Genomic DNA, 53,044 nt, shown 5'->3' with positions numbered 1-53,044 from the left:
GCACGGTCCTGTTGGTGGCCCACAGGTGCAGGTGGGCCCCCACTCCGTGCCTCTTCCCTTTCCCGCACCCGTTCCTGATCCCCATTCCGGCCCCGGTGCCGCACGGGCGGCGCCGGGGCCGAACCGGAAGCAGGAGCGGACGTCTACTCGAACAGCGGCGGGATGCCCTGCCCCATGCCGCCGTCCGCGTGCAGCACGGTCCCCGTGCTGAAGGTGGCGTCGAAAGCCAGGTACAGGACGGCCGACGCGATCTCCTCCGGCTCGGCGTGCCGGCCGAGCGGGGTGAGCTGCGCGCCTTCCTTCTCGTTGGCCGCCTTCTCCTCCTCCGTCATGTTCGCGTACCCCATCGTCGGGGTCAGCGTGAAGCCGGGGCTGACCGAGTTCACCCGGATCTTCCGGGGCAGCAGCTCGGCCGCGAACACCTTTGCGAAGCCCGCCACGGCAGCCTTCATGCCGGTGGCCACGCTGGTGCCGGGGTAGCCCTGGCCGACCAGGACAGCCGTCGTGAAGACGATCGAACCGCCGTCGTTGACCAGCGGAGCCAGCTGCTGCGTCGTGAAGAACGCACCCTTGGTGTTGATGTCGAAGGACCTGTCGAAGGCGGCCTCCGTCACCTCCTCCAGGGCGCCCAGCTCCGCGTACCCGACGTTCACGAAGAGGAAGTCGATCCGGCCGAGCTTCTCCCCGACGACTCCGCCCAGCGCGTTGATGTCGGCCATGCTGCCCGCGTCGGACCGCACCACGTGGACCGGACGGCCCGCCAGCTCCGTCCGCACCGCCTCGATGTTCTTCTCGTTGCGCCCGGTCAGGAGCACCTCCGCGCCACCGTCCAGGAGCGCCTTGACGACCGCGAGGCCGATGCCGTGCGTACCGCCCGTGACCACGGCCTTCTTACCTGCGTACTTCGCCATGAATTCGACCCGCTTTCGTCGTACTGGACCTCTGTGTCCGGCTGATGTCCCCGATCCTGCGCGCCCGCGCTCTCGCCACGCTGTCGTCCGCTGTCGCCGGGCTGTCGCCACGCTGTCGCCCGGAGGCCGCGCCCCAGCGGCTATCCTGATCATCATGCGTTTCGGGGTGCTCGGCTCACTGACCGTGCGGACGGCCGAGGGAGACCCCGTCCCGGTAACGGAAACGAAAGTCCGGGCGCTCCTTGCCGTCCTGCTCGTCCACGACCGCCGTCCCGTCCCCGCTCACCGCCTGGTCACCGACCTGTGGAGCACGGGCACCGGGAACGACCTCCCGCGGAACCCGGCCAACGCACTTCAGAACAAGATCTCGCGCCTCCGGCACGTCCTGGACGCGGCCGCGCCGGAAGGCCGCCGCCACCTCCTCCTGCGCCCCGGCGGCTATGTCCTCGACGTGCCTTCCGACGCCGTCGACGCCGCCCGCTTCCGCGCTCTCGCCGCCCGGGCGAAGACCGAGCCGACCCCTCGTACCAGGGCCGCGCTCCTCACCGACGCGCTCGCGCTCTGGCGCGGTCCCGCCTACGCGGACTTCCCCGACGCCCCGTTCTGCAGCGCCGCAGCCGCCGCGCTGGAGGAGGAACGTCTCGCCGCCGTCGAGGACCTCGCAGAGACCCGCCTCGCTCTCGGTGACCACGACGCCGTCGCCGCCGAGCTCGCCGAGAGCATCGCCCGCCACCCGCTGCGGGAACGCCTCCGCGCCGCCCACGTCCGCGCCCTCTACGGAGCCGGCCGCCCGACCGAGGCCCTCGACTCCTACGAGGAACTCCGGAACCGCCTCGCCGATGATCTGGGTCTCGACCCCGGACCGGCGCTCACCGCCCTCCACCAGGCGATCCTTCGCCACGACCCGGAGCTCGCGGCCCCCACGGTCTCCGTCGTCCCGCGGACCGCCGCCCCTGCCCCCTCACCGCCCACCCACCGAGCGCCCGGCTCGCCCCGCCGCGGCAACCTCCCTGCCCAGCACACCGACCTCATCGGCCGGAGCGAGGCTCTGACCGCCATCGGCTCCCTGCTCGGCAACCATCGTCTGGTCACGCTCACCGGCCCCGGTGGGGTCGGCAAGACCCGTCTGGCTCTTGCCGCGGCGACCGATCACGCAGGCGCCCGGCCCGACGGCGCCTGGCTCGTCGAACTCGCCGCGCTCGACGCGCCCGCGGGGCCGGACCCCGACCACACCGTCGCCCTCACCGCCCTCGCCGAAGCGATCACGACCACCCTCGGCATCCGCGACGACGCCTCCACCTCCGCCGCACCGCTCGACTGCCTCACCCGCACCCTCCGCGACCGAAGTCTCCTGCTCCTGCTCGACAACTGCGAGCACTTGACGGCTCCGGTCGCCCGACTCGCGGCCCACCTCCTGCGGGCCGCACCGGCCGTGCACATCCTGGCGACCGGGCAGGAACCACTGGGCCTCGCGGGCGAGCAGGTCTGGACCGTCCCCCCGCTGGACCTCCCGGAGATCGACCCCTGGCCCGCCACCAAGCCCCATCCCGACCCCGGGCCGAGGGCAGGCTCCCCCGGAGCCGACCGGGGCCTTCGAGCCACCGCCGACCCGGAGGTCGTCGAGCGGTCCAGCGCCGTCCGGCTCTTCGTCGCCTGCGCCACCGCCGCCGCCCAGGACTTCGCCCTCACCGCCGAGAACGCCACGGCCGTCGCCCTCATCTGCCGACGCCTCGACGGGATCCCCCTCGCCCTCGAACTCGCGGCCACCCGACTCAAGGTGCTCGGCGCCCCCGGCCTCCTCGACCGCCTCGACGATCGCTTCCGCCTCATCTCCGCCACCCGCCGGGACGCTCCCGTACGCCACCAGACGCTGCGCGCCATGATCGACTGGAGCTGGGAACTGCTCACGGCCTCCGAGCAGATCGTCCTGCGCCGCCTCGGCGTCCACGCCGACAGTTGCACGCTCGAGGCCGCAGAGGCCGTCTGCGCCGGTGACGGCGTCAAGGAGGAGGACGTCCTCGACCTTCTCGGCCGTCTGGTCGACCGCTCCCTCGTCGTCGTGACCGAGGGTCCGTACGGGCCCCGCTACCGGCTCCTCGAATCGGTGGCCGCGTACAGCCTCGAACGCCTCCGCGAAGCAGGCGAGTACGAGACCGTCGCCGGTCGTCACCTGCTCCACCACACCGCGGTGGCCGAACGTGCCCGCCCCCATCTGCGGGGGCACGGGCAACGCGACTGGTTGCGTCGGCTCGACCTGGAGAGCGCCAACTTCCGCAAGGCGGTCGAGAACACGGACGACCCCTCCACCACGCTCCGCCTCGTCAACGCGCTCGCCTGGTACTGGATCCTGCGTGGCCGGCTGAGGGAAGCGCGACGTTCCCTTCGGACCGCCCTCGCCGCGACCGAGAACTCCGCGACCGAGACCGCCGAGGCCGAGGCGACCGCAGCCGAGACGTCCGAGGCCGAGGCGACCGCAGCCGAGACCTCCGCGGCCGAGGCGACCCGCTCCCTCGCCAGGCTTCGCGCCGACGCCACCGCCTGGTGGACCTGTGTCACCCTCCTCCAGGGTGACGGGGACGACGGGCGGGCCCGCATCGACGCCGCGCTCGACCTCAAGAGTCGGCTCGACGACCCCCATGGCCTGGCCCACACCGAATGGCTCCTCGGCTTCGCCCTGCTCTCCACCGGAGACCTCGACTCCAGCGAGACGTTGATCCGCCGCTCCCTGGAGGGCTTCGCCGCCCGCGACGACACCTGGGGCACCGCCGCGGCCCTCGGCGTCGCGGCCACCCAGGCCCTCGTACGGGGCGACCTCACGGCTCTCCGTGCCGCGGGCGAGGAGAGCGCCCGCCTCTTCGCGGAGATCGACGACCGCTGGGGGCGCCTGCAGACGGTCCACCCCCTCGCCGCCCTCGCCGAGGCCGACGGCGCCTACGACAGAGCCCTGAGCCTCCATCAGGAGGGTCTGTGCATCGCGGAGGAGCTCGGCCTGTGGACCGAGGCATCCCACCGCCTCTCCGGTCTCGGCAGGATCGCTCTCCTCCGCGGGGACTTCGCCGGCGCCCGGGAGCTCCACGAGCGCGCCGCGCGCCTCTCCGCCGACCACTCCGACCGGCCCGGCGTCGCCCATGCCGAGATCGGCCTCGGCCTCGGTGCCCGCCGGGCGGGAGACCTCGACCAGGCCGAGACACACTTCCGCAGCGTTCTCGACTGGAGCCGTCAGGTCGTCTTCGAGACCGGCCGGGCCCTGGTGCTGGCCGAACTCGGCTTCATCGCCGAACTCCGCGGCGACGCCGCCACGGCCCGGGCCCTGCACATCGAGGGCCTCGTCGCCGCCCGAGCCACCGGCGACCCACGGGCTCTCGCCCTCGCCCTCGAAGGTCTGGCCGGGGTCCAGGCTCTCGTCGGCAGCCATGAGCACGCGGCCCTTCTTCTCGGCACCGCGGCGGCGACCCGCGCGGCCATGAAGGCCCCCCTCCCGCCCGCCGAGCGCGGCGACGTCGATCGTGTCACCGTCGCCGCCACCCGCGTCCTCGGCCCCGAAGCCTTCACCGCCGCCCACACCCGGGGTTCCCACCTGTCACCGGACGAGGCCCTCGCAGCCGGAGCTCTTGCCCCGCACATCTGAGGCGCCGGTGGTGCCACCGGCCGACAGGCCCGGTCCCACCCGGGGGGACACCGCCGCCAGGTTCCGGATTACCGGTCCATTACTGGTCGTTTGCACGGGGGTCGGTAGTTTTGCCGACGCTACTTGCGGTGGCCTCGCGAGACGCGTCCGTCATGCCATGTCGCATGCAGGTGTTCGCTGACGCGGATTCTCTCGAGGTCGGCTGGAACTGATCGGCGGATGGTCCGACCGGAGTTGCGGTCGCCCCCGTCCAGAAGCCGGCGCCCATTCCGTGCGGCAAGCGCGCAATTCCCGATCGGAGCATCACGATGATCAATGTCTTCCAGCCGAGCCTCGGCTCCGAAGAGCTCGCCGCGGTCGCGGCGGTGTTCGAGAGCAACTGGCTCGGACACGGCCCCCGTACCAAGGAATTCGAGGCCGCCTTCGCCGCGCACGTGGGGGTGGCGCCCGAGCAGATGATCTTCATCAACTCGGCCACCGCAGGGCTGTTCCTGAGCACCGAACTCCTCGGTCTCGGCCCCGGCGACGACGTGGTGCTCCCCTCCGCGAGCTTCGTCGCCGCCGGCAACGCCGTCGCCGCCACCGGTGCGCGTCCCGTCTTCTGCGACGTCGACCCGTATCTGCTCAACCCGACCGCCGAACACGTCGAACGGGCACTGACCCCGCGTACCAAGGCCGTTCTCCTCCTGCACTACGGCGGTCGGCCCGGCGATGTCGTCGCCATCGCCGAACTGTGCCGTGCCCGCGGCATCCGGCTCATCGAGGACGCGGCCTGCGCCGTCGCCTCCGCCGTCGACGGCGTACGGTGCGGCACCTTCGGCGACGTGGCGATGTGGAGCTTCGACTCCATGAAGGTCCTCGTGACCGGCGACGGCGGCATGCTGTACGTCCGTGACCCCGAACTCGCCCGCGCCGCAAGGACCATGGCCTACCACGGCCTGGAGCAGTCCAGCGGCTTCTCGGCGGCCAAGGTGTCCCACCGCTGGTGGGACCTGAACGTCAAGGGGTTCGGCCGCCGCGTCATCGGAAACGACGTGACCGCGGCCATCGGCAGCGTCCAGCTCCGCCGACTCCCCGAGTTCGTGGCGCGCCGCCGTGCCATCGCAGAGCAGTACGACCGCCTCCTCCAGGACGTCGAGGGCCTCCGCCTTCCGGCCGCGCTGCCGGCAGGACACGACTCGACGTACTACTTCCACTGGGTGCAGATGGACGCCGAGATCCGCGACGCCGTCGCCGCCGACCTCCTCGACAAGGGCGTCTACACCACCTTCCGCTACCCCCCGCTGCACAAGGTCCCGGCCTACGGCGACCCCGGCACCCATCTGCCCGGCACCGACCACGCCGCCGAGACCACCCTCCTGCTGCCCCTGCACCAGGGACTGGACGACACCGAGGTGAGCACCGTCGCCGACGAGCTGCGCAAGTCGGTCGAGCACCGTCGCGGCCGGCTCCCGCGCTGACCGGACGCGACCAGGAGAGGCAGTCACTCCCGTGCACATCGCCGAAACCGCGGTCCCCGGCGCCTACGTCGTCACCCCCGAACGGCACACCGACGAACGCGGCGACTTCTTCGAAGGACTGCGCACCGACCTCCTCGAAGCCACGACCGGGCACCCCTTCACCCCCCGCCAGATCAACTACTCCACATCGCGCCGCAACACCCTGCGCGGGATCCACGGCGTGGCCATCCCTCCGGGGCAGGCCAAGTACGTCACCTGCGTGCGCGGAGCGCTGCGCGACATCGTGGTGGATCTGAGAGTCGGCTCGCCGACCTTCGGCGCGTACGAGACCAATGTGCTCGACGCCGCGTCGGGCCGGGCCGTCTACGTACCGGAGGGTGTCGGCCACGGGTTCCTCACCCTCACCGACGACGCATGTATCTCGTACGTCCTGTCCACCGTGTACGTGCCCGGAACGCAGATCGACATCAACCCCTTGGACGCCGATCTCGCCCTGCCCTGGGGCTTCACCGAACACCCACTCATGTCCGCCAAGGACGCGACGGCCCCCGGCGTGCGGGAGGCCGAGGCCATGGGACTTCTGGCCTCCTGGCAGGGAGCCGGCCGAGACACACATTCCTCTGTTTCAAGGAAGGCACTGCCATGAAGGCTCTGGTGCTGTCGGGCGGGGCAGGTACCCGCCTGCGCCCGTTCAGCTATTCGATGCCGAAACAGCTCATCCCGATCGTCAACAAGCCGGTCCTCGAATACGCGATGGAGAACATCGCCGCCCTGGGCGTCACCGAGGTCGCGGTGATAGTCGGCGACCGGGCCGCGCAGATCACCGAAGCCCTCGGTGACGGGTCCCGCTTCGGCGTCCGCATCACCCCCATCCACCAGGACAAGCCGCGCGGTCTCGCCCACTGCGTCGAGCTGGCGCGCCCGTTCCTCGGTGAGGACGACTTCGTCATGTACCTCGGGGACAACATGCTTCCCGACGGCATCGCCGACATCGCCGAGGAGTTCCGGGCCGGCCGTCCGGCAGCCCAGATCGTCGTCGCCAAGGTGCCCGACCCCCGTGCCTTCGGTGTCGCCGAACTCGACGCCGAGGGCGCCGTGGTCGCGCTCGCGGAGAAGCCGAGCGCGCCGCGCAGCGACCTCGCCCTGATCGGCGTGTACTTCTTCACCAGCGCCATCCACGAGGCCGTCCTCGCCATCGAGCCCAGCGCCCGGGGCGAGTTGGAGATCACCGACGCCATCCAGTGGCTGGTGACCCACGGCCACGCGGTGAAGGCAGGCGAGTACAGCGGGTACTGGAAGGACACCGGCCAGGCGGACGACGTCCTGGAGTGCAACCGGCACCTCCTGGGCGGGCTGAGCAGCCGCGTCGAGGGAGACGTCGACGCGACCAGCGAGCTCATCGGCCCGGTCGTCATCGAGCCCGGCGCCCGCGTGGTGCGCTCGCGGATCGTCGGCCCGGTCGTGATCGGCGCCGGCACGGTGGTGGAGGACTGCCGGATCGGACCGGACACCTCGATCGCCCGTGACTGCGTCCTGCGCGCCACCCAGCTCACCGACTCCATCGTGATGGCCGGCGCCTCGATCACCCAGGTCCCCGGGCTGCACGGTTCCCTCATCGGCCGCTCCGCCAACATCGGGCCGAGCGACCACGCCGAGGCCCACCACCGGCTCGTGGTCGGAGACCACACTCATGTGGAGGTGGCCGCGTGAAGGTGCTCGTCACCGGAGGGGCCGGCTTCATCGGCTCCCACTACGTCCGGACCATGCTGGCCGGCGGCTACCCGGGATACGAACAGGCCCGCGTCACCGTCCTCGACAAGCTCACCTACGCCGGTAACCGCGACAACATCCCGCTGGGACACCCCCGCCTCGACCTGATCGAGGGCGACGTCTGCGACCGAGCCCTGCTCCTCGACGTGCTGCCCGGTCACGACGCCGTCGTCCACTTCGCCGCCGAGTCGCACGTCGACCGCTCTCTCTCCCTCGCCGACGCCTTCGTCCGCACGAACGTCCTCGGCACCCAGACCCTCCTCGACGCCTGCCTCGCCTCGCGGGTGAGCCGAGTCGTGCACGTCTCCACCGACGAGGTGTACGGCTCCATCGCCGAAGGCTCGTGGACGGAGGAGTGGCCGCTGCTGCCCAACTCCCCGTACGCCGCCTCGAAGGCCGCCTCCGACCTGATCGCCCGCTCCTACTGGCGCACGCACGGCCTCGAGGTGTCGATCACACGCTGCTCCAACAACTTCGGCCCCCACCAGCACCCCGAGAAGCTCATCCCGTTGTTCATCACCCAGCTCCTGGAGGGCGGGCAGGTCCCGCTGTACGGCGACGGGCTCAACGTACGGGAATGGCTGCACGTCGACGACCACTCGCGGGCCATCCAGCTGGTCCTCACCAAGGGACGCGCCGGCGAGATCTACAACGTGGGCGGCGGCAACGAGCAGACCAACCTGGCCGTCACCGAGCGGCTCCTGGAGCTGTGCGGGGCGGACCGGTCGAGCATCCGCCACGTCGAGGACCGCAAGGGCCACGACCAGCGGTACGCGCTCGACGAGACCAAGATCCGCGAAGAGCTGGGATACGAACCGGAGATCGATTTCGACGCGGGCCTGGCGGAGACCGTCGCCTGGTACCGGGACAACGGGCAGTGGTGGAAAGCGTCCAAGGAGCGAGACCGTGGCTGACGAGCAACCGATGACCGACCACAAGGCGCTGGTCCTGGACGAGGTCCGCAAGTACCACCTCGACCAGCAGAACACCGACGGGTTCGTGCCCGGCGTCACGGAGATCTGGCCGTCGGGCGCCGTCCTGGACGCCGACGACCGGGTGGCACTCGTCGAGGCCGCCCTCGACCTGCGGATCGCGGCCGGACCGAGCTCCCGCAGGTTCGAGTCGGCCTTCGCCCGCCGGCTGCGCCGCCGCAAGGCCCACCTGACGAACTCGGGCTCCTCCGCCAACCTGCTGGCGCTGTCCGCGTACACCTCCCACCTCTTCGAGGACCGCCGGCTGCGGCCGGGCGACGAGGTGATCACCGTCGCGGCGGGCTTCCCGACGACCGTGAACCCGATCGTGCAGAACGGCCTCATCCCCGTCTTCGTCGACGTGGAACTGGGCACCTACAACACCACGGCCGACCGGGTCGCGGCAGCCATCGGTCCCAAGACCCGCGCCATCATGATCGCCCACGCCCTCGGCAACCCCTTCGAGGCCGCGGAGATAGCCCAACTCGCCGCCGAACACGATCTGTTCTTCATCGAGGACAACTGCGACGGCGTGGGCTCCACCTACCAGGGGCAACTCACCGGCACCTTCGGCCACGTCACGACCGTCAGCTTCTATCCCGCCCACCACCTCACCATGGGCGAAGGCGGATGCGTCCTGACCTCCGACCTGAAACTCGCCCGGATCGTCGAGTCACTGCGTGACTGGGGCCGGGACTGCTGGTGCGAGCCGGGCAAGAACAACACCTGCCTCAAGCGCTTCCAGTACCAGATGGGGACGCTCCCGGAAGGCTACGACCACAAGTACATCTTCTCCCACGTCGGCTACAACCTGAAGGCCACCGACCTCCAAGCCGCCCTGGGTCTCACCCAGTTGGACAAGCTCGACGGGTTCATCGAGGCCCGCAAGCGCAACTGGCGACAGCTCCGCGAGGGGCTCGACGGCGTCCCCCACCTGCTGCTGCCCGAACCCACCCCGGGCAGCGACCCCAGCTGGTTCGGTTTCGTGATCACCGTGGACTCCGACGCCCCCTTCAGCCGCGCCGAGCTGGTCCACCACCTCGAAGAACGCAAGATCGGCACGCGCCGGCTCTTCGCCGGAAACCTCACGCGCCACCCCGCCTACCTGGACCGCCCCCACCGGGTCGTCGGTGACCTCGTCAACTCCGACATCGTCACCGAGAACACCTTCTGGATCGGGGTCTATCCGGGGCTCTCCGAGCCGATGCTCGACTACGTGATCGCCACGGTCAAGGAGTTCGTGGAGGCCCGCGCATGACCGGCCCGTCACCTCTGACTCGGCGTCATGACGAGGGAACAGCAGTCAGGTTGGCCCGCTCCGCAGCCGCCGTCGGCGAAGGCTCCATGCTCCGCACCGCGGACTTCGACGACTGGCTCGAAAGCCGCCGGAGGGCCCACCACTTCCGGGTGGAGCGCATCGCCTTCGCGGACCTGGACGGCTGGTCGTTCCAGCCCGGCACTGGCAACCTGGGCCACCACAGCGGACGGTTCTTCACCGTCGAAGGGCTCTCCGTCCACACGGACACCGGCCCCTACCGGCACTGGCAGCAGCCGATCATCAAACAGCCCGAGGTCGGCATCCTGGGAATCCTGGCCAAGGAGTTCGACGGAGTCCTGCACTTCCTCATGCAGGCCAAGATGGAGCCGGGCAATCGCAACCTGCTCCAGCTCTCCCCGACCGTTCAGGCCACTCGTAGCAACTACACCAAGGTGCACCGCGGTGCGGACGTGAAGTACCTCGACCACTTCACGACCTCCGGCCGCGGACGGGTCCTCGCCGACGTCCTCCAGTCCGAGCACGGTGCGTGGTTCTTCCGCAAGGCCAACCGGAACATGCTCGTCGAGACCGACGAGGACGTCCCGCTCGACGAGGACTTCTGCTGGCTGACGCTCGGTCAGATCGGCGAACTCCTGCGCCGTGACAACGTGGTGAACATGGACGCCCGTACCGTCCTCGCCTGTGCCCCCGTCTCGACCGGCGAACCGGACGCGCTCCTGTCGGACACGGCCCTCCACTCCTGGTTCACGGCCCGGCGCTCCGAGCCCGACGTGCGCGCCGAGCGCATCCCGCTCGACCAGGTCAGGGACTGGGTACGCGGCGAGTGGTCCATCGACCACGCCAAGGGCCGGTACTTCCGCGTGGTCGCGGTCGCCGTCGAAGCCGGCAACCGGGAGGTACGAGGCTGGTCGCAGCCGCTCTTCGAGCCCTGCGGCACCGGCACCACCGCCTTCGTGACCCGGCGCCTCGGGGGCGTGCCCCACCTCCTGGTGCACGCCAAACTCGAAGGCGGCTTCCTCGACCGGATCGAGCTGGCCCCCACTGTCCAGTACACCGCCTCCAACCACGCGGACCGCACCGGCGAGGACCGCCCGCCCTTCCTGGACCTCGTCCTGTCGGCGGATCCGGCACGCGTGCGGTACGACGCGCTCCACTCCGAGGAGGGCGGCCGCTTCCTCAACGCGGAGAGCCGCTACCTCTTCGTGGACGCCGACGAGAGCCAAGCCCCCCTGGACGCCCCACCCGGGTACGCCTGGGTGACCCCCGGCCAGCTGCGGTGGCTGGGGGGACACAGCCACTACGTGAACGTCCAGGCACGCACCCTGCTCTCGCTCCTCAACACCGGTGCGGTGCGACTGTGACGCCACCACCCGTCAGGATGGCCGTACTCGGCTGCGCCGACTTCGCCCGGCGGCGCATGCTGCCGGCGTTCGCCGCCTGCGACGGCCTGGCCCTGTCGGCGGTGGCCAGCCGCGATCACGCCAAGGCCCGCGCGCTGGCCGACGACTACGGCTGCCGGGCCCTCCACGGGTACACCGCCGCGCTGGAGGACGACGACATCGAAGCGGTGTACATTCCGCTGCCCGCCGCCCTCCACGCCGACTGGATCCGAGCCTCCCTGCTCGCCGGCAAACACGTCCTGGCGGAGAAACCCCTCGCCACGACCCCCGACGAGACCGCCGAACTCCTCGACCTCGCCCGCTCCAAAGGACTTGCCCTGGTCGAGAACGTCCTGTTCCCGCACCACTCCCAGCACACCAGGGCCCGCGAACTCGTCCGGTCCGGCGCCATCGGGGAACTCCGCTTCTTCCAGGCCGCGTTCACGGTCCCTCGGCGCCCGGGCGACGACATCCGCTACCGCGCCGACCTCGGCGGCGGAGCGCTGTGGGACGTGGGTGTCTACCCGGTCCGGGCCGCCCTGTTCGCGCTCGGCGAGGACCTGAGCGTCGCCGGCGCCGTCGCCGTACGGGACGCCGAGCGCGATGTCGACACCGGGGGGACGGCCCTGCTCCACACCCCTTCGGGGGTTAGTGGTCAGCTCGCCTTCGGTCTCGATGACGCCTACCGCAGCGTGTACACGTACACGGGGACCGAGGGCCGACTGACCGTCGAACCGGCCTTCACCCCACCGGCCGACCACGTTCCGGTGCTGCGTCTGGAGCGCGGAGGCGAGGTCACCGAGGTACCGCTGGCCGCCGAGGACCAGGTCGCCCGGGCCGTCGCGGCGTTCGTGGCCGTCGTGCGCGGTGGTGTGGAGCCCGACGGGATCGTGCTCCGACAGGCGGCCTTGCTGGACGCGATCGCCACCGAGACGGCTGTCACGGCAAAGTCCTGACCTGGCGCGCTGTGGACTGGGAGACTTCCGGCATGTCGAATGATCTTTTGGTGGGGAAGGTCGTCCTGATCACGGGGGCGAGCAGCGGTATCGGCGCGGCGACGGCACAGACCTGTGCCCAGGAGGGCGCGACGGTCGTCCTGGCCGCGCGCCGGGAGGAACGGCTGGCGGCGCTCACCGAGGAGCTGCGGGCCAAGGGCGCCCGGGCGTCGTATGTCGTCGCCGACGTCACCGTCGCCGAAGACGCCAAGAGGGCGGTCGACTTCACGACCGCCGAGTACGGACGCCTTGACGGGGCGTTCAACAACGCGGGCATAGGCGGGGACCGTACCCCGCTGCACCTGATGTCGGACGACGTCTACGACTCGATCATGGACACCAACGTACGAGGGGTGTTCAACTGCCTCCGCCACGAGCTCGCGGCGATGCTGGAGTGCGGTGGCGGCGCGATCGTGAACAACAGCAGCGTGGGCGGGCTGGTCGCGATCCCCACGGCAGCCCCGTACGTCGCCTCCAAGCACGCGGTGATCGGCCTGACCCGGGCGGCCGCGGACGAGTACGCCCACCAGGGCATCCGGGTGAACGCGGTGGCGCCCGGCACCACCCGCAGCGAGATCACCCGCGACTGGTTCGGACGCAACCCGGGCCTCGAGGAGCTCGCGAACTCGCTGACCCCGCAGGGGCGGACGGCCGAGCCGGAGGAGATCGCACAGGCCGTCGCGTGGCTGCTCAGCGACCGCTGTCCCTTCCTGACCGGCACGGTGATGCCCGTCGACGGAGGATTCGTCAACAGGTGACCGCGGACGCGTGGGCGGGTGGGGATGCGCCCCCACCCGCCCAAGCGCCGTCCTGGTGACCGGCGTTGACGCCGTCCGTCACTCGGCGGGGCCGCGGAGGACGGCGGAGAAGGCGAGCTCCGCGCCCTGCGTCCCCTCGACCGCGAGGGCGAAGCGGCCCGGCTCGCCGGGCAGCGTCCTGGCCTCCAGCAGGCAGGGCCGGACGAAGTCCACGTACCGGAAGAAGCGTGTGGCGATGTCGTCGGTTCGTAACGCGCGGGGGCCCAGAGCCGCGAAGGCGGCCTGATCGGCCGCTTCGAGAAGGACGAGGCCGGGCACGTGGTCCACGGGGTGGTCGAACAGGATCGTGTCGGTCACGTCGTTGCGCAGGTGCCAGCGGTGGGCTTCGCCGGTGGGGGAGAGGAGCACCTCGGTGGTGCGCACCCGCCCCACCCGCGCGGGATCCACGGCCTCGGGAAGGTCCCAGAGCCCCCAGTCCCCCGGCATCCGGTCCCCTCTGAGGCGGCGGTAGACCTGGGGAGGTATCCAGCCGAACTCCGAGTCGGCCCGGGCTACCATGGCGCCCTTGTGACGAAGGTGGAAGCGCATCCGCAGGTGCCGCCTGGCCCGCCCGGCTTCTCCGGCGGGGGAGACCTCGACGTCGACGTTCAGGTGGACCGGCTCTCCGCCCGCCAAGGGGAAGGGGTTGGCCACGGTGATGTCGAGGAAGCGTAGAACGGTCTGATGGTCGAGTGGCACGCCGTACTCGGCATGGGCGGTGACGAGCCCGCTCTGCCTGATGGTCTGGGCGAGAACGCGCGGATCGTACGGGCGTGTTCCGGTGACGGCCGGCCAGCGGACGTCCAGGACCAGGGAGTGATCCCCGGTGCGTCTCCAATCGGTCACCAGTATCGATTCAGGGACTGTGAGATGGGTGTAGCGGCCCAGGACTGGTACATGGGCAACAGAAACTGCGGGCAAGGCCCCCCCCTTGGGTCTGTCCGAAGAACGCTGTCGTGTGCTGCAGCTGTAAAGTACCGGCCCGCCGTTCGGTTTTGCGGGCTTCGGTCAATGTGAGTTCAAGCACAGGCAAAGAGACTGTCAAAGGAGTCAGTGCGTGGCAAGGCAGGAGCGGGCGATCCGCACCCGCAGGGCGATCCTCGAGACCGCCGCGGAGATGTTCAACGAACTCGGATACGACGCCACGACCATCGGCGGGCTCATCGAGCGTGTCCAACTCACCCGGGGCGGGCTGTACTTCCACTTCACCTCCAAGGAGCAGCTGGCCCGGGCCGTCCTGGACGAGGCGGTGACGACCGAGGGCGTCGCCCCGCAACAGTTCAAGCTGCAGGAATGGGTGGACCTGGGCCTGCTGCTGGCCCACCGTCTGCCCAAGGAACCCCTGCTCAGCGCCTCGGTACGGCTCGCGGTCGACCCCAAGGCCCGCAGCCTCTTCGGAACCCGCTGGCCCGACTGGATCACGCTGAGCACCGGACTGCTCGTCGAGGCGCGGGAGTGCGGGGAACTGCTGCCCCATGTCGACCCGGGCGAGGTCGCCCGGCTCTTCGTCGGCGCGTGGACGGGCGTCCAACTGGTCACCGAGGCGCTCCCGGACGGCGATCTTCCGAAGGAGATCTCCGCTCTGTACGCGATGGTCCTGCCCAATGTGGCGTCCGCCGGCGTCCTGGCGAAGCTGGAGACCTCCACCTACCGTGCCGAGCGCCTGCTCGCCGCCGCCCGCGCGACCGAGCGGGTCCCCGGCTGAGCGCTCCCTCGTCGACGTAACCTGCACCCTGTACTGTTTCCGACCGTCTCGGCTCCCGGTCTCGGGAGCCGGACCGGCGCCCACCCCTGGGCCCTGCCCGTCGTACGCCAAGAACATGCAGGTCAGGTCGGCTTGACGAGTGTTCCCGCGTGAGGACTCTCATCCCGTCGCATCGGCCCCGGTTCGTCAAAAGCGGACCAGCGTCCTGTTTTTGGCTCGCCTCGGCCGGGGCCCCGGGGTTCGGATTCCGGACTGTCACACACCATGGGGGAACCTTGAATCGCCACGCTCCGCCTCATGCCCGCCCGCGAGACGACGTCCTGACCGTTCCCGCTCTCGACGCGGGCCTGGGCGAGATGTTGTTCGGCGCACTGCCCAGGGCCGAACAGCGGCGCAAGGCCGGGTGGTACGTGCGTGGTCTGCTCGCGCAGCCGGGCCGCAAGACGCTGCGTAACATCGCCCGGCAGTTCGGCGGGGACGCCGCGCAGCAGAGCGTGCACCACTTCATCAGCGCCTCCCCCTGGGACTGGATGCCCGTCCGCCACGCCCTGGCCGAGCACGTGCACCGCACGCTCGCCCCCGAGGCGTGGGTGATCAGGCCGACGGTGATCCCCAAGGCAGGGCCCCACTCGATCGGCGCGGACCCGCAGGGGCCGGGACTCTACGGGCAGCAGGCGGTCGGCGTGTGGCTGGCCGGGAGCCGGTACGCCGTCCCGATCGACTGGCGGCTGCGGCTGTCCGGGCGCTGGCTGGAGGAACCGCTACGGCAGCGGGCCGGCATACCCCCCGGCGCTGCCTCCGGAACGCTGGAGGAGTTCCTGGGCGAGGCCGTCACCGGTCTGCGGAGGTTCGCCGGTATGCCGGACGGCCCGGCCGTCGTGGACGCCGAAGGCATCGACGGGGCCGCGCTCGCCGCCCGACTCGCCCACGGGGACGGCACCTTCCTCGTACGGATCGACGTGGGCACCCCCCTGCACCTCAACCGGGCGAAGTTGCCCCGGTTCGGCGATCGGGACAGGACCGCGGCGGAGCTGGCCGCCGCGCTGCCCCGGCTGCGGCGGCGGGTCGACGCGGCAGGCGGGCCGACGACGGTGGTGGCCATACCCGTCGCCCAGCCCCGAGCGCGCGGCAAGGGGTTGCTGCTGGTGGGGGAGTGGCGCAACGGGCCGGTCGGGAGCGGGCTGTGGCTGACGAACGCCGACCCGGCGGAGTCGTCGACGCTGCTGCGCCTCATGCGCCTCCCGGCCGTCGTCACGCGCGACTTCGCGGACGTCTCCGTCCAGGTCGGGGTCACCGACTTCGCGGGCCGGTCCTTCCCCGGCTGGCACCGGCACATCACGCTCGCCTCCGTCGCCCATCAGGTCGCCGCCGCCTCGCGTGCGTACGGTGGTGACGTGGAGTGACAGGACTACCGTCCGGTAATTTGACACTCTCTTTGAATTCGTGAGGACCGCTGGCCCGAGTGGTCCTTAGTGTCGGCAGTGACACCGCAGCAGCAGACCGATACAGGCGGCCACATGCCGGAAACGGGAGCGTGCACCGTGCAGTTCAATCTCATCGGCCCCTTCGAGATCGTGACCGATGACGACCGGTCCCATGAGCCCGGAGCGCCGAAGATCTGTCAGATGCTCGCCGTACTGGCCCTCCAGCCCGGCGCGGCCGTGGCCACCGACACCCTGGTCAGGGAGCTCTGGGGGGACCGGGCGCCGGCGGGCGCGGTGAGGACCCTGCAGACGCACGTCTACCACGCCCGCCGACTGCTCAAGGATCTGCTCCCCTCCGCCGGTGAGCTGCTGGCGACCCGGTCGCCCGGCTACCTGCTCGACATCGATGAAGGCCAGGTCGACGCCCTGGTCTTTGAACAGCTGGTGCGCAAGGCCCAGTTGGCTCTCACGGACGGGAGGCCCGAACGCGCGGCGGAGCTCCTCGCCGACGTCCAACGGCTGTGGCGCGGCCCCGTGCTGTGCAACCTCCCGGTCAACGCGGTGCTGACCGGGCGCGTCGCGCACCTCGAAGAACTCCGCATTCACGCACTGGAGTTGCGGGTCGTGACCGAGCTGCGTCTCGGCCGCTCCCGCGAGTTCCTTCCCGAACTGCGCGCCCTCGTCAACGACCACCCACTGCACGAGTGGTTCCACGGCCAGCTCATCTCCGCCCTGCACCGGGCCGGCCGCCGCGGCGAGGCCCTGCAGGCCTACCAGAGCCTGTACCGCATCCTCAAGAGCGAACTGGGCCTGGAGCCCTCCGCGGAACTCCAGCACCTACAGTCCGAGATCCTCCACGCCCACATCCCCGACCCACGCCACCCCCCACACCGACACACCGACGGCCACCCGCCACGCAAGCTGACGAGCAGCACCCCTGGGTGGTGAGACGACGGGGTCCCGGTGCGGCGGGCGGGGACGGGGCCTTCCGGGAGGCGGCCTCGGCGCGGCGGGTGGGGTCGGTGCGTGGAGGGTGCGCACGAAGCTTGAGGGTGTGACACGCAACAGGGCGGAGCTACGTCGCGGCCCGTACTGAGTCGGTCAGCCGGCGAAGCCCGGGACCACCAGGCCGGACTCGTAGGCGATCACCACCGCATGGGTCCGGTTCTGCGCGCCGAGCTTGGTCAGCACATTCCCGACGTGCGTCTTGACCGTCTCCAGGCTCACCGTGAGGGACTCCGCGATCTCCGGATTGGAGAGCCCGGTGGCCATCAGGCGCAGCACCTCCTCCTCCCGGCCGGTGAGGGCGGCCCGCGGCAGGGCCTCTGCGGAGCCCAGCGGGCGGGCGGCCACCATGCGGCCCAGTGCGGCCGGGAAGAGCACCGCTTCGCCCGCCGCCACCACCCGGACCGCCTCGGCGATCTGGCGGACCGGGAGGCGCTTGAGGACGAAGCCGCTGGCGCCCGCACTGAGGGCGGCGGTGACGTAGCCGTCGTTCTCGAAGGTGGTGATCACCACGACCTTCGGCGGTTCGGCTGCTTCGGCCGCTTCGGCAAGGAGCCGGCGGGTGGCATCGATCCCGTTGAGACGCGGCATCCGGACGTCCATCAGGACCACGTCCGGGCGCAGGATCCTCGCCCGTTCGACCGCCTCGACCCCGTCTGCGGCCTCGCCGACCACCGTGATCCCCGGCTGCGCGGCGAGCAGCAGGCGCAGGCCGCTGCGGGTGACCTCGTCGTCGTCCGCGATCAGGAGGGTGACGCAGGGGCTGATGGAGGAAGGGCTGGTTAGGGAAGGGCCGGTGACGGAAGGCCCGGTGACGGAAAGTAGGGCCGTACCGTCGCAGTCCCCGTCGCCGTCTCCCGCGTCGGCTCCGCTCACGCCGACACCTGTGCCGGCAGCCGGCAGGCCAGCCGCCAGTGCTGCGTCCCGTCCGGGCCGGACTCGAACTCACCGTGCAGCAGCTTGACGCGCTCGGCCAGTCCGGGCAGACCGTGGCCGGAGGTCGGGAAGGTATCCGGGCCAGGGCCCGTCCGTACCCCGGTCCGGTTGACCACCGTGAGATCCAGTCCGTCCGGCCCGGCCGCCACCCGGACCTCGATCGGGCCGCCCGCCCCGTGGCGCAGCGCGTTCGTCAGCCCCTCCTGGAGAATCCGGTACGCCGCCCGGGAGAGCGTCCCCTGCACCTGCGCCAGAGCGCCCGACAACTCCGGTTCCACCACCGCCCCCGCGTGCCGCAGGCGGTCGACCAGCTCGGGGAGGTCGGCCAGGGTCCGGGTCGGCGCCGTCCCCGACTGTTCCTCGCGCAGCACTCCGAGCACGTAGTCCAGGTCCTCCAGCGCGGCCCGTGTCGACTCCTCGATGCTGCGCATGGCGGCCCGCGCCGCCGCCGGGTCGGCGGAGAGCACCTCGCCGGCCACCGCCGCCTGGATGGTGGCCGCCGTCAATGTGTGCCCGATCGAATCGTGCAACTCGTGGGCGATTCGGTTGCGTTCGGCCAGCAGCAGTTCCCGTTCGGCAGCCAGCGCGAGCCGTTCGGCTGCCGACGGTCCCAACAGCCGTGGCGCCGACCACCGCAGGGTCTTCGTCACCATTACGCAGACGGCCGCCGCCAGCAGGATGCACACGGCCGCCACCACCCAGCTGCTCCACCCGCCCGACACCCGGACCGACGTGCCGAACAGACTCGCCCGCGCCTCGCCGCCGAGCCAGTTCCCCGGCAGGGAGAGGCCCATGATGAACAGCACCCCGCTCGCCAGCGCCCCCGCCCACCCGACGGCCACGTGCAGCACCAGCCAGAGCGGCGTCCGCCAGCGGTTGGGGCCGGGGGAACCTGAAGTCCGGCGACCGGCCGCCGGATTCGGCAGCGGCACCCGCAGCAGCCGGCGGGCGGACACGACCAGCGCCCGCCGTACAGGGCGCGCCAGTCCGGCCACGCCGACCAGTACCGCCCAGACCAGCAGGACCAGGACGAGCTGCACGCTCTCGGGAGCGGATCGCCACGACAGCGCCGGCAACAGGGCGAAAGGCAGCAGCGGAAGGCTCGCCAGAGCGCCGCAATAGGCGAACAGCACACCCGAATACGTGGAGCCGCGCAGCAGCGGCCGAATTCCCCTGATCATGGTCGCCAGTATCGCCGGGCAGCCCACCGGCAGCCTCCCCCGATCGGGGGAGCGATTTCTCCCGCCTTCCCGCGATGCGGTCAGAGGGCCCCGGAAACCAGGATTCGTGCTCCGACCGAACGATTCCCCAGGAGTTGACTCATGCGAGCTGAGACCCGGCAGGACCTTCCTTCCCCGACCTCGACCCGGCAGCAGCAGGGCGCCGGGCGGCGACGAGCAGTGTCGGCCGCGGCCGCGCTGGTCGTCGGCGTCATGACGACGGGCGTCCTCGCCCTGCCCAGCGCCAACGCCTCCGATTCAGCCGCCCCCGCCGCTGCCAGGCCGGACGCCGTCCAGCGGTCCCTGAACGTGCTGGTGCGCGACGACGGGATGCCCGCCGCGCTGGCGAGCGTCCAGGACCGTGACGGCCGCAACCGCACGTACACGGCAGGAGTCGGCGACCTGGCCACAGGCTCGAAGGTGCCGAGGGACGGCCAGGTAAGGATCGGCAGCAACACCAAGACCTTCGTCGCGGTGGTGGTCCTGCAGCTGGTAGCCGAAGGGAAGATCGGCCTCGACACCATGGTGGACGACTACCTGCCCGGGCTCGTCCGCGGGGAGGGGATCGACGGACGCCACATCAAGGTCCGCCAGCTCCTCCAGCACACCAGCGGACTCCCCGACTACGGCGTCCACGTCGACGACGACGAGATCAGGAACCGGTACGTCGAACCCCGCGACCTGCTCGACATCGCCCTCCAGCACCCGGCCGACGCGGCTCCGGGGAAGACATGGGGATACAGCAACACCAACTACGTCCTGGCCGGCCTGATCGTCCAGAAGGTCACTGGCCGCCCCCTGGCCGAGGAGATCGACCGGCGCATCATCAAGCGCATAGGGCTGCGCCACACCTACTTCCCCGCCCCCGGAGAGATGACCATCCGGGAGCCGCACCCCCGGGGCTACCACCGCAACCCGGCGGACGGACCGCTGCGCGACTTCACGGAGATGGACCCCTCCTTCGGCTGGGCCGCAGGCCAGTTGATCTCCACCAACTCCGACCTCAACCGCTTCTTCACCGCCCTCCTCACCGGTCGCCTCCTCCCGGCGGCCCAGCTCGCCGAGATGCGCACGACGGTTCCTGTCGGGACCTCAGGACTCAAGTACGGGCTGGGACTCACGAGCAGGCCGCTGTCGTGCGGCGGCGTCTACTGGGGCCACGGCGGCGACATCGCGGGCTACGAGACCCGGGGCGGCGCAACCGACGACGGTCGCGCAGCCAACGTAGCGGTCACGAGCATCCCCACGGACGATGCGGCCGCACAGCACGTGAAGGACGCCGTGGACAGGGCTCTGTGCGGATGAACCAGGCACCTGTCGACCCGATTCCTCAGGAGTTGACTCATGCGTGATCAGACAGGCCGGTGGCAGGGCACGCGGCGACGAACCCTGCCCGCCGCAGCCGCGGTGGCCATCGGCGTCATGACACTGGGCGCCGTAGCCCCGCCCTCCGCCGCTGCCAGGCCGGACGCCGTCCAGCGGGCCCTGAACGTGCTGGTGCGCGACGACGGCATCCCCGCCGCGCTGGCGAGCGTCCAGAACCATGACGGCCGCACCCGCACCTACACGGCAGGAGTCGGCGACCTGGCCACAGGCTCGAAGGTGCCCAGGGACGGCCAGGTAAGGATCGGCAGCAACACCAAGACCTTCGTCGCGGTGGTGGTCCTGCAGCTGGTCGCCGAAGGAAAGATCGGCCTCGAGACGATGGTGGACACCTACCTGCCCAACCTCATCCGCGGAGACGGGATCGACGGACGCCACATCAAGGTCCGCCAGCTCCTCCAACACACGAGCGGACTCCCCAACTACAGCAACTACCTAGGGGACGACGTGCGGTACTACGCCCCCCGCGAACTGCTCGACACAGCCCTCCAACACCCGGCCGACTTCGCCCCCGGGAAGAGCTGGAAGTACAGCAACACCAACTACGTGCTCGCCGGCCTGATCGTCCAGAAGGTCACCGGCCGCCCCCTGGCCGAGGAGATCGACCGGCGCATCATCAACCGCATCGGACTGCACCACACCTACTTCCCGACGCCCGGAGAGATGACAATCCGAGGGCCGCACCCCCACGGATACCTCCGCAACCCGGCGAACGGACCGCTGCGCGACATCACGGAGATCGACCCCTCCTGGGGCTGGGCCGCAGGCCAGTTGATCTCCACCAACTCCGACCTCACCCGCTTCTTCACCGCACTCCTGGCGGGCCATCTCCTGCCCTCGGCCCAGCTCGCCCAGATGCGCTCCACCGTCCCAGCCGAAGCGACCTTCGGCCCCGGAGCCCGCTACGGACTTGGACTAGTCAGCAGGCCGCTGCCGTGCGGCGGTCTCTCCTGGGGCCACGGCGGCAGCTTCCCGGGCTACGAGACCCGAGGCGGCGCCACCGACGACGGCCGCGCCACCAACGTCACGGTCACCATGCAACTCACCGACGAGACCGCCCGGAAAAGCCTCGAACACACCGTGGACACCGCCCTCTGCCACTGAACCCCACCGGAGGCGTCCCGTAAAAACGACCGGTGGGCCCGACACGACGCCGGGCCCACCGGCCTCACCACGACACGAGCGCACCACGGACTCTTACAGCCAGTCGCGCTTCTTGAAGATGAGGTACAGGCTGACGCAGACGACCGCCATCAGCAGGATCGCGAAGGGGTAGCCGGCTGCCCACTTCAGCTCCGGCATGGTCTCGAAGTTCATGCCGTAGATGGTTCCCACGAGTGTGGGTGCGAAGAGGATGGCGGCCCACGAGGAGATCTTCTTGAAGTCGTCACCCTTGGGGCGTTGACCTGCGGAAATCGGTCGATGAGGCACTGTGACCTGCGATGGTGCGTGTTTCAGGTGCCTTCATCGTGCTGCCCACTTAGGCAGTCGATTCTCCCCAGGCGCTCCCCAACGGAGATTCATTCTCCCCAGGTTCTCCCCAGCGAGCGCCGCTTAGGGAGAGGGATCGTCCGGGTAAAGACGGGCCTTCCGGTGGACGATGTGGCTACGCGTCGTCGTGTCGTGACCGTTCACATGTCGGAGCCGACACCACCCGATGGGACGGGTCCTCCATTTCGGCGCAGCGCCCATTCGTGTCGATGCCAGGTATCGGCCCATCGGGGTCCGATCATGTGCGGGTCGGCGTGTTCGATCCTGATGGGTGCTCAATGTCGGAAAGTGGATCAGGCGGACACTGCTGCAGTCCCTCCCGGGGCGAGACGGCGCGGCATGTGACCACGACGGTACCGTCCACGCCGCCGGCCGCAGCTACGCGGGCGGACGGGATGATGCGTGTTCCCGGCGGTGAGTTCCTGATGGGGGCGGAAGACGGCTGGACCGTTCCTGGGGATGGAGAGGGGCCCGTTCATCCGGTGCGACTCGCGTCTTTCCGGATCGACCGCTGTGCCGTCTCCAACGCGGAGTTCCAGGACTTCACCGACGCGACCGGACACATCACGGATGCCGAACGCTACGGCTGGTCGTTCGTCTTCGCCGGGCTCCTGCCCGCCGGCTTTCCCGAGACCCGGGCGGTCGCCGAGGCCCCCTGGTGGCGGCAGGTCTACGGGGCATGGTGGCGCCACCCTGAGGGCCCTGAGTCGGATGTACGCGACCGTGCCGAGCACCCGGTCGTCCACGTTTCGTGGAACGACGCCACGGCCTACGCCGCCTGGGCGGGAAAGCGGCTGCCGACCGAGGCGGAGTGGGAGTGCGCCGCCCGCGGCGGCCTCGAACAGCGCGTGTTCCCCTGGGGCGACGAGCTGGAGCCCGGCGGTGAGCACCGGATGAACGTGTGGCAGGGCAGCTTCCCCGACGACAACACGAGCGCGGACGGCTGGTACGGCACGGCGCCCGTCACCGCGTACCCCGCGAACGGTCACGGCCTGCACAACATGTGCGGCAACGTCTGGGAGTGGTGTGCGGACTGGTACTCGCCCGCGTACTACCGGAGCAGTCCGAAGGGCGATCCGCCCGGCCCTCCGCTCGGCGTGCAGCGGGTGATCCGCGGCGGGTCGTACCTCTGCCACGCCTCCTACTGCCGCCGCTACCGCGTCGCCGCCCGCAGTTCCAGCTCCCCCGACAGCAGCACCGGCAACCAGGGCTTCCGCTGCGCACACAACGACACACCGGCGAGGGCCCGGTGAGCGGCAGCCCGTGGTCAGGGGCGGCCGTGCCCGCCGTCACTACGGTTCAGCTACGCGGTCAGTCGATGGCGAACCAGCCGCGGACCTGGGCCTCGTGGTCGATGTAGCGCTCGCCGGAGACATCGACGACAACCTTGTCGATGGTGCCTCCGGTGAAGCGGAACGGTGCCCGGTAGTCGGGGGTGACGGGCGAGGCGTCGTCGCGGCCCACGCAGATCCCGTCTCCGACGAGGCAGAAGTAGCCGGGCTGGGTGACGATGTCACTACTGCCCACCTGCTGGTCGTCGACGTACAGGGTGAGGGTTCCGGCAGCACCCGGCATCGCCGGATCGGCGCTGCGTCCGCTCGCGGTGAACTCGGCGGTGAGCACGTGCCTGCCCGGTTCGATCTCCCGGTCGGCTTCCACGAGTTGCAGGCGGGTGCCCACCCAATTGAATGCGTAGCGCAGGCGGCGGTTCTTGACGTAGAGGCTGTGGCCGCCGGCGATGCCGCCGTGCGCGTACACGACGCCCTCGGCGTCCGCCGACTCGATGTCGACCCCTGCGGCGATGGTGTACGAACGGCCGCTGATCACGACGCCGGACTGCTCGGGCACCGAGGCGCAGTCGGGGTAGTAGACGTAGCGTTCGCGTGGTGGGGTGCCGTGCGGGCGCTCGGCGAGCGTCTGTTCCAGGGCCGTACGGTCGTCGAGCGGCAGCCCGTTGTAGATGCCCGCGTAGTAGTACCACAGGCTCGCGAGCGTCTCGAGCTGCTCCGGCTCCTGTGCCGCGATGTCCTTGGACTGCGCACGGTCCTTGGTGAGGTTGTAGAGCTCCCACTGGTCGTGGGCGAAGTCTCCCCAGCCGCTCAGCGGCGGGTGCACGGTGCAGGCCAGCCACCCGTCGTGGTAGATCGAGCGCTGCCCCAGCATCGCGTAGAACTGGGTCTGCTTTCCGGGCACGGTGGGGTCGGTGAGCGAGGCCGCGAAGCTCTCGCCCTCGATCGGGTTCTGTGGGTACCCCTTGAGCACCTCGGGCGGAGCCACGCCCAGCAGGTTGTAGAGCGTGGGGACGACATCGACCGCGTGGACGTACTGCTGGCGCACCTCGCCGCGTGCCTTGAGCTTGGCGGGCCAGGCGACCAGGCACATGTCGGCCACGCCGCCCTCGTAGCCCGCCCAGCGCTTCCAGTACGGGAACGGGGTGTCGAACGCCCACGCCCATCCGGTGTTGTAGTGGTTGTAGGAGGCTGGGCTGCCGAGCTCGTCGATGTGTTCCAGGGACAGCTCGGTCGGAGTGTTCAGGCCGTTGAAGAACCGCCACTCGTTGAATGTGCCGTCCGGCCCGCCCTCGCCGCTTCCGCCGTTGTCGGAGACGGCAACGATGATCGTGTTGTCGAGTTCGCCGGCCTCCTCGAGGAAGTCGATCACCCGGCCGAGCTGGTCGTCGCTGTAGGAGACGTAGCCGGCGAAGACCTCGGCCATTCGGGTGAACAGCCGCTTCTCGTCGTCGCTGAGTGTGTCCCAGGGGCGGACGGTGTCCAGCCTCGGCCACGGCTGCCCGTCCGGGCCGGTCACGTCAGGCTCACCATGGGGGTTGATCGGGGACAGTTCGGTGTCCTCGGGCAGCAGGCCGAGTTCTTTCTGACGCCGGAGGATCTCCGGCCGGATCGCCTCGTAGCCCTGGTCGAACACGCCCTTGTACGCGTCGGCCCACTCCTTGAAGACCTGATGCGGCGCATGGGCGGCGTCCAGCGCCAGGTACATGAAGAAGGGCTTGTCGGGCTCGACGACCTTGGCGTCCTTGATGAACGCGATGGCCTTGTCGGACAGGTCCTTGGCGATGTGGTAGCCCTGGTCGGGAGTGGCCGGCGGTTCGACCTGGTGGTTGTCGTGGATCAGGTCCGGATACCAGCAGCTCGACTCGCCGCCGAGGAAGCCGTAGAACCGCTCGAAGCCGCGCCCCAGAGGCCAGCGCCCCTTGAACGCCGCCATGCTGGTCTCCTCACCCGGGGTGAGGTGCCACTTGCCGACGCAGTACGTGTTGTAGCCGCGCTCGGCCAGGACCTCGGAGATGAACCCGTTCTCGAACGGGATGCGGGTGGAGATCCCGGGGAAGCCGGCACTGAACTCGGCGATCGTGGCCATGCCGTTCGACGTCGCGTTGCGCCCGGTCAGAAGCGAGGCCCTCGTCGGGGAGCAGAGTGCGGTGGTGTGAAAATTCGAGTAGCGCACGCCCATGTCCGCGAGCCGCGACATGGTCGGAGTTCTCACCGGGCCGCCGAAGCAGTCCATCGTCCCGTAGCCCACGTCGTCCCAGGCGATCACCAGCACGTTCGGGGCACCCTCGGGTGCCTTCGGCGCCAAGAACGGTTCCCAGTCCGGCTCCGAGTCGTGGATGTCGAGGGCGATCTTCCCTTTGTAGTCCTTCGCCATGCCCTTCTCCTCTGCCGATCGGTCCCGACCGAACCTTCGTCCGCGTTCCGAGGGCGCCAGCCTGTCGGATCGTCAACTCCTTCACCGCCGGGCAGCTGTGGCGGGGGACGACTCTCTTTGGCGGCACGACCGGGCCACATGCCAGGCCAGGAATACGACTCGGGCGAGGGTCCGCCGTCTCCGTCAGAGGCCGGGCTCCTCGAACGAGGCCATCTCTCGGTCAGCCCTGCGCCTCCGATCTCGCGCGTCGCGGCCGACGGGGCGAATCAATCCTGTCTGGCTGTCCCGGTCGTTCCGGCGCAGAGAGCCCAGACCACGAAAATGCCGATGGCGATCAGCACGATGGACAGAACGGGTAGTACGGCAGTGCGGCGAAGGCGGTCCAGCCGGTCGCGAACCGCCTTGGGGAGGTCTTGGCACCCGTCGGCGCTCCGCTGACGTTGGCGGCCATGTCCGGGCTCCTTCGGAAAGACCTCGTCGCCGAATCGGCGACCTGGTCGGAGACTCCATATCCAGGCTGCCATGGCGGAGGCCGGGCAGCACCTCCGGACTGCCCCATCCCCGCTCCCTTGGGGCCCGCCCGAAAGTAGTGCGTGGACGACCGAGAGAGCGCGATCCAGGACCGACGCAGCCACCACCCGGTGTCACGATGGAGGGAAGAGGCTTTGTTGCCGGGCGTTTCAGGGAGGCAATCATGAGCCGCGAGTATCAGTTTCATTGTGAGTACGCCGGCTGCTCGGTCACCGTGGACCTGCGGATGGGCGGGACGCGGGAGCTGGAGCTCCTCGTGGACGGGAAACAGGTCGCCGCCGCCCGCGCCCATGGACACCACGCCGAGACGACGGTGATGACCACAATCCTGCCCACCGACCCGCCGCGCGGTATCGAGGTCGAGGTGACGCTCCCGCGCGCTTTCGGCGGCGATCCGGCAAGCACCCTGCTCGCGGGTGGCGAGCGCGTGCCCATGCCCGCTCGGGAGGTGCCACGGCGGGCGCGGCCGACGGAGGCCGACTGGTATTCCTGACCGTGTCGGGACGCCTCGTGGGTATGTGTCATGCCGTCGGATCTGGTTGCGTGGCCCGGGCCAGGTCGTGGCGGGGACTGGCTCCAGAGCCAGTCCCGGCGCTTGAAGATCACGTACAAACTGACGCAGACGAGCCCCATCAAACCGACCGCGAATGGGTATCCGAGTCTCCAACTCAGCTCAGGCATCTGATCGAAGTTCATGCCGTAGATGGTTCCGACGAGTCTGGGTGCGAAGAGAATTGAGGCCCAGGCGGAGCTCTTCGTGAATTCGTCGCCCTCGATGCGCTGACCTGCACGGATTGCTGTGCGAGCAGCGCTGGCCTGCGACTTTGCGTCTTTCCGGAGCTTTCATGATGACGCCGTTTTGCGTGGCCGATTCCCCCCCAGCCGCTCCCCATCGCGGAGTCATTCTCCCCAGATTCTCCCCAGCGGGCGCCGGCTCCTGAAGGCATTGCCCCTGGTGGGACGTCTTCCTTGAGCCGTGTGGGCGTTCACGCACCGTATCTGAAGGTGTAGCGGTCCGGGTCCGAGATGCTTGGCGACGGGCCGGAGCACCCCTCCCGGCTTCGTTGGTTCATCTGCCGGGGGAGGGGTGAGCCGCTTCCCTGGGGACGGGCCTGCGGTTGGCGCCGCCGGGTGATCAGTTCCGGTTGCGTGCGGCCTGTCTGCGAATCGTCTGGAAGCCGACGAGGCCACGCAGGGCCGCAAGGGCGAGCGCGAGCGAGCCTGTTGTCACGAGGAGGTATCCCGCGTCGGGGGTGAAGAGGAGGATCTGGCGCAGGTCTGTGGCCACGAGCCTGGGCAGGAGCAGGAAGGCCGTGGCCGCGAGGAGGAGGCAGCCGAGTGCTGCTGCCGCCGAAGCGATGAGGGTCCGTCGGCTGTCGCCCCGGCCGTCTCGCCTCGGGCGTACCAGGCGGTACAACGACCAGCCGGTCGCGACCGTGAGGGTGGCGGTCGCGATCCACAGCGTGGTGAGCAACCGGCTGAACATCGGGTCGTCGCTCACCGCTTCGGGTTCGCCGCCGAGCAGGACGCGCATGGCGCCGAGGCCGCTGCCGACGAAGAACTCGTCCTTGTACGGGGCGTAGGCGTTGTGCAGGACGATGACGGCGAGGCCTTTGTCGGGGGCGAGCACGATGGTGCCCTGGTGGTCCGTGGTGGCTCCGCCGTGCCAGACGATGCGGGTGCCCAGGTCGTCGAAGCGGTCGTCGCGCCAGCCGAGTCCGTACTGGTGCGAGGTGCGGACCGGCACCGTTCCGGTGTGCATCTGGCGGAAGCCGGCGGGGGAGAGGACGGACGAGGCCGCTCCGCCGCCGAGTTGGGCCCGCGCGAAATGAACCAGGTCGTCAAGTGTCGCGCCGACGTATCCGTACGGGGCGCCTGACGTGTCGAACGGGGTGGAGTGGCGCCAGGGCTTGCCGAAGACGTACCGGTGGCCAGGGGCGAGGCCGGTGCGTTCCGCGTCGCCGGCGTCGGTGATCGCGCCGGTCATGCCGAGCGGGCCGAAGACGGACTCGTGCATCCGGTCGCTGAACGTGCGGCCGCTGACCGTCTCCACCAGGGCGCCGAGCAGCATGTAGTTGGCGGCGCTGTACTCGTGGCGCTTGCCGGGCGGGGTCACGGGGGTGACGTCGGCGAGGCTGCGGGCGATGCGCTGGATGCCACCGGGCGCGTTGTCGAAGCGGTCCGACTGTGCGAAGCCGTCGTCCTCCGAGAGGCCGCTGGATTGGTTGAGCAGGTGGCGCACCGTGATGTCGGCGGGGCGGAACCAAGGCAGATGGCGCCGCACCGGGTCGTCCAGGCCCACCTTCCCCGCCTCGACCAGCTGCATCACGGCCAGGGCCGTGAACGGTTTCGCCAGTGAACCGAGCAGGAACGGGGTGCGGGTCGTGATCGGATCGCCGTTCCCGTCCGACCCCCAAGTCAGGCTGTGGACCAAGCCCTTGTCGCGGTCGACGACGGCGAGCGCCATGCCGGGCACGTCGGCCCGCTCGCGCTGTGCCGCCGCGTAGCGGTCGATCTCCGTGTATCTTCCGCCGTCGGCGGCCCGGGCGGCGGGAACTCCGGCCGTCGTGACGGCCGCGAGTATGAGTAACAGCAGCATCCATGCCCGTGTCCGGGCATGCAGAACAGTGGCACGCATGGCGCCTCCCATAACCATATGGCTGTACGGTTTCGAGTGAGACGTTACCGTATCGCGATATGGTTACGGCATGCCTCGCGTAGCCGATCATGAAGAGCGTCGTCACCAAGTGGCCACCGCGGTGGGCCGGATCATCGCCGCCGAAGGCCTGAACGCGGTAACGGTCGCCAAGACCGCCGCCGAGGCGGGTATCTCGGTCGGTCTGGTCCAGCACTACTTCCGCAGCAAGGACGAGATGCTGCTGTTCACCTACGGCTACGTGCTGGAAAGGATCGAACGCCGGGTCAGCGACCTGATCGAGCGCTCCGAGGCGGTCGGCGCCCGCGTCGAGCACATCGTCCTCGACGGCCTCGCCGAGTACATGCCGCTCGATGAACAGCGTCGTCAGGAGTGGCGGGTGGCTCTGGCCTTCACCGGCCGCGCCGCCGACGACCCCCGCCTCGGCGCGACCAAGGCCGCCGCGCTCGGCCGTACCCGCGCGCTGCTCGCGCAGGCGATCACGAACGCCCAGGAGTGCGGCGAGGTCCCCGAGTCCGCGGACGTGGCGAAGGAGGCGGCGCGCATCGCCGCGTACGCCGACGGCCTCACCGCCCACCACTTCGCGGACCCCGCCGGCCTGCCGGCCGACGCCGTGCTCGCAGCCCTCGGTGACCATCTCGCCACCGTCTTCACAGGCGAATGCCGCCTGCGCGGCCGGTCTCCCGGCGAGCGCCCGGCTGCATCACCCGAGCCGTCCTGATGCGGGCGGAGTGTCAGGCGGGCTGACATACCCGCTTCACCTCCTGGTGCTGCTCGTCCTCGCGGTCGCCGAGCTCACGGAAGAGCCGGCCCGGCCACCAGGGTGTCGAAGATGAAGGTGAGCAGCGGGGCCGCGTGGTCGACCACCGCAGCGGGTCGGTCGAAGCGTGCGTGCGGAACCGCCTCTCCGACCGACCCGTGAGGCAACCGTCAGCCGGCGGTCGGGCCGGAACCGGGGCCCTCGGACGACCGCGGTGCGTTCGGCTGGGTCCCGCCCACCGTCGGCTTCGCGTCGGTGGGCGGAGTCTGCTTGACCTCGTACGCCGCCTGCTGCTCCTGCGCCCCGCCGTCTTCGGTCTTCATCGCCTTGGCCTCGCTCTTCAGGATCCGAGCCGCCTTACCGGCGTTGCGGGCCAGTTCCGGGAGCTTCTTGGCGCCGAGCAGGACGATGACAACGATCACGAGGATCGCTATCTCGCTGATTCCGAACATGGTTTCCTCTCCCCGCTCGGGTCAGATGTGGACGCCGAAGTCGGTGGCGATGCCGGCGAGCCCGGAAGCGTATCCCTGGCCCACGGCGCGGAACTTCCAGTCGGTGCCATGGCGGTAGAGCTCACCGAAGACCATCGCGGTCTCGGTCGCGGCGTCCTCTGAGAGGTCGTAGCGGGCGAGTTCGGCGCCGCCGGTCTGGTTCACCACGCGGATGAAGGCGTTGCGGACCTGGCCGAAGCTCTGGCCACGGTTCTGGGCGTCATGGATGGAGACAGGGAAGACGATCTTCGTGATGTCGGCCGGTACCGCGGCCAGGTTGACCTTGATGGCCTCGTCGTCGCCCTCGCCCTCACCGGTGAGGTTGTCGCCGGTGTGCTCGACCGAGCCGTCGGGGCTGGTGAGGTTGTTGTAGAAGACGAAGTGGCCGTCGGAAGCGACCTTTCCGGTCTCGTTGAGCAAGAGGGCGCTCGCGTCGAGGTCGTGGCCGGCCCCGGTGGTCGTACGAACGTCCCAGCCCAGGCCCACGATGACCGCGGTCAACCCCGGCGCCTCCTTGCTCAGTGAGACGTTGCCGCCCTTGGCGAGGCTCACAGTCATGTCGTATCCCTTTCCCGAGTCGAGATGCTCAAATCTACAGTGGCGTAGAAAATGAAGGGAGGCGGCGTCCGCCTCGGACGTGCCATGCACGGTGGTGGGACGTGTAGACGGCGTCCCGGGAAACGGAAGCGGGCGCATGCGTGGTGTCTCAGTAAGATGAGCCGCTCCTGTGGCGGGTGGACCGACCTAGGAGTTCACTGATGCCGAGCGTGGGCAGGCGGGAGGTTGACGGCATGACGGACCGGAACAGAGACGGTGCCGGGCACTCCACGCGGCGCCGCGGCCAGGGTGAGCTGGAGGCCCAAGTGCTGGCTGCTGTGCTCCAGTCGGAGCGGCCGGTCACGGCGGGCTGGGTGCAGGAGCGGCTCGGCGGAGACCTCGCGTACACCACGGTCATCACGATTCTGACCCGCCTCCACGCCAAGGGCGCGGTCTCCCGGGAGCGGGCGGGCCGGTCCTTCGAATGGACGGCCGTCGCCGACGAGGCCGGGCTCGCCGCGCTGCGGATGCGGAGGGTGCTGGATGGGGAGAGTGATCGGGAGGCTGTCCTCGCGAGCTTCGTGACGACCCTTTCGTCCGCTGACGAGCAGCTGCTGCGCGACCTGCTCGCGCAATCGGAAGGGGAGGGGGAGGGCTGACGCCATGGGGGTCTTCGTCTTCCTGCCGCTCGTCCTGCCCCTGACCGCGTGGCCGGTCGCCAGGCTGGCCGAACAGCATTTGCATCCGCGCACCGCGACCCGGCTGCTGGCCGGTGTCGCCGCCGTGCTCGGCGTGTGCAGCACCCTGTGCCTCGGGCTGCTGATGGTGGTCGGCACCGCGCAACTCCCGGGAAACCCGCTTCCGGACGCTTGGTCGGACCCCGAGGTGCGGGAGGCGGTGCCGTACGACGAGATCGCCGGACGGATCGCCATCCCCGCGCTCCTCGTCGTGGTCGTCGCCTGCGGGCGAGCCCTCTGGCGTCATCGGATGGTTCGTCGACGGGCGGACCTGGCGCTCCGCGCGCTACCTCGGACCACATCCGTCGCCGTCCTGCCCGATGACGCGCCGTATGCGTACGCGCTGCCCGGGCGGCTCGACCGCGTGGTCGTCAGCCGAGGCATGCTCGACGGGTTGAGGCCGGCCGAACGCAGGGCGCTCTTCGCCCATGAGCGAGCCCACCTCGCGGGCCGGCACCACCGCTACCTGCTCGTCGCGCAGTTGGCGGCCCGCGCCAACCCGTTTCTGCGCCCGCTGCGTACCGCCGTCACCTATGCGACAGAGCGGTGGGCGGACGAGGATGCGGCGGCACGCGTCGGCAGCCGCCGAACGGTCGCACGGGCCATCGGGAAGTCCGCCCTGATCTCGCGAGGCGCGCCGGTGGCCACCCTCGCCGGCTTCGCGACCGCCGGCCCGGTGCCGCGCCGGGTGGCGGCCCTGCTGGCCCCGCCGCCCGCCTCGCGGGCCTGGCCTTCGTTGTTCACCGCGGTGGGGATGGCCGCGTGGGGCGCCGCGGTGGGGACGACGGTGTCCGCACTGTCCTCCGCGAACTCCGCCGTCACCCTGTTCCTCATTCTGCGCGCGGCAACGCCGCTCTAGAGGCGGCGCCGTGCGGCCCCCTGCCGCGGCGACCTAGAGGTCGAACTCGTGCGGCGGCAGGTCGAGCGTGAAGCACGCCTCGCGTACGACTGCCTGCTCGGTCTTGTCGAAGTCGCCGTCCGCGCCGCCGATGACGATGCCGATCTGGATGACGGCGCGGGCTTCGGCGGGCCTCTTCTTCGCCTTGGCGATCTCCTGCAGGACGCTGACCTTGCCGAAGTCGAAGTCGGCGGTGAGCTTGTTCAGGTTGTCGTCGAAGCGCCGCTGGAGATCGGTGGCGTCGAAGTTCTGCAGCACCTCGTTGGTGGAGATGAGCTGGGCCACGCGGCGGCGTTCGGCCGGGTCGATCGTGCCGTCGGCGGCGGCGACGAGCGCGCACATTGCCATACTGGCGTCCCGGAAGGCGCCGCTCTTCAGATCGTTCTTCTTCGCGTTCAGCTGAGTCTGCATCGTCGATGCGGACTCCTTGATGCGGTCCCACAGGGCCATGTCGGAACTCCGTTACGTGTCGGAGGCGGGCCCGGCCGGATGGGTACGGTCGGCGCCACGCACATCTTCTACATCTGTGTAGAAGTTGTCAGGGACTCTGAGGTGGTGTCCTCGGTGAGTCGGGCGAGCGAGCGGCTGGTCGATGTCAGCCTTCGTCGCCTGCCTCGCCCTCCTCCTCGTCGCCCTCGAAGAAGTCGCCGATCTCGTCGACGACTTCGGCCGCGACCATGCCGCCCACTACGCCGACGGCGAGCCCTCCCGCACCCGCCGCGACTGCTGTGCCCATGCCCGGGCGGGAATGGTGCCCGTCGGTGTGCGGCGCACCGTCGTGCGACCCGTACGAGGAGTGCGCCCCGTGCGCGGCGCGGTGCTCGACGAGCTGTCGCATCCAGGAGTCGACCTCGGCGTTCCAGTCGACCTGGTCGATGCCGTGGTGGCTGACTGTGTGGCGGGCGAAGGCGTCGTGGCCTTCGGAGAAGAACCCGCCGCGCTTGTCGGCTTCCAGGACGACTTCGAGGCCCACCGGGCCTGCGAGGAAGGTCACCTCGATCTCGCTGACCTGGTGCGCGTACTGCGGCGACGGCGTGATCTCGATTTCCTGATAGAAGGGCAGTTGCTGCCCCGTCCCACGGATGTGCCCGAGTTCGAGGTCGGCCGACTTGAAGCCGAAGCCGAGCCGGCCGAGCGCTTCGAGGATCGCCTCCTGGGCCGGGAGAGGGCGTACGGCGAGAGGGTCGAGGTCGCCCTTGTCCTTGGCGCCATCGACGCCGAGTTCGGTGCGCAGACCGAGGGTGATGCCGAGACCTTGGCCGTACAGTTCGGTGATCGGGGTCTCCCAAGGCAGGGTGACAGCGAACGGCAGGCTTCGAACCTCGCCCTCGGCGAGGCGGAAGTCGTTGGCCACCGTGAAGCGGTCGAAGACGACCATCCCCTCGGACTCCTCGCCCTCGTGCTCGGCCTCGACGTGGGCCACCAGTTCGAGGGCGATGTGCTCGATCGTGAAGTCGCTGTTGCCGCCGGTCAGTCGGACCTGGCCCGTGAGATTGCCGCCCGGAGTCACCGTGCCGGGGTCGAGGACCGTGTCCACGGTCGGGCCGCCGACGCCGAGGGAACCGAGCAGTCGCTTGAACACCATCGTGGCGTTCACTCCTTCTTGCGTATGTGGGGAGTCGCCGTTGGCGACCTCTACATCACTGTAGAAGAATACGCGGCGGGCGCCCAACGGAGGCGCGCCCCAAGGGGCTTCGGTGAGAAGTCCGAAAGAGGCGTGTCGGGGATGGGTCGCGATCGGCACCTCCCGGCGAGGAAGGTGGCGACGTGATGGGTGAGTCACAGGAGTTTCGCGTGACAGACGATGGCGATCACCAGACCTGCGGAGGGTTGGCTGCCTCCGCGATCCCGCTCGGCCTGGTGGGCGGAATCCTGTTCGGCATGGCCTGGCTCGACGACGTCGGCCTCGGTCTCACGCTGGGCCTGGGTGTGGGTGCGGTGATCGCCGGTACCGGATCCAGGGACTGGGGCTGGAGGGTCGAACGGGACGCGGGGTAGCCGGGCCCTCCATGTAGGGGCACTGGGGCCCGGCCTTGGTCCGTCGCCCCCAGTCATGCCGACTCCAAGACCTGCTCCGGCTCGACGCGCTGCCCGCGCGGCGATGGGGTTCGGTCGGCCCGGTGCCCGAACGCAACCAGAGCAGGGTCCGTGCCGCTTCCGGTGCCCTGACCTCTCGATGCCGCTTTGCCAATCCTTTACAGTGGTGTAGAAAGCTGTGCACCTGCCTGCCGACGATTCAGCCCGAGGACGAGAAGGAGTGAGCGACCCGCAATGGGTGAGCCTCCCAGTACGAGCCGTGCCACCGCCAGCTCAGCCGAGTCGAGCAGGGGAGCGGGGGTGGCACGGTGACCGAAGTGCTTCTGCTGCTTCTCGCCCTGGCCCTCACACTGATGTGTGCGGTGTTCGTGGCGGCCGAGTTCTCCCTCACCACCGTCGAGCGCGGTGAGTTGGAGCGGGCCGCCGAAGCGAAGGAACGTGGCGCCGACGGTGTGTTGCGCGCCGTTCGAGGACTGACCGTCCAGCTCTCCGGCGCCCAGCTGGGAATCACCGTCACCTCGCTGGTGATCGGCATGCTCGCCGAACCGTCCCTGGCGGCGCTGCTGCGCGGCCCGCTTGAGGCGATCGGTCTGGGCGCCGCGGCGTCCTCGGTCGCCACTGTTCTCGGGGTGGCGATCTCCACGGTCGTGCTCATGGTCGTCGGCGAGCTCGTCCCGAAGAACTGGGCGATCTCCCGTCCCCTGGCCGTCGCCAAGGTCGTGGCAGGACCACAGCGGGGCTTCACCGCGGCCTTCGGACCGTTCATCCGGCACCTCAACAACACCGCGAACCGGTTCGTACGGCGCTTCGGCCTTGAGCCGGCCGAGGAGCTGGCCTCCGTCCGTACCCCTGCCGAGCTGGCGTCCCTGGCCAGGCACTCGGCCGCCGAGGGTGCCATCGAGGCGGACTCCGTCGAGCTGTTCGTCCGCACGCTCCACCTGGGCGAGCTGACGGCCGAGAACGTGATGACACCCCGCGTCGACGTCTGCGCCCTGGAAGCGCAGGCCACGGCAGCGGACGCCGCGAACCTCACCCACGCCACCGGACTGTCCCGCTTCCCCGTCTACCGGGTCAGCCTCGACGACGTGATCGGCACCGTCCACATCCGCGACGTCCTCGCCCTGGAACCAGCCGCCCGGGCGGCCACTCCGATCACCAAGCTCGTGACCGCACCCCTTCTGGTGCCCGAGACCCTGCCCGCCGACCGGCTCCTGGTGCGGCTGCGGGCGAGCCGCACCATGGCTGTCGTGATCGACGAGTACGGGGGCACGGCCGGAGTGGCGACGGTGGAGGACATCGTCGAGGAGGTCGTCGGCGAGGTCCGCGACGAGCACGACCCGTCCGAGGCCCCCGACCTGCTGCCCGCGCCGCCCACCGAGGACGGCAGGGCCACGTGGGAGGTCGACGGCGGTGTACGGATCGACGAGCTCGCCCGCATAGGGCTGCGCGCGCCCCACGGCCCGTACGAGACGCTCGCCGGCCTGATCGCCACCCGCCTCGGACGCATCCCCGCCCAGGGCGACGCGGTCCTGCTGAACGGCTGGCAGCTCGACGTCCTTGACATCGAGCACCACCGGGCGGACCGGATCCACCTCACAGAGCCCGCCCGCACCGCGGAGCACAAGCACGCGGGGGTGTCCCGATGATCGCCGTCCAGCTCACCATCGGCTTTCTCACCCTCCTGACGAACGCGTTCTTCGTCGGCGGCGAGTTCGCCCTGATCTCCGTACGCCGCAGCCAGATCGAGCCCTTGGCCCGCGAGGGCGACAAGCGGGCCCACACGACCCTGTGGGGCCTGGAGCACATCTCCGCCGTCATGGCCACCGCCCAGCTGGGCATCACCGTCTCCTCCCTGGTCCTGGGCGCGGTCGCCGAACCGGCCATCGCCCACCTCCTGGAGCCCGCCTTCGAGGCGGCCCATGTCCCGCATGGATTCGTCCACCCGGTCGCCTTCGTCATCGCCCTCACCCTGGCGACGTACGCGCACATGCTGATCGGTGAGATGGTCCCCAAGAACATCGCGCTCGCCGCCCCGGTGCGGACCGCGCTGCTCCTCGGCCCGCCGCTGATCGGCCTCACCCGGGCGATGAAGCCTGTGATCTTCGGCATCAACGCCTTCGCCAACGCGCTCCTGCGTCTGCTGCGTGTCGAACCGAAGAACGAGGTCTCCGCGGTCTTCACCGACGACGAGCTCGCCCGCATGGTCCACGACAGCAGCGAGGCGGGCCTGCTGTCGCCCGCCGACGGCGAGCGGCTGCGCGACGCACTGGAGCTGGGAACCCGGCCGGTCGGCGAGATCCTCGTACCCGCCGCACGGATGGTCACGGTCGACCACCGGGTCACCCCCGCCGAGCTGGAGCGGACCGCCTCGCGCGCCGGCTACTCCCGCCTCCCGGTCACCGGCCCGGCCGGGGCCGTCCTGGGCTACCTCCACATCAAGGACACCCTGGGTGTCGCGGACCGCGACCAGCCCTTCCCGAGCACTGCGCTCCACGCCCTGACGCGCGTACGGATCGACACTCCGCTGGACGACACCCTCACCGCCCTCCGCGCCGCCGGAAGTCACCTCGCCGCAGTCACCGGCCAGGCCGGCACAGTCCTCGGCTACGTGACGATGGAAGACGTCCTGGAGGAGTTGGTCGGCCCCGCCGCCGTGTGATTCCGCGCGACCTTCGCGTACCCGTAGATACTCAGTTCTGATCACCGCCCCACGAAGGAGCTTCTTCTTGTCCGCCAGATCGACGCACCCTGATGTGATGGGGTGCGGTAGCCGATGACCGCAGTTCTCGGCCTGCTGGCCGTCCTCGTCCTGACGGCCGGCACCGGATACTTCGTGGCCCAGGAGTTCGCGTACGTGGCCGCCGACCGGCTCGCGCTCGCCCGGGAGGCGGAGGCGGGCGACAGGCGGGCGGCCCGCGCGTTGAAGGTCCTGGAGCGCCTCTCGTTCATGCTCTCCGGCGCCCAACTCGGCATCACGGTCACCGGCCTGGTGGTCGGATTCCTGGCCGAACCGTCGGTCTCGGCGCTGCTCAGGCCGGCACTGGAGGGAACGGGCCTGCCCGACGGAGCGGTCTCGGCCATCTCCGTGACCCTGGCCTTCGTACTCGCCACAGTCCTTCAGATGGTCCTGGGCGAACTTGCCCCGAAGAACCTGGCGCTGGCGGTGCCGGAGCGCCTCGCCAAGTCGCTGGCGTCTTCCACGCTCCTCTATCTGAAGATCGTCGGCCCGGTCGTCCACGTCTTCGACGGCGCCGCGAACAAGCTGCTGCGCAAGCTGGGCATCGAGCCGGTCGAGGAGCTGCACCACGGCGCGACGCTCGAAGAGCTCAGCCACCTCATCGGGGAGTCGCACGAGCAGGGCCAGTTGCCGGCCGACACCGCTGAACTCCTCGACCACGCGCTGGAGTTCTCGGAGCGGACTATGGGCGAGGTGATGGTTCCGCGCGTGGACGCGTTCTTCGTACGCAAGGACGCCCCACTCGCCGAGGCCGTCGAGCTGATCGCGAAGCACGGCCACTCCAACTACCCAGTCCTCGGCGACCACCCGGACGACGTCGCCGGCGTCCTCGGCGTACGCGAGCTCATGCGCCTGCCCGCCGACCGCTTCGACCGCATGACCGCGGCGGAAGCTGCCCGCTCACCGCTCCTGCTGCCCGACACCCTGCCGCTGCCGCAGGCGGTGGCCCGGATGCGGGAGTACGACGACGAGTTCGCGGTGGTCCTCGACGAGCACGGCGGTGTCGCCGGGATCGTCACGTACGAGGACATCGCCGAGGAGCTCGTGGGCGACATCGCGGACGAGACCGACACGGTCGTCGCCCTCGCCGTCGCGGAGGGGGACGGCTGGCGCGTCGACGCGGGCCGCCGCCTCGACGAGATCGAGGACGCGACCGGCATCGTCCTGCCCGAGGAGGACGACTACGACACCGTGGCCGGCCTGATCATCGACCGCCTCGGCCGCTTCCCAACCATCGGTGACCGGCTCACCGTGGACGGCGTACGGATCGAGGTCCTGAGCCTGGACCGGCACGTCCCGGAACACGTCCGACTCGAGCAGGCCCCGTCCGTCGCCGAGGAGGCGCAGGCATGAGTTTCCCGATGGCGCTCTTCGTCACCGTCCTGCTGCTGATCGGCAGCGGGTTCTTCGTCGCCGCCGAGTTCGCGCTCGTCGCGGCCAAACGGCACCGCATCGAGAAGGCCGTCTCGGAGGGACAGCGCGGCGCCAAGGCAGCGCTCGCGGGGATGCGCGAGCTGTCGCTGATGCTCGCCGGCGCCCAGCTCGGCATCACCATCTGCACCCTGGGCCTGGGCTCGGTCTCCAAGCCCGCAATCTCCCACGAACTCGACCCGCTCCTGGTCGACCTGGGGCTGCCGACGGCCCTCAGCTACGGCATCGCGTTCGCGGTCGCCATGATCATCGTGGTGTTCCTGCACATGGTCGTAGGGGAGATGGCCCCCAAGTCCTGGGCGATCGCCCACCCCGAACGTGCGGCGATGCTCCTCACCCCGCCGTTCCGAGCCGTGGTCAAGGTGGTCCGACCGCTGATCGGGATCCTGAACAAGGTCAGTAACGCCCTCGTACGGTTGTGCCGCGTCCAGCCCCGCGACGAACTGGCCGCTGTCCACAACCGCGAACAGCTCACGCACCTCGTTGAGGAGTCCGAGCGCTTGGGCCTGATCAACAAGACGGACTCGCAACTGATCACCCGCTCCCTGACCGAGCCCCAGACTCCGGTCGCCGAACTCCAGATCCCGGCCGCCGACATGGTCACCGTGCCGGCCACGGCTGACCTGGACACGCTCCTCGCCCGAGCGTCGGAAGCGGACCGCACCCGCCTCCTCGTCCGCGACGGAGGCCGCATCATCGGCTCGCTCCACGCGCGCGACGCCCTGGTGGCCCGTACCCGAGGCCGATCCCTGACCGCACAGGACCTCGCACGCCCGGTCCCCGAACTGACTACCACTACGACCGTTTCCCACGCCGTCGAACTGCTGCGACAGCGGCGCGCCTCCCTAGCCCTGGTACTGGACGAGCGCGGCGACCTCACGGGGCTCGTGAGCCTCGACGACCTACTCGTACGCATCATGGGACCCCAGACAGTCTGAGGACTTCCCGAACAGCGACGATGCATCGACTTCACGTAACGGCCCATCAGTCAGGGTGGACTGGAGGGCCGGGCCAGGTACAGAGCGCATCCTGGCGTGTGAGCCCGACAGCGCGATCGCGGCGATCCCAGCCGTCTACCGGCGCCACCGTGGTGGCTTTCTGGCCAGGGCAGCCCGTGCACACGCGGGCACCGGCAATGTGACGTTGCCTGCCAGGATCGGTACGCAGGCCGTTTGGATTCGCGGCCGAAACCGGGTCGGCCCGGATCGTCGGGCCAGCTGGGCCAGCTGGGCCGGGCGCTTGCCCCTGCGACACGGGAGGAAGGCGTTGCCCAATTCCGGGCCGCGCTCGACCGCATCGGGCTGCACCCTGCTTGATCTGCTCAGTCCTTGGAGCAATCCGTGTCCCGCTCTTACGTTCTACTTCCGCCGCGGTTTCCCTCGACGGCTACTTCGACCCCCACCCGGGTGAGGACCGGCTCTTGCTGTCCAACGCGGAGGACTTCAACCGTGTCGACGCCGTCAAGGGCGCCAGCTCGGTGTGCGGAGCCGATGCCGGCGGGACTGCGACGTCAGGATTCAGGGTTGCGGCAGCTCTGCTCGGCTGCGTCGATCGCGTGGTCCATGACGATTCGCGTGTACTCGCACAACGCCGCCAGGATTTCCGTAACGCCGGAGGTGCGGCTGTCCGGCAAGACGACCTGGACCTGAGCCTTAATGTTGCACCGACCCCGGACAGACTTGATCCGTCCGCTGGTCCGATGGCGGAGCAGGATGGCGCCGTCCTCGAACGGTGCCATCATCAGTTCGACGTTGGGCGGCTGGCTGGCAGCCGCGCCTGCCTCGGTCTCGAACTCGATAGTCGGCTCGTGCCGGATGGAGTGGGACGCCAGATCCGGTTTGACCTGCAGGTGATGCTTTGCGCTGTTGTCGAGTTGTCGTAGGACCAGCAGCAGGTCTTCGTCGAGCGTGCCGCCGTGCTCGGGGCGCTGGAACGGCTGAAGCTGCTCCAGTGTGTCGCGGCACCACTCTGGCAGGTGCATCATCGCCTTACTGCGCTTCTTCCATTCCTTGCGCGTGCCGCAGATAGGGAAGGCGAGAGCGTTGAGGTGCTTCTCGTCTGCTACACCGGACTGTCGAGCGATGGCTACGACCAGGTTGTCCAAGGCGGCCCGTAGATGGTGCACAGCCTCGCCGAATCGGAAACCCCACTCGGCGAGCGGGGGCGGCTGGGAAACCTCGAGTCGCAGCTCCCAACTGAGGCGGTCCTCGGCGATGTTGCCCTTAGCTCCAAGCGGGTAGTGGTGTGTCCAGGCCTGCATGTCGGCCGACAGTTGCGCTCCAAGCTGATGCGCTCGCATCAGTCGGTCTCTTTGGTCAGAGAATTCCATTTCGCGCCCTAACTATGACTGTGGCGCACTCTACTTGCAGGCCATCCACCAGGGCATCGGGATTTGGGTGGTTGAAGCCCGGTCCGTGCTGGGCCCCGAGGCAAGGAGTGAGTCGTCATCTCCTCATTGCTCCGCGACGGCAGGGTCAGCGTAGTCGGCGGCGAGCTGCACTGCATGTCGCGAGCTGAAGTGCATTGAATGGCATCGATTCTGGCCACGGGAGGCCCACCGCCACCGCCACCGGCTCAGGCGTGGTCCGCTTGTCAACGAAGGAGCTCGTTCTGCGGGTTGGGGATCTACCCGGTTCTGTGACTGCGCGACAACCCATTCTTGAGTAGGCGAGCCGCGTAGTCGCCTGGTGGTAGGCGGGCCTTCCTCGCCTCTCGAAGCAAGACCAGGTGCTCTGCTTCCTCCAGTTGGACCTGCAGGACACGGGGCTTTGAAAGGCCCAGGCTCGACGGTGTGCACCGTCTCTCAAGCTGGAGCGTCAGAAGGTCGGCCAGGATCACAGGCACCGGAGGTCGCGGCTTCTCTCCGAGTCGGATCCAGCGTCCGACTCGGGAATGATCCACGGCGAGTCCCCGGTGACCGCGTTCCATTGCCAGGGCGTTGACGCGGCGCGCGGTCTCCGCGTTGCTCCAGCCAGCAGTGGAAAGGGCGACCGCTAGCAAGTAGTTGGGCTTCCTCATTGCGACCCCCGATGCGTCGGACCAGCACACGAGGGGTGCGAATGGGCCCGCACCCCCTCAAGGCGTAGATGACTGACAGGTCTGTCCAAGACGGTGGAGGGGCGGCGCCGGCCACTCCGGTGCCGGTCCCGCTGGAGGCGGCTGAGGCCGTCCGAAGGAGGCTGTCCATGGAGACTGCGGTTCCCACGATCGCGCCCACTGTGCTGGACGCGGCGCCCGACCTGAGCAGAGTCCACTTCGTCGGCGTCGGCGGTACGGGGATGCTGCCCCTCGCCCGCGTCCTGGCCGAGCAGGGCCTCGCCGTGAGCGGAAGCGACATCTGTACGAGCGCCGCCCTCGACGAGCTCGGCCGGAGCGGAGTGACCGTCAACTGCGGTCACCAAGCCGGCAACGTGCCGCAGGGCGCGACCGCCGTCGTGTTCACGCATGCGGTCGCCGCCGGCAACCCCGAGGTCCAGGAGGCCCGGCGCCGAGGGATCCCCCTCGTCCACCGGTCGACGGCGCTGAACGCCGCGATGGCCGGCAGGACCTCGGTCGGTGTGCTCGGGACGCACGGGAAGACGTCCACGGCGGGCATGCTCGCGGTCGTGTTGGCGCGGATGGGGCAGGACCCGTCGTACGTCGTCGGTGGCGAGCTGCACGGGCCGGCGAGCGGCGGACGCAACGCGGCGGGACGGTACTTCGTCGCCGAGGTCGACGAGTCGGACCGTACGCACCTGAACGTCGCGGTCGACCTCGCGGTCGTCACCGACGTCGACCACGACCACCCGGAGAATTACGCCGACCTGGCCGCGCACATCGACGCGTACGAGTCGTTCGCGCTCGGTATGCGCTCCGAGGGAACCCTGGTCGTGAACGCGGACTCGCCGGCCGCCCAGGAGCTCGTGCGCCGTCTGACCGGCGCGCGGGGTGATCTGCGTCTGGTGACCGTCGGGTTCCGTGCCGACGCCCAGTGGCGGGTCGGCCAGGTTCGGACCATGGGGACGCGCAGCACGGCCAGGCTCACCGGCCCGCGTGGTGCGGCGTACGAGCTGGCGCTCGTCGTCCCCGGAACGCACCAGCTCGCCAACGCGGCCTGCGCCGTCGCGATGGCTGATGCGCTCGGGCTGGATGCGGCCGCGTTCGTGGCGGAGCTGGGGTGCTTCGATGGCGTCCAGCGCCGGATGACGCCGGCCGGGTCGGTCGGCGCGGTGCGCGTGTACGACTCGTACGCGCACCACCCCACCGAGATCCGCGCCGACCTTGCCGCCGCCCAGTCCCCGGCGGGCGTGGGGAAGGTCGTGGTCGTCTTCCAGCCCGCCGGGGCCGCTCGTCACCACGCCTTCGGTGACGGATTCGCGGAGGCGCTCGCCGGCGCCGACGTGCTGGTCCTGACAGGGACCGGCCGTGGCGCCGACGAGCAGCTGCCGGAGGAGCTGGTGACGCACGCGGCCGTCGTCGAGACCGACCGCGCTCAGGCCGTGCTGTCCGCGCTGGCGATCACGGAGCCGGGTGACGTGGTCGTGCTCATGGGCACCGGTGACCTCGCCGACCATGGACAGGGCGTCGTGACGGGCGAGTCGGTCGCCGCCGCCTAAGCCTCGGAGGACTCGGGGTTGGGCTGCAGCAGTCGTTCGGCGAGCTGCTGGAGCTGGACTCCTCGGGATGCCTTGACCAGGACGACGTCCCCGCTCCGGAGCGTGTCGCCCAGGAGCTGGAGGGCGGTGTCCTGGTCGGGCAGGTGCACGGCGCTCCCCCCGGCGCCGGTCGCAGCCTGCTGCATCCATTGGGCCTCTTCCCCTCCGACGAAGACGATCCGGTCCAGGTCGAGGGCGGCGGCGATGCGCCCGATGCCCTCGTGCGCGGTACGGGTCTCGGGGCCGAGCTCGTTCATGCGACCCAGTACGGCGATGGCGCGCTGGTCACGCCCACGGGCCATGGCGGCCAGGGCCTCCAGGGAGGAGCGCATGGAGTCGGGGTTCGCGTTGTAGGCGTCGTTGACGATGGTGACGCCGTCCGCGCGGGTGGTGACCTCCATGCGCCAGCGTGACTGGGGGGTCGCGGCGGAGAGGAGTTCCGCGATGTCGGCGACTCCGAGGCCGGCCTCGCGGGCGACAGCCGCGGCGGCGAGGGAGTTGGAGACCTGCGGGGCGCCGACGAGCTGGAGCGAGACCCAAGCGCTGCCCTCGGGCGTGATGAGGATGTAGGAGGCACGGCCGAAGGCGTCGACGGTGACGTCGGTGGCGCGGACAGTGGATTCCTCGCCGAGACCGTACGTGGCGATCCGGGCGGTGGTCCGCTCCGCCATGGCCAGCACGAGCGGGTCGTCGGCGTTCAGGACGGCAAGGCCAGTGGAGGACAGAGCCTCGACGATCTCGCCCTTCGCCTCGGCGATCTTGTCCCGGCCACCGAACTCGCCGACGTGCGCGGTGCCGACGTTGGTGACGACGGAGATGCTCGGGGGAGCGATACGGGTCAGGTCACGAATGTGGCCGATGCCGCGGGCGCCCATCTCCAGGACGAGGTAGTCCGTGGACGGGTCGGCCATGGAGATGGTGAGCGGGAGCCCGATCTCGTTGTTGAAGGACTGCGGGGTCGCCACCACCTGGCCAGCGGCCGGGAGGAGTTGGGCGATGAGGTCCTTCGTGGACGTCTTCCCTGCGGAGCCGGTGATCGCGACGACCTTCGTGTCGAGGAGGGTGTGCGCGACGAGGTACTGGCCCAGGCGCCCGAAGGCGGCGAGGACATCGTCGGCGACGATCGCGGGGACGCCGACGGGCCGGGCGGCGAGTACGGCGACGGCGCCCGCCTTCACGGCGGACTGGGCGTAGTCGTGTCCGTCGGCCTTTTCGCCGGGCAGGGCGATGAACAGGGCGCCGGGGCCGGCCTTGCGGGAGTCGAAGACGGCGGGCGCGTTCACGAGGACGTCGGGGTCGGGGGCGTCGGCGAGGGTGCCGCCGACGACCTCGGCGATGGTCGACAGGAGCATGGGCTGCATGGCGGTGCCTTCTCTCTTCTGCGGACGGGTACGGGAGGGAGAATCGGGCCGGTCAGGCGGGCCGGAGGTCGAGGGAGATGCCCCGCCCGCCGAAGAAGGCCGCGAAGCGACTGACTGGCAGGGTGGGGGCGAGGGTGTCCGGGGTGTGCCCGGACGGGTTACTGAAGGCGATGTGTCCGTCGGGCGTACGGCCTCGACACAGGACCAGATGACCACCGCGCCGCGACGGCTCGACGTCCGGCCTACGGATGTCCTTGGACACCGACGACATCACCATCCAGCCGGAGTCAAGGAGTCCCATCAGCTCCTCGACCGTGAGCGTGGGGTGCACGGTCGCGCCCAGGCCGTAGACAGATCGCATCCAGGCGACGGCGGGGGCGTAGATGAGGCCCTTGATGTCGCCGTCGTCCTGCTCGACGTACGCACCCGCCTCACGGGCCCCGGCCAGGAGCTGGAAGAGGTTCGGGGCGATCCCGTCACGGTGGAGAAGGGCCATTTGGAGGCAGGCCATCCCGCACATGTGCCGGCACCAGCGCCCGTACTCCTCCCGGGTGGCGGCGCCCGTCTCGGCCCACCGCGGGTCGTCGCCCGGGTCGTGGCCCTCGTACACGATCCCCGCGATGAGCTGTGGGCTGGCGTACTGGGTGACGACGGGCACGGGCGAGTGGACCAGGCCGGGGCGGCGGGGCGGCGGTGCGAGGTCAGTGCAGCACGGGGGCATCGGAGTTGATCCGTTCCATGGCGGAGTCGAGCAGCGGGCGGTAGGTCGTCCAGTCGGCGTTGCCGCCGGACAGCACCACGCCGACCGGGCCGGCAGGCAGTCGGTCCGCGGCCTGGAGAAGACCGGCGAAGGCGACGGCGCCGGACGGCTCGGCGGTGGCGCGGTAGTACTGCCACAGGTACGCCATCGCGTCGGCGATCCGGTGCTCCGGCACGGTCTCGATGCTGTCGAGCAGCTTGCGGTTGATCTCGAAGGGCAGGTACGCGGGCTCCGTGTGGCCCAGGCCGTCGGCGATGGTCCATGGCGGCGGGATCGAGATCCGGCGGCCTGCGTGGAGAGAGCGCCGGGTGTCGTCGGCGACCGCCGGCTCCACGCCGATCACGCGTGCGCCATGCGGTTGACCGGCGTGCGCCGCGAGCGCGGTGCCGGCGGCCAGTCCACCACCTCCGACGGGTACGAAGATGGCGACGAGTCCGGGCTCGTCCTGGAGGAGCTCCCAGGTGACGGTTCCGGCACCCGCGATCACGGCGGGGTGGTCGGCGGACGGCACGATACTCAGGCCGTGCTCCTGGGCGAGCCGCTGGACCAGGGTGTCACGGTGGCCCGCGTGGCGGTCGTACATGACGATCCTGGCTCCGAGCGCGTCGATCGCCTGGACTTTGACGGCCGGAGCGTCCGCCGGGACGACGACGGTTGCCGGAACCTCGAAGAGCCGGGCGGCGAGCGCGAGGGCCTGCGCGTGGTTCCCGGAAGAGCCGCCGATCACCCCGATGGCGCGCTGCTCGGGTCGCATCAGGGCTAACGCGTTGTACGCGCCACGCAGTTTGAACGAACCGGTGCGCTGCATACTCTCCGCCTTCACGACCACACGGCGGCCGAGGATCTCGTCGACCAGCGGCGAGGAGAGCAGGGGTGTGCGGACGGCTACGCGGCGCAGGTTTCCGGCCGCGTTCAGTACGTCGAGCGGAGTCATCGAGGACATGGTCAGGCCCCTATGCCTTCGCGCGGCGGTCGGTGCGGGCGCCCCTCGCGATGTGGGCGAGGAGCTGCTCGTACGAGAGGCCAGCGGCCCTCGCCATACGGGCGAGGTTCCCGCCCCGGGACAGTCCCGGCAGGGTGTTGACCTCCAGCCACACGGCGCCCGCAGTCTCCGAGACGACGAAGTCGTGCCGCGAGTACGAGTGGCAGTGCAGGGCTCGGTGAGCGAGGGCCGCCTGGTCCCGCAGGGCGGAGATCAGCTCGTCGGACACTCGGGCCGGGCAGTGGTACATCGTCGCGTCCGTCGTGCGCTTCGCCGCGTAGGAGTAGATCTCCTCCGTCGTCTCCGTCTCCAGCGGGGGCAGCACGGTCAGTGTCCCGTCCGGAGCTTCCAGGATGCCGACACTGACGGATCTGCCGCTGATGTACGTCTCGGCCATAAGGGCTGTCCGCCCGGCTCCGCGCACCACCTCGGCGACCTCGTCGAGCCTTCGGGCCACGACGACACCGATGGACCCGCCCTCGCAGACGGGCTTGATGACCACGGGCAGGCCGTGGGTGTCCGCGATCCGCTGCGCCTCCTGGGCTGGATCCGCGTACGGGTCGACCCGGCTGGACCCGACCGTACGGACGCCGGCGGCAGCGACCTGGACCTTTGCGGCGAGCTTGTTCATGCCCAGCGCCGAGGTGAGGACGCCGCTTCCGGTGTAGTCGACGCCGAGCGTCTCCAAGAGCCCCTGGAGCCGACCGTCCTCGGCTCCCCGGCCGGCGATGGCGAGGAACGCGACCGAGGTGCCGTGCAGATCGAGCACCAGGGATTCCTGGTCGTCCTCCAGATCGATCATGCGGGTCTTGATGCCCTGCGAGAGGAGGGTCTCCATCACGGTGTGGCCGGACAGGAGAGACCGGTCACGTTCACCGGACCAGCCGCCGGTGATGACGGCGACCGGTCCGTCGAACTCGACGGGGGAGAGGGGTGGGATGCGCACGATGGGGCCTTTCGCGAGATCAGGGGGTGCGGTGCGGAGAAGTGGAGGCCGCGCCGGTGGGCGTGGACGGGACAGCCCACCGGCGCGGCGGACTAGCGGCGGACTAGAGGTGGATTCCTGTCAGCAGCAGGGCGACGGAGGCGTGGGGGGCCGGTAAGGGACGCTCGCCGTTGAGGACGGCCCGCAATGGGTCGGCGTCGTTGAGTGAACCGCCCCGAACCGAGCGCAGCCAGTACGTCCCGCCCCCGGCGGGAGGGGTCGTCCGGTGAGGCGGCGGGAGCCGGATGGCGGTGGGAGCTCCGAGGCTGATCCCGTACGGATGGTGGCGCCACGTCGAGGTCGTGCGAGGCGGGACCAGCCACCACAACCACGGGCCGCCGGCCTCTGCCATAACCGGTCCGCAGCGGTTGAGCGCGGTCATGGCGGCCACAGCCCGATGCCCAGCGGGCCCTGCGGCGGTGATCACGACGTCGAACAGATCGCCGCCCAGGGGTACGACTGCCTCTCGGCCTTCCGTGACCGCCAACAGGGCCAGGAGACGCTGACTCAAGGCCGCCCACTCGGGATTCGGCGCCGTACGACCACTCGTGAACTCCGCGGACCGCACTCTCATACCTCCTCGACTCGGGCCTGACTTCGTGAAGGACCAAAGGTTCTCGGCGAACGAAGAGCCGCACCATGCCGTGGGGGTGTCAGAAGGCGATCGTTGAATCGATCGGGGTATCACTGGGAAATCACCTCGCCGTGCGGCGTTCCAAGTCACCCTGGATTGGCACTAGTCAGGTCGATGACCAGCTGACGGCCGACAGCCGAGCGAATGCAGGAGGTGCACGTGCCGGAGCCTCGGAACCTGCTCCACGCCCTGGTGCTCGCACGAGGGTGGTCCTACACGGACGCCGCCGAGGAGTACCGCCGCGTCGGGCGGACCATCGGCGATGAACTCGGCAGCGATCTGTACCGGACCGCGGATGTCTCCGAGCCCACATGGCGCCGGTGGACCAGCGGGCGGCCGATGAGCCCGAATCCGCCGGCGCCTCGCATCCTCACCAGGATGTTCGGCTACCCCGTGTCGGAGCTGATGGGCCCCACGCCGTCGGCAGCGGTCGCCCTGGAACCAGTGCTCAACGAAAGCGACATCGCGATGACCGCACGAGACGCCGCCGCCCACGCCGGCGACGCCGCTTCCTCCCACCTCCCGGACATGACCCTCGACCAACTCGACGACGACGTCCGGGTGCTTGCCGTCGCGTACGAGACCGCGGAGCCCCTCCGCGCCTACCGGAGAGCCGAGGAACTCCTCCTCGACGCACAGGAGAAGCTGAACCGTACGCAGCGCCCACGCCAGCAGGCGCGGCTCTACGGAGCGGCGGGCCTGGCCTCCTCGCTGCTCTCGGTCGCCGCGTTCGACCTCGGCATGCTCGGTCCGGCCACACAGTTCGCGCGTACCTCCGCGATGTACGGACAGGTCATCGAGCACGGGCCGTTGCAGGCGTACGCCCATGGCGTCCTGGCCTACCTCGCCTACTGGGCGCGGCGCCCTGCCGCCGCGCTGCGGGACGTCCAGATGGCCAAGAGCTTCGGGGGAGTGGGAGACGTGGGCCGCGCTCGGCTCCTGGCGATCGAAGCTCGCTCGTACGCCCATCTGGGCCGAGCGGACGAGGCGCGGGAGACGATGCGCAGGGCTCTGGACCCGGGCGCGGGGCTGCGCGATGAACTTCACGACGACGTGGGCGGTGAGTTCGGGTTCGAGGCGCCGCGTGCCGCCATGAGCCACGCGACCACCTACCTGGTCCTGGGCGACGGCGCACGAGCGGAAGCATCGGCCCGGGATGCCCTTCGGCTCCTGGGCGGCACCCCGAACCCCGACCGCCAGGTCGAGATGCAGGTCACCGTCGACCTTGCCCGCGCCCGACTGATGGGTGGCGAACTCGAAGGCGCCGACGAAGCGCTTGCGCCGGTCCTCGCCACGCCGGCCGAGTGGCGAACGATCGGACTCGTCGACCGGGTCTCCCAGCTCCGCACCGACCTCGCCCGCCCTTCCCTCGAACAGGCGCACGCGGCGAGGTTCCTGGCCGAGCAGATCGAGGAGTTCGTGGCCGTCGCCGCCGCCAGGCAACTGCCAGGAAGCCGGCGGCCGGCGATAGAGGGCTGATCAGACGATCGAGGCCAGGATTCGGGCCTCCTTCTCCGGGTCAATGCCGTGATCGGCCCAACGAGGGTGGGCCACCGGACGTTCGCCCCCGTGCAGCCAGCCCCAGGTGTCCCGAACCGTTTCGAGCAGCGGACGGCACACGAAACCGGCCTCCCGAGCGAGGCTCGCGTCCACGGCCCACGCACCTGCACTCGTCCGCCACAGCGGCAGCTCGGTCCACTCGCGTACCCCGTGGTCGGCCAGGAAGTGGTCCTCGGCCCAGGCGAGTTCACCCTGGTTGCCGGTGACCTCCAGACATGCGGTGAGGAGATTGGCCATGGTGTCGCGTTCCTGGGGCGCCGCGAGGTTGTACGGGCCGCCGCCCTTCGCGGCTGTGTCGAGCGCGAAGGCCGCCACATCCCGTACGTCCACGGGCTGGATCGGCTGCTCGGGACGTCCAGGAGCCAGCATCCTGCCCCCACGCTCCGCGCGCTGCAGCCACCACGGCAGACGGCCGACGTACTCCCCGGGCCCGAGGATCACACCGGGCCGAAGCACGGTCGCGCGGTCCCCGAAGAGGCTCCGCACAGCCGCTTCGGCGCCGGCCTTCTGCTTGCCGTAGTGGATGGTGACGCCTTCCGCGATCCCGTACTCCCGGTCGGCGTCCGGCGGCGCGGGGTACGTCGGGGACCGCTCCGTGAGCGGCTCATGCGGCCAGCCGATGTACGCGTTCACCGTCGAGACGTACACATAGCGGTCGACGACCGGCTCCAGGACGGACGTCCCGGCGAGGACCTGGTTCGGAGCCAGCTCGGAAGCGGAAGTGTCCACCACCGCGTCCCACGGCCCCGACCGGGCGAGCCTCTCCAGATCCTCCCTGCTGGTCCTGTCCCCTCGAACCGTCTGGACTCCGGGCAGGTCCGGCGCTGAGCGGCCGCGATTGAAGGTCGTGACGGACCAGCCGCGTGCGAGACAGTCCTCGGCCACGGCCCGGCCCAGGAACCAAGATCCACCGAGCAACAAGATGCGCATGGCCCCGATCGTGCCTCGGGGAGCGGAGCCTGCGCCAGGAACCGCGGTGAATATCCAAGCCGGTGCCGGGTTGGCCGACGCCATGGCGTCGACGGTGCTTGGGGCAGACGTCGTCCACGGGATGCCAGATGTGCGAAACCGTATTGGGGAACTGCTCGTACAGGTCCCGCCACACTCCTTCCAGCGCCTTCGTCCGCTGGGCGTACTGCTTGGTCAGCACGCGGATGCGGGCCACGGCCTCGTTCGGATCGGAGGGCAGGGTCGCTCGAATGAGTTGCTTGTACTCCTCGCAAGCCGCTTCCACGGCTGAGCCGTGCGGGAGGCGCACGATCACCGTGTAAGGGTCCAGCTCGGAGACGGACCAGAGCCCGTCGTCCTCCTTGGTGGCCCAGATGACCGTGTGGGTGCTGGGGGAGAACGTGAGCTGGCAATTCTCGCCGGCCACCTTGCTGAGGATGGGGAGGGGGACCGCTCCCTCGGCCTCGCCGAGGGCTACCAGGCCCTCCGCATCGCTGAGACCTGTGCCGCCCAGGAAGTACGCCGTCCTGCCGTCCGTGACCTGGTCGCCGACATGGCCGCCCGCGATCGGCGACGTACGCTGCCCGAACTCCACCGCTTCCGCCGCCGACTGGGAGTCCCCGCGTGACCGCACAGCCGTTCTTCTACGTCGTCGTCTGCGCTGCCGGCATCGCAGGCGACGCCCACACGCTGATCACTGCCGCGCAGGAGCAGGGCTGGGGCGTCGGCGTCATCGCCACACCACAGGGCCTCGGCTTCCTCGATACCGAGGCGATCGAGGCCCAGACGGGCTATCCGATCCGCTCGGCGTGGCGCAGTCCCGGCGATCCGCGCCCGCTCCCGCCCGCCGACGCCATCGCCGTCGCGCCGGCCACGTTCAACACGGTCAACAAGTGGGCCGCAGGCATCGCCGACACCCTCGCGCTGGGCATCCTGTGCGAGGCGTACGGGATGGGCATCCCGACGGTCGTCCTGCCGTACGTGAACGCAGCCATGGCCGCACACCCGGCGTACCGCCGGAGCCTGGACCAGCTGCGGGAGATGGGCGTGCTGGTCGGGTCGTACGAGCCTCACCGGCCGAAGGCGGGCGGGGGAGCGGACCGCTTCCGGTGGGAGGAGGCGTTGGAGCTGCTGGAGGGCAAAATCGACTGAACGCGATCCGGCCTGCCTTCTCACCATCGTGGCGAGCGTGTTCCGAATCGGAACGGGTTCGCTGTTCCGAAACGGAACGGCGCGGGTGTTCCGAATCGGAACGCGAGCGCGGTTCCCTCGAGGAACACGGTGGGCTGTTCCTTCGGGGAACGCGTTCGGCGTTCCTCGGAGGAACGGGTCCCGCCTCCGTACGCCAGTACGGGGGAGCGTGCTACGGGACCGGGTTGTGGCCGTCTTGTTCAGTGAGTGAACAGGACGGCCGTTCAGTTACTGAACACCACCGCCGTTCAGTTCGTGAACAGCGGTCCGCCGGTGCTCCCGGCGGAACGAGGGGTGCGTTCCGCGCTGCACCGTGGTCGCTGTTCCGACGCGGAACGGCATCCCTGAGAGCGAGCCGCGGCCCTGTTCACTCAGTGAACATCGCGGACGTTCACCGGGTGAACGTCCCGGCCGTTCACTCAGTGAACGTGGGATGCGCCGCTCGGTGCAGGGCCCGTGGCAACGGCTCATTGGAAGGGAGTCTGACCGCGTCGCCCTTGGGGTGGGTGCGACAGGACCAGGCTGAACTCTGCCTGCTGTCCTGCCCTGCGGAGGCTTCTCAACGGCCAGGAGCGCTGCAGGGTTGTGGCAGGCTGTGGCGGCGTTGTTGAGGGTGATGGCGAGGGTGGGCCGGGTGGTTCGGTGAGGATCTGCTCGGCCGGGTCGGGGAGCGCCTGGCGCACCACGGCGGTCTGCCGCTCCAACAGCGGCTGGGCGAGGTGCCGACCCCGCCGGTCTATCACTGGGTGGCACGCTCGGCATCACGGGCGGAGCGAGCTCGCTCCGGGTGAGAAAGGCGGGCAGGGGCTTGCGGGCAGAGACAGAGGCTTGTCGAAGCGCTGCTCCTTCTCGTCGTCGTTGGGACGGACGCTGCGGACGTGAACGCGCTTGTCGGCGGTCTTCGGCAAGTGCTTAAGCGGCGAGGTTTTTTGGGGAACGGCGTCTACGGCGTTGTTTGTGCTCCTTCGGCCGCTGCCTCATGGTCCAGCTCCTCCTGGTGCTGGGCCGACTCCGCCCCTCCCTGGGGCGGGCCAAACCGGACCAAGACGCGCTTCCCCAACGGGGAAGAGTGTCTTGGCCGATAACTTGCTGTGCGACGTGAGGCCGCACGCTCTGAAGTGAGGTCCGTCTTGTGGAGAGGTTCAGGCATGACA

The 53,044-nt window shown here is 69.9% G+C and carries 43 protein-coding genes and 3 pseudogenes; 28 read left to right on the top strand and 18 right to left on the bottom strand.

The genetic code is table 11. The annotated features are described in order from the left end of the window. Nucleotides 1–143: 143 nt before the first annotated feature. Nucleotides 144–911, bottom strand: coding sequence for an SDR family oxidoreductase (locus ACFWRO_RS24850; RefSeq protein WP_384513365.1), 768 nt, complete (start codon nucleotides 909–911; stop codon nucleotides 144–146). A 154-nt stretch (nucleotides 912–1,065) separates the two neighbouring features. Here ACFWRO_RS24850 and ACFWRO_RS24845 point away from each other — a divergent pair, with 154 nt between their 5' ends. The 9 genes from ACFWRO_RS24845 (at nucleotide 1,066) to ACFWRO_RS24805 (ending at nucleotide 13,151) form a co-directional block, all read left to right on the top strand. Continuing rightward, nucleotides 1,066–4,539, top strand: coding sequence for a BTAD domain-containing putative transcriptional regulator (locus ACFWRO_RS24845; protein WP_384513364.1), 3,474 nt, complete (start codon nucleotides 1,066–1,068; stop codon nucleotides 4,537–4,539). A gap of 308 nt (nucleotides 4,540–4,847) precedes the next feature. Further along, nucleotides 4,848–5,999 (top strand): DegT/DnrJ/EryC1/StrS family aminotransferase, encoded by a 1,152-nt coding sequence (locus tag ACFWRO_RS24840; protein ID WP_384513362.1) that lies wholly within the window; start codon nucleotides 4,848–4,850, stop codon nucleotides 5,997–5,999. 31 nt (nucleotides 6,000–6,030) lie between these two features. Next, complete coding sequence (locus ACFWRO_RS24835) at nucleotides 6,031–6,645, top strand: dTDP-4-dehydrorhamnose 3,5-epimerase family protein (protein WP_384513361.1); 615 nt, start codon at nucleotides 6,031–6,033, stop codon at nucleotides 6,643–6,645. Next, nucleotides 6,642–7,709, top strand: a complete 1,068-nt coding sequence (locus ACFWRO_RS24830) for a glucose-1-phosphate thymidylyltransferase (protein WP_384513360.1) — start codon at nucleotides 6,642–6,644, stop codon at nucleotides 7,707–7,709. The genes ACFWRO_RS24835 and ACFWRO_RS24830 overlap by 4 nt, the downstream gene beginning before the upstream one ends. Next, nucleotides 7,706–8,683 (top strand): dTDP-glucose 4,6-dehydratase, encoded by a 978-nt coding sequence (gene rfbB, locus ACFWRO_RS24825; RefSeq protein WP_384513359.1) that lies wholly within the window; start codon nucleotides 7,706–7,708, stop codon nucleotides 8,681–8,683. The genes ACFWRO_RS24830 and rfbB overlap by 4 nt, the downstream gene beginning before the upstream one ends. A gap of 10 nt (nucleotides 8,684–8,693) precedes the next feature. Next, nucleotides 8,694–9,998, top strand: coding sequence for a lipopolysaccharide biosynthesis protein RfbH (gene rfbH, locus ACFWRO_RS24820; protein WP_384513408.1), 1,305 nt, complete (start codon nucleotides 8,694–8,696; stop codon nucleotides 9,996–9,998). After that, nucleotides 9,995–11,380 (top strand): NDP-hexose 2,3-dehydratase family protein, encoded by a 1,386-nt coding sequence (locus ACFWRO_RS24815; RefSeq protein ID WP_384513357.1) that lies wholly within the window; start codon nucleotides 9,995–9,997, stop codon nucleotides 11,378–11,380. Before rfbH ends, ACFWRO_RS24815 begins: the two co-directional genes overlap by 4 nt. A gap of 17 nt (nucleotides 11,381–11,397) precedes the next feature. Next, complete coding sequence (locus ACFWRO_RS24810) at nucleotides 11,398–12,354, top strand: Gfo/Idh/MocA family protein (RefSeq protein ID WP_384513356.1); 957 nt, start codon at nucleotides 11,398–11,400, stop codon at nucleotides 12,352–12,354. Between the two features lie 32 nt (nucleotides 12,355–12,386). Beyond that, nucleotides 12,387–13,151, top strand: coding sequence for an SDR family NAD(P)-dependent oxidoreductase (locus ACFWRO_RS24805; RefSeq protein ID WP_384513354.1), 765 nt, complete (start codon nucleotides 12,387–12,389; stop codon nucleotides 13,149–13,151). Nucleotides 13,152–13,229: 78 nt separating this feature from the next. On the opposite strand, the gene ACFWRO_RS24800 is transcribed toward ACFWRO_RS24805, so the two are convergent. Next, nucleotides 13,230–14,111, bottom strand: a complete 882-nt coding sequence (locus ACFWRO_RS24800) for a ScbA/BarX family gamma-butyrolactone biosynthesis protein (RefSeq protein WP_384513352.1) — start codon at nucleotides 14,109–14,111, stop codon at nucleotides 13,230–13,232. Nucleotides 14,112–14,247: 136 nt separating this feature from the next. Here ACFWRO_RS24800 and ACFWRO_RS24795 point away from each other — a divergent pair, with 136 nt between their 5' ends. The 3 genes from ACFWRO_RS24795 to ACFWRO_RS24785 all read left to right on the top strand — a co-directional run bounded on the left by ACFWRO_RS24795 (nucleotide 14,248) and on the right by ACFWRO_RS24785 (nucleotide 17,267). Beyond that, nucleotides 14,248–14,895: a ScbR family autoregulator-binding transcription factor gene (locus ACFWRO_RS24795; protein WP_384513350.1), complete on the top strand. Its 648-nt coding sequence runs from the start codon at nucleotides 14,248–14,250 to the stop codon at nucleotides 14,893–14,895. A 275-nt stretch (nucleotides 14,896–15,170) separates the two neighbouring features. Continuing rightward, nucleotides 15,171–16,298: an IS701 family transposase gene (locus ACFWRO_RS24790; protein ID WP_384513349.1), complete on the top strand. Its 1,128-nt coding sequence runs from the start codon at nucleotides 15,171–15,173 to the stop codon at nucleotides 16,296–16,298. A gap of 138 nt (nucleotides 16,299–16,436) precedes the next feature. Further along, a complete protein-coding gene (locus tag ACFWRO_RS24785; RefSeq protein ID WP_384513347.1) occupies nucleotides 16,437–17,267 on the top strand; it encodes a BTAD domain-containing putative transcriptional regulator in 831 nt (276 codons plus the stop codon). A 153-nt stretch (nucleotides 17,268–17,420) separates the two neighbouring features. Here ACFWRO_RS24785 and ACFWRO_RS24780 read toward each other — a convergent pair whose 3' ends face one another. Both ACFWRO_RS24780 and ACFWRO_RS24775 read right to left on the bottom strand, forming a co-directional pair. Then, entirely contained in the window at nucleotides 17,421–18,092 is a 672-nt protein-coding gene (locus ACFWRO_RS24780) for a response regulator (protein ID WP_384513406.1), read from the bottom strand. Between the two features lie 104 nt (nucleotides 18,093–18,196). Beyond that, on the bottom strand, nucleotides 18,197–19,441 hold the full coding sequence (locus ACFWRO_RS24775) for a sensor histidine kinase (RefSeq protein WP_384513345.1): 1,245 nt from the start codon (nucleotides 19,439–19,441) through the stop codon (nucleotides 18,197–18,199). 141 nt (nucleotides 19,442–19,582) lie between these two features. On the opposite strand from ACFWRO_RS24775, the gene ACFWRO_RS24770 reads away from it, so the two are divergent. Next, the gene (locus tag ACFWRO_RS24770) at nucleotides 19,583–20,785 is read left to right on the top strand and encodes a serine hydrolase domain-containing protein (RefSeq protein WP_384513343.1); all 1,203 of its coding nucleotides are present in this window, start codon (nucleotides 19,583–19,585) and stop codon (nucleotides 20,783–20,785) included. 39 nt (nucleotides 20,786–20,824) lie between these two features. Beyond that, complete coding sequence (locus tag ACFWRO_RS24765; RefSeq protein ID WP_384513342.1) at nucleotides 20,825–21,967, top strand: serine hydrolase domain-containing protein; 1,143 nt, start codon at nucleotides 20,825–20,827, stop codon at nucleotides 21,965–21,967. A 93-nt stretch (nucleotides 21,968–22,060) separates the two neighbouring features. Here ACFWRO_RS24765 and ACFWRO_RS24760 read toward each other — a convergent pair. Further along, a pseudogene (locus tag ACFWRO_RS24760) lies at nucleotides 22,061–22,246 on the bottom strand (CorA family divalent cation transporter); the annotation flags it as partial. A 386-nt stretch (nucleotides 22,247–22,632) separates the two neighbouring features. Here ACFWRO_RS24760 and ACFWRO_RS24755 point away from each other — a divergent pair. Next, nucleotides 22,633–23,607, top strand: a complete 975-nt coding sequence (locus tag ACFWRO_RS24755) for a formylglycine-generating enzyme family protein (RefSeq protein ID WP_384513340.1) — start codon at nucleotides 22,633–22,635, stop codon at nucleotides 23,605–23,607. A 58-nt stretch (nucleotides 23,608–23,665) separates the two neighbouring features. Here the strand turns inward: ACFWRO_RS24755 and ACFWRO_RS24750 are convergent, their stop codons facing one another. After that, nucleotides 23,666–26,020, bottom strand: a complete 2,355-nt coding sequence (locus ACFWRO_RS24750) for a sulfatase-like hydrolase/transferase (RefSeq protein ID WP_384513339.1) — start codon at nucleotides 26,018–26,020, stop codon at nucleotides 23,666–23,668. Between the two features lie 694 nt (nucleotides 26,021–26,714). On the opposite strand from ACFWRO_RS24750, the gene ACFWRO_RS24745 reads away from it, so the two are divergent. Further along, complete coding sequence (locus ACFWRO_RS24745; RefSeq protein WP_384513337.1) at nucleotides 26,715–27,044, top strand: hypothetical protein; 330 nt, start codon at nucleotides 26,715–26,717, stop codon at nucleotides 27,042–27,044. Nucleotides 27,045–27,130: 86 nt separating this feature from the next. On the opposite strand, the pseudogene ACFWRO_RS24740 reads toward ACFWRO_RS24745, so the two are convergent. Continuing rightward, nucleotides 27,131–27,310 (bottom strand): annotated as a pseudogene (locus ACFWRO_RS24740) (CorA family divalent cation transporter); the annotation flags it as partial. 376 nt (nucleotides 27,311–27,686) lie between these two features. Beyond that, on the bottom strand, nucleotides 27,687–29,150 hold the full coding sequence (locus tag ACFWRO_RS24735; RefSeq protein ID WP_384513335.1) for a serine hydrolase domain-containing protein: 1,464 nt from the start codon (nucleotides 29,148–29,150) through the stop codon (nucleotides 27,687–27,689). Nucleotides 29,151–29,259: 109 nt separating this feature from the next. Between ACFWRO_RS24735 and ACFWRO_RS24730 the strand changes: the two genes are divergently transcribed. Further along, a complete protein-coding gene (locus tag ACFWRO_RS24730; protein WP_384513334.1) occupies nucleotides 29,260–29,928 on the top strand; it encodes a TetR/AcrR family transcriptional regulator in 669 nt (222 codons plus the stop codon). Nucleotides 29,929–30,137: 209 nt separating this feature from the next. On the opposite strand, the gene tatA is transcribed toward ACFWRO_RS24730, so the two are convergent. Continuing rightward, the gene (tatA, locus tag ACFWRO_RS24725; protein WP_384513332.1) at nucleotides 30,138–30,419 is read right to left on the bottom strand and encodes a Sec-independent protein translocase subunit TatA; all 282 of its coding nucleotides are present in this window, start codon (nucleotides 30,417–30,419) and stop codon (nucleotides 30,138–30,140) included. 21 nt (nucleotides 30,420–30,440) lie between these two features. Further along, nucleotides 30,441–31,016, bottom strand: coding sequence for a TerD family protein (locus tag ACFWRO_RS24720; RefSeq protein WP_384513330.1), 576 nt, complete (start codon nucleotides 31,014–31,016; stop codon nucleotides 30,441–30,443). Between the two features lie 233 nt (nucleotides 31,017–31,249). Between ACFWRO_RS24720 and ACFWRO_RS24715 the strand changes: the two genes are divergently transcribed. Together ACFWRO_RS24715 and ACFWRO_RS24710 are read left to right on the top strand one after the other, a co-directional pair. Continuing rightward, nucleotides 31,250–31,654, top strand: a complete 405-nt coding sequence (locus tag ACFWRO_RS24715) for a BlaI/MecI/CopY family transcriptional regulator (RefSeq protein ID WP_384513328.1) — start codon at nucleotides 31,250–31,252, stop codon at nucleotides 31,652–31,654. Nucleotides 31,655–31,658: 4 nt separating this feature from the next. After that, complete coding sequence (locus ACFWRO_RS24710; protein WP_384513326.1) at nucleotides 31,659–32,591, top strand: M56 family metallopeptidase; 933 nt, start codon at nucleotides 31,659–31,661, stop codon at nucleotides 32,589–32,591. A gap of 33 nt (nucleotides 32,592–32,624) precedes the next feature. On the opposite strand, the gene ACFWRO_RS24705 is transcribed toward ACFWRO_RS24710, so the two are convergent. Together ACFWRO_RS24705 and ACFWRO_RS24700 are read right to left on the bottom strand one after the other, a co-directional pair. Next, the gene (locus ACFWRO_RS24705; RefSeq protein WP_384513324.1) at nucleotides 32,625–33,080 is read right to left on the bottom strand and encodes a tellurite resistance TerB family protein; all 456 of its coding nucleotides are present in this window, start codon (nucleotides 33,078–33,080) and stop codon (nucleotides 32,625–32,627) included. 145 nt (nucleotides 33,081–33,225) lie between these two features. Next, on the bottom strand, nucleotides 33,226–34,215 hold the full coding sequence (locus ACFWRO_RS24700; RefSeq protein ID WP_384513322.1) for a sporulation protein: 990 nt from the start codon (nucleotides 34,213–34,215) through the stop codon (nucleotides 33,226–33,228). Nucleotides 34,216–34,424: 209 nt separating this feature from the next. Here ACFWRO_RS24700 and ACFWRO_RS24695 point away from each other — a divergent pair, with 209 nt between their 5' ends. The 5 genes from ACFWRO_RS24695 (at nucleotide 34,425) to ACFWRO_RS24675 (ending at nucleotide 39,773) form a co-directional block, all read left to right on the top strand. Continuing rightward, on the top strand, nucleotides 34,425–34,628 hold the full coding sequence (locus ACFWRO_RS24695; protein WP_384513320.1) for a hypothetical protein: 204 nt from the start codon (nucleotides 34,425–34,427) through the stop codon (nucleotides 34,626–34,628). 347 nt (nucleotides 34,629–34,975) lie between these two features. Next, nucleotides 34,976–36,313: a hemolysin family protein gene (locus ACFWRO_RS24690; protein ID WP_384513318.1), complete on the top strand. Its 1,338-nt coding sequence runs from the start codon at nucleotides 34,976–34,978 to the stop codon at nucleotides 36,311–36,313. After that, the gene (locus ACFWRO_RS24685; protein WP_384513317.1) at nucleotides 36,310–37,326 is read left to right on the top strand and encodes a hemolysin family protein; all 1,017 of its coding nucleotides are present in this window, start codon (nucleotides 36,310–36,312) and stop codon (nucleotides 37,324–37,326) included. Before ACFWRO_RS24690 ends, ACFWRO_RS24685 begins: the two co-directional genes overlap by 4 nt. A 114-nt stretch (nucleotides 37,327–37,440) precedes the next feature. Next, nucleotides 37,441–38,757, top strand: a complete 1,317-nt coding sequence (locus ACFWRO_RS24680; RefSeq protein WP_384513315.1) for a hemolysin family protein — start codon at nucleotides 37,441–37,443, stop codon at nucleotides 38,755–38,757. Then, a complete protein-coding gene (locus ACFWRO_RS24675; RefSeq protein ID WP_384513313.1) occupies nucleotides 38,754–39,773 on the top strand; it encodes a hemolysin family protein in 1,020 nt (339 codons plus the stop codon). Before ACFWRO_RS24680 ends, ACFWRO_RS24675 begins: the two co-directional genes overlap by 4 nt. 572 nt (nucleotides 39,774–40,345) lie before the next feature. On the opposite strand, the gene ACFWRO_RS24670 is transcribed toward ACFWRO_RS24675, so the two are convergent. Beyond that, entirely contained in the window at nucleotides 40,346–41,134 is a 789-nt protein-coding gene (locus tag ACFWRO_RS24670; RefSeq protein ID WP_384513311.1) for a hypothetical protein, read from the bottom strand. An 886-nt stretch (nucleotides 41,135–42,020) separates the two neighbouring features. Between ACFWRO_RS24670 and murC the strand changes: the two genes are divergently transcribed. Next, nucleotides 42,021–43,430 carry a UDP-N-acetylmuramate--L-alanine ligase gene (murC, locus tag ACFWRO_RS24665; protein WP_384513309.1) on the top strand — a complete coding sequence of 470 codons (1,410 nt, stop codon included), beginning with the start codon at nucleotides 42,021–42,023 and terminating at the stop codon, nucleotides 43,428–43,430. Here murC and murF read toward each other — a convergent pair. From murF to ACFWRO_RS24645, 4 genes are read right to left on the bottom strand one after another with little or no spacing between them, the layout of a single operon-like run. Beyond that, complete coding sequence (gene murF, locus ACFWRO_RS24660) at nucleotides 43,427–44,830, bottom strand: UDP-N-acetylmuramoyl-tripeptide--D-alanyl-D-alanine ligase (protein ID WP_384513307.1); 1,404 nt, start codon at nucleotides 44,828–44,830, stop codon at nucleotides 43,427–43,429. The two genes, murC and murF, sit on opposite strands and share 4 nt — an antisense overlap. A 52-nt stretch (nucleotides 44,831–44,882) precedes the next feature. Next, a complete protein-coding gene (locus ACFWRO_RS24655) occupies nucleotides 44,883–45,488 on the bottom strand; it encodes a peptidase (RefSeq protein ID WP_384513305.1) in 606 nt (201 codons plus the stop codon). 43 nt (nucleotides 45,489–45,531) lie between these two features. Further along, on the bottom strand, nucleotides 45,532–46,533 hold the full coding sequence (locus ACFWRO_RS24650) for a threonine/serine dehydratase (RefSeq protein WP_384513303.1): 1,002 nt from the start codon (nucleotides 46,531–46,533) through the stop codon (nucleotides 45,532–45,534). A 10-nt stretch (nucleotides 46,534–46,543) separates the two neighbouring features. Then, nucleotides 46,544–47,518: a hypothetical protein gene (locus tag ACFWRO_RS24645; protein WP_384513301.1), complete on the bottom strand. Its 975-nt coding sequence runs from the start codon at nucleotides 47,516–47,518 to the stop codon at nucleotides 46,544–46,546. Between the two features lie 832 nt (nucleotides 47,519–48,350). Here ACFWRO_RS24645 and ACFWRO_RS24640 point away from each other — a divergent pair. Next, a complete protein-coding gene (locus ACFWRO_RS24640) occupies nucleotides 48,351–49,670 on the top strand; it encodes a hypothetical protein (protein WP_384513299.1) in 1,320 nt (439 codons plus the stop codon). On the opposite strand, the gene ACFWRO_RS24635 is transcribed toward ACFWRO_RS24640, so the two are convergent. Continuing rightward, on the bottom strand, nucleotides 49,671–50,681 hold the full coding sequence (locus tag ACFWRO_RS24635; RefSeq protein WP_384513297.1) for an NAD-dependent epimerase/dehydratase family protein: 1,011 nt from the start codon (nucleotides 50,679–50,681) through the stop codon (nucleotides 49,671–49,673). Nucleotides 50,682–51,162: 481 nt separating this feature from the next. Here ACFWRO_RS24635 and ACFWRO_RS24630 point away from each other — a divergent pair. Next, nucleotides 51,163–51,327 (top strand): annotated as a pseudogene (locus ACFWRO_RS24630) (transcriptional regulator); the annotation flags it as partial. Then, entirely contained in the window at nucleotides 51,324–51,851 is a 528-nt protein-coding gene (locus ACFWRO_RS24625) for a flavoprotein (RefSeq protein ID WP_384513295.1), read from the top strand. The pseudogene ACFWRO_RS24630 and the gene ACFWRO_RS24625, both read left to right, overlap by 4 nt. Nucleotides 51,852–53,044 lie beyond the last annotated feature (1,193 nt).

The organism is Streptomyces sp. NPDC058579, from assembly GCF_042718575.1.
In the GTDB taxonomy this organism is placed as follows: Bacteria; Actinomycetota; Actinomycetes; order Streptomycetales; family Streptomycetaceae; genus Streptomyces.
This window is presented reverse-complemented; position numbering and strand designations above follow the sequence as displayed.

What these genes read in the sequence shown, in the direction of transcription:
- ACFWRO_RS24850 (WP_384513365.1), bottom strand. Translation starts at nt 911, where the DNA reads ATGGCGAAGTACGCAGGTAAGAAGGCCGTGGTCACGGGCGGTACGCAC.
- ACFWRO_RS24845 (WP_384513364.1), top strand. Translation starts at nt 1,066, where the DNA reads ATGCGTTTCGGGGTGCTCGGCTCACTGACCGTGCGGACGGCCGAGGGA.
- ACFWRO_RS24840 (WP_384513362.1), top strand. Translation starts at nt 4,848, where the DNA reads ATGATCAATGTCTTCCAGCCGAGCCTCGGCTCCGAAGAGCTCGCCGCG.
- ACFWRO_RS24830 (WP_384513360.1), top strand. Translation starts at nt 6,642, where the DNA reads ATGAAGGCTCTGGTGCTGTCGGGCGGGGCAGGTACCCGCCTGCGCCCG.
- rfbH (WP_384513408.1), top strand. Translation starts at nt 8,694, where the DNA reads ATGACCGACCACAAGGCGCTGGTCCTGGACGAGGTCCGCAAGTACCAC.
- ACFWRO_RS24815 (WP_384513357.1), top strand. Translation starts at nt 9,995, where the DNA reads ATGACCGGCCCGTCACCTCTGACTCGGCGTCATGACGAGGGAACAGCA.
- ACFWRO_RS24810 (WP_384513356.1), top strand. Translation starts at nt 11,398, where the DNA reads ATGGCCGTACTCGGCTGCGCCGACTTCGCCCGGCGGCGCATGCTGCCG.
- ACFWRO_RS24805 (WP_384513354.1), top strand. Translation starts at nt 12,387, where the DNA reads ATGTCGAATGATCTTTTGGTGGGGAAGGTCGTCCTGATCACGGGGGCG.
- ACFWRO_RS24775 (WP_384513345.1), bottom strand. Translation starts at nt 19,441, where the DNA reads ATGATCAGGGGAATTCGGCCGCTGCTGCGCGGCTCCACGTATTCGGGT.
- ACFWRO_RS24770 (WP_384513343.1), top strand. Translation starts at nt 19,583, where the DNA reads ATGCGAGCTGAGACCCGGCAGGACCTTCCTTCCCCGACCTCGACCCGG.
- ACFWRO_RS24765 (WP_384513342.1), top strand. Translation starts at nt 20,825, where the DNA reads ATGCGTGATCAGACAGGCCGGTGGCAGGGCACGCGGCGACGAACCCTG.
- ACFWRO_RS24755 (WP_384513340.1), top strand. Translation starts at nt 22,633, where the DNA reads ATGTCGGAAAGTGGATCAGGCGGACACTGCTGCAGTCCCTCCCGGGGC.
- ACFWRO_RS24750 (WP_384513339.1), bottom strand. Translation starts at nt 26,020, where the DNA reads ATGGCGAAGGACTACAAAGGGAAGATCGCCCTCGACATCCACGACTCG.
- ACFWRO_RS24745 (WP_384513337.1), top strand. Translation starts at nt 26,715, where the DNA reads ATGAGCCGCGAGTATCAGTTTCATTGTGAGTACGCCGGCTGCTCGGTC.
- ACFWRO_RS24735 (WP_384513335.1), bottom strand. Translation starts at nt 29,150, where the DNA reads ATGCTGCTGTTACTCATACTCGCGGCCGTCACGACGGCCGGAGTTCCC.
- ACFWRO_RS24730 (WP_384513334.1), top strand. Translation starts at nt 29,260, where the DNA reads ATGCCTCGCGTAGCCGATCATGAAGAGCGTCGTCACCAAGTGGCCACC.
- tatA (WP_384513332.1), bottom strand. Translation starts at nt 30,419, where the DNA reads ATGTTCGGAATCAGCGAGATAGCGATCCTCGTGATCGTTGTCATCGTC.
- ACFWRO_RS24720 (WP_384513330.1), bottom strand. Translation starts at nt 31,016, where the DNA reads ATGACTGTGAGCCTCGCCAAGGGCGGCAACGTCTCACTGAGCAAGGAG.
- ACFWRO_RS24715 (WP_384513328.1), top strand. Translation starts at nt 31,250, where the DNA reads ATGACGGACCGGAACAGAGACGGTGCCGGGCACTCCACGCGGCGCCGC.
- ACFWRO_RS24710 (WP_384513326.1), top strand. Translation starts at nt 31,659, where the DNA reads ATGGGGGTCTTCGTCTTCCTGCCGCTCGTCCTGCCCCTGACCGCGTGG.
- ACFWRO_RS24705 (WP_384513324.1), bottom strand. Translation starts at nt 33,080, where the DNA reads ATGGCCCTGTGGGACCGCATCAAGGAGTCCGCATCGACGATGCAGACT.
- ACFWRO_RS24700 (WP_384513322.1), bottom strand. Translation starts at nt 34,215, where the DNA reads ATGGTGTTCAAGCGACTGCTCGGTTCCCTCGGCGTCGGCGGCCCGACC.
- ACFWRO_RS24685 (WP_384513317.1), top strand. Translation starts at nt 36,310, where the DNA reads ATGATCGCCGTCCAGCTCACCATCGGCTTTCTCACCCTCCTGACGAAC.
- ACFWRO_RS24680 (WP_384513315.1), top strand. Translation starts at nt 37,441, where the DNA reads ATGACCGCAGTTCTCGGCCTGCTGGCCGTCCTCGTCCTGACGGCCGGC.
- ACFWRO_RS24675 (WP_384513313.1), top strand. Translation starts at nt 38,754, where the DNA reads ATGAGTTTCCCGATGGCGCTCTTCGTCACCGTCCTGCTGCTGATCGGC.
- ACFWRO_RS24670 (WP_384513311.1), bottom strand. Translation starts at nt 41,134, where the DNA reads ATGCGAGCGCATCAGCTTGGAGCGCAACTGTCGGCCGACATGCAGGCC.
- murC (WP_384513309.1), top strand. Translation starts at nt 42,021, where the DNA reads ATGGAGACTGCGGTTCCCACGATCGCGCCCACTGTGCTGGACGCGGCG.
- murF (WP_384513307.1), bottom strand. Translation starts at nt 44,830, where the DNA reads ATGCAGCCCATGCTCCTGTCGACCATCGCCGAGGTCGTCGGCGGCACC.
- ACFWRO_RS24650 (WP_384513303.1), bottom strand. Translation starts at nt 46,533, where the DNA reads ATGTCCTCGATGACTCCGCTCGACGTACTGAACGCGGCCGGAAACCTG.
- ACFWRO_RS24635 (WP_384513297.1), bottom strand. Translation starts at nt 50,681, where the DNA reads ATGCGCATCTTGTTGCTCGGTGGATCTTGGTTCCTGGGCCGGGCCGTG.